Here is a 55,957-nt window from a genome sequence, read left to right on the forward strand (position 1 = left end):
GCTCCCACAGGATTTATGCGGTCCTTGTGGGAGCGAGCTTGCTCGCGATGAGGCCGGCATAGTCACCGCAAAATTTCAGACTGGCAAACTGGTGGTCGACTTGATCTCCGACAACGCCACGATCGAATTGACCTCCTGAATCCCCGGCACCATCGACAGCTTCTCGAAGAAGAAGCGCTCGTACGCTTCGATATCCGCCGTGACAATCCGCAGCAAGAAATCCACCGCCCCCATCAGCACGTAACACTCCAGCACCTCCGGAAAGCCGCGAATCGCCTCGGTGAATTCAGTGAAGTTCGAACGCCCGTGGGCATTGAGTTTCACCTCAGCGAAGATCTGCGTGTTCAGGCCGATTTTCTTGCGGTCGAGCAAGGTCACCTGGCCGCGAATGATGCCCTCCTCTTTCATCCGCTGAATCCGCCGCCAGCACGGCGATTGCGAGAGCCCCACCTGCTCGGCGATCTGTGCACTGGAAAGCGAAGCGTCCTCTTGCAGCAAGGCGAGGATCTTGCGGTCGTAGCTGTCCAGTTCGCTATGCATAAAAAAACCCTTAACCGCGTAATAAGTGAATTGATTTATTCTTCATTTCTGCAATACAGCCAATCATAGAGAAGAAATACCCGGCACAGGATGTAAACATTTCTCCAATGATTCTGGAGCCTGACCATGCCGTATCTCGAAACCGTGAACACCCCACCTGCCCGCGCCGATGTCTGGAACGTCGGCAACGCCCATTGCCGGGTTCGCTATCAAATGACGGCCGAGGCTGAACCGGACCTGCTGTGTCGCGCCCTCAATCTGTTCGCCCTGCAATTGCTCACGCCGGAGCAGGTCAACGCGCAGCGCCTGGACGACTGGTTGACCATCGAAGTTGTCATCGACGGTTTGAGCTGGCACCGCGCGCAGGTGATTGCGGAAAAACTTCGCAACCTGATCAGCGTCTGCTCGGTGGAGCTGCAAGAAGCTGATGCCCCATGGACCGAAGCGGTTCAAGCGGCGGGCTGAAAAACTCCGAAACGGCTTTGTCAGGTAGTGGCCCAGCGGTCAGCCGAGCCACGGCTATCCTTTGCGCACTGTCGTTCAAAAGGAGCCCGCATGTCCGTACAAATCGCCCTTCAGGACCGCTGGCTGGATCTCAATGATCTACTGCGCGAACTTGTCGCCCAGGGCTTTATCAGCCAGGACTCGGCCGAACACGCACTCAATGCTCGCCGCCGCAACGCCTCCCTTGGGCAGATGCATCCGCTGGAGTTCATTGCCAGCCAACAGCTGGACGATCTCAGCCGCCCCGGCAAACCGCTGGACCTCGAAAGCCTGACGCTGTGGTTGTCCCGGCAGGCCGGCCAGCCTTACCTGCGCATCGACCCACTGAAAATCAATGTCGCGGCCGTGACCCCGCTGATGTCCTATGCCTTCGCCCAGCGCCACAAGATCCTCGCGGTAGCAATCGACCGCGAGGCGGTAACCGTGGCCAGCGCCCAGCCATATGTCAGCGGCTGGGAGGCTGACCTGACCCACGTGCTCAAATTGCCGATCAAGCGTGTGGTGGCCAACCCCGTGGACATCCAGCGCTTGAGCGTCGAATTCTTCCGCCTGGCCAAATCGGTCACCGGGGCGAACAGCGCCGAACCGCAAGTCAGTACCCTCGGCAATTTCGAACAACTGCTCAACCTCGGCGCCAGCGACCAGGAGCCGGACGCCAACGACGCTCACATCGTCAATATCGTCGACTGGCTGTTCCAGTACGCGTTCCAGCAACGCGCCAGCGACATCCATATCGAGCCCCGGCGCGAGCAAGGCACGGTGCGCTTTCGCATCGACGGCGTGCTGCACAACGTCTATCAATTCCCGCCCCAGGTCACCATGGCCATCGTCAGTCGCCTGAAAACCCTGGGGCGCATGAACGTCGCGGAGAAACGCAAACCCCAGGACGGCCGGGTGAAAACCAAGACTCCGGACGGCGGTGAAGTCGAATTGCGTTTGTCGACACTGCCCACGGCTTTCGGCGAAAAAATGGTCATGCGGATCTTCGATCCGGAAGTATTGCTCAAGGACTTCGACCAGCTTGGTTTCTCCGCCGACGACCTGCGCCGCTGGCAAGACATGACCCGCCAGCCCCACGGCATCATCCTCGTCACCGGGCCGACGGGCTCGGGCAAGACCACCACCCTCTACACCACCCTGAAAAAACTGGCGACGCCGGAGGTCAACCTCTGCACCATCGAAGACCCGATTGAAATGGTCGAACCGGCGTTCAACCAGATGCAGGTCCAGCACAACATCGACCTGACCTTCGCCGCTGGTGTGCGCGCGCTGATGCGGCAAGACCCGGACATCATCATGATCGGCGAGATACGCGACCTCGAAACCGCGGAAATGGCAATCCAGGCGGCGCTCACCGGGCACCTGGTGCTGTCGACCCTGCACACCAATGACGCGCCCAGCGCCATCAGCCGTCTTCTGGAGCTCGGCGTGCCGCATTACCTGATCAAGGCCACAGTGCTTGGCGTCATGGCCCAGCGACTGGTACGAACCCTGTGCCCGCACTGCAAGGCGCCGCTGACGCTGGGCGAAGACGACTGGCAAACCCTTACCCGCCCCTGGCAAGCACCGTTGCCGGCCAATGCCCAGCGTGCCATCGGTTGCGTGGAATGCCGCGATACCGGTTATCGCGGTCGCGCCGGGGTCTACGAAATCATGCAACTGAGCGATGGCATCAAGGCGTTGATCAGTCCCGACACCGATCTGCTGGCCGTGCGGCGCCAGGCATTCAAGGAGGGCATGCGCAGCCTGCGGTTGTCAGGAGCGCAAAAGGTCGCCGCCGGGCTGACGACTATCGAGGAGATTCTGCGCGTGACTCCCCAGAGCGAGCAGAACTGAGCCTGGCTGTACTGATCCGGCATCGGCACAGCTACACTTCAGCCATTGCAACTCCACAGATCCACACATCAACAAGGAATCGTTATGCAGATCGGTAGTGTGCTTTTGCTTTTTGTCGGCCTGGTGGTCGCCATTCTGTTCATGGGTTTCAAGGTCGTGCCCCAAGGCTTTGAATGGACAGTCGAGCGTTTCGGTCGCTACACCAACACGCTCAAGCCGGGGCTGAACGTCATCATTCCGGTCATGGACCGCATCGGCCGCAAGATGAATGTGATGGAAAGCGTGCTGGATATTCCGCCACAGGAAGTCATCACCGCCGACAACGCCACGGTGCAGATCGACGCCGTGTGCTTCTTCCAGGTGGTCAACACCGCCCAGGCGGCCTACGAGGTCAACAACCTCGAACACGCCATCCGCAACCTGCTGCAAACCAACATCCGCACCGTGCTCGGCTCGATGGAACTCGACGCCATGCTCAGCCAGCGTGACGGGATCAACGAAAAACTGCTGCGCACCGTCGACGAAGCGACCGCGCCTTGGGGCATCAAGATCACCCGGATCGAGATCAAGGACATCAGCCCGCCCGCCGACCTGATGGCGGCGATGTCGGGGCAGATGAAAGCCGAGCGAATCAAGCGTGCGCAGATCCTCGAGGCCGAGGGCCTGCGCGCCGCAGCGATCCTGACCGCCGAAGGCAAGAAGCAGGCGCAGATCCTCGAAGCCGAAGGCAGTCGCCAGGCCGCATTCCTGGAAGCCGAAGCCCGCGAGCGGCAAGCCGCGGCAGAAGCCCAGGCCACTAAAGTCGTGTCCGAAGCCATCGCCAGCGGCAACGTGCAGGCGGTGAACTACTTCGTGGCGCAGAAGTACATCGATGCGCTGGGCAAGTTATCCTCGGCCAACAACAGCAAGGTGATCCTGATGCCACTGGAGGCCAGTTCGATGATCGGCGCGGTGGGCGGCATTGGCGAAATCGTCAAGGCCACTTTCGATAACAAGAAAGCCTGAGGCGCGTCATGTGGGCATTTTTGCAGCATCTTTCGTTCTGGGACTGGTTGGCGCTGGGCACGGTGCTGTTGATTCTCGAAGTGTTCGGCGCCGGCGGTTATCTGCTCTGGATCGGCATGGCCGCGGCAGCCGTGGGCGTCTTGACCTTCCTGATGCCGGACCTGTCCTGGGAATGGCAGTTTCTGTTGTTCGGCCTGCTGTCGATCACCACCGCGTTGTACTGGTGGCGGCGTCAGCGCACGGCAATGCGTCCGAGTGATCAGCCGCACCTGAATCTGCGCGGCCAGGAACTCATCGGCAAAACCTTCGTGGTGCATGAAGCGATTGTCGACGGTCGCGGCAAGATCAAGGTGGCTGACGGTGTATGGATGGCCCGCGGGCCGGACACAGCCACTGGCAACCGCGTGCGGGTGGTCGGCCAGCAAGGCGCCATCCTGCTGGTCGAAGCGGCGGATTAAGCGACCACGGAACTCGATTGGGGGTTGGCAATCCAACCGCGTACTCAACCCAGTGGAGTCACCTTGTCATGCGTTTCAAACTTGCTGTCGCTACCGTCGCGCTGTTGTCCCTGCCTGTCGGTTCGGCGATGGCCGATACTTTTTGGCGTAACGTTCTTACGTCCGGTGCAACCACCGGTTCGAGCTATCTGACATCCAAGGATAACAAGCTGGTCGTCGCGGCCCAGGACGATGCCAGCAGCTTCGTCGCCAGTGACGGCGGTATCCGCGGTCCGTACCTGGAAGCGGCCATGCAGAAGGTCCGCGCCGAAAACCCGGGCCTGCAAGCCACGGACATGGAACTGGCGAACGCGATCCTGGCGAAGAATGCCGTGGCTTCGGAATAAGCGTTGCGAATGAAAAATGCCGCTCAATTGAGCGGCATTTTTTTGCCTGGCGAACGCAAATCTCATGTTCACCGAGCCGCCCCTGTGGGAGCGAGCTTGCTCGCTCCCACAGGGGTTATGTACAACCTGGGAAGTCAGCGGTAGTCGTCCACCGGCACACACGCACAAAACAGGTTCCGGTCCCCATACACGTTGTCCACCCGGTTCACCACCGGCCAGTATTTGTGAGCCTTGGTGTGCGCGTCCGGCGTGACCGCTTGCACGATACTGTACGGTCGTTCCCACACGCCGGTGATATCGGCCAACGTATGCGGCGCACCTTTCAACGGGTTTTCCTCAGCCGGCCAATTACCGTTCTGCACCTCATTGATTTCCGCGCGGATGCTCAACATCGCCCCGATGAACCGGTCCAGCTCCGCCTTCGATTCACTTTCGGTCGGTTCGACCATCAGCGTCCCCGGCACGGGAAACGACATGGTCGGGGCATGGAAGCCGTAATCCATCAGACGCTTGGCCACGTCCTCCTCGGTAATGCCGGTCAACGCCTTGAGCGGTCGCAGGTCGAGGATGCATTCGTGGGCCACCCGTTCGTTGCGCCCGGTATAGAGCACCGGGAAAGCACCGGACAAATTCCGTGCCAGGTAATTCGCGGCCAGGATCGCCACTTCGCTGGCGTCCGCCAGTTGCGGCCCCATCATGGCGATGTACATCCAGCTGATCGGCAAAATGCTTGCGCTGCCCCAAGGCGCTGCGCTGACGGCGCCATTTTGCGGGTGTGGCCCGTCGATTGGCACCACCGGATGGTTGGCCACGAACGGCGCCAGATGTGCCCGAACACCAATCGGCCCCATGCCCGGCCCACCACCACCATGGGGGATGCAGAAGGTCTTGTGCAGGTTCATGTGCGAGACATCGGCACCAATATCGGCCGGCCGCGCCAACCCGACCTGAGCGTTGAGGTTGGCGCCATCCATGTACACCTGCCCCCCGTGCTGGTGGATCACCTCACAGATTTCGCTGATGCCTTCCTCATACACACCATGAGTCGAAGGGTAGGTCGCCATCAGGCAAGCGAGTTTTTCGGCGGCCTGCGAGGCTTTTTCCTTGAGGTCATCCAGGTCGACGTTGCCCGCCTCGTCGCACTCGACGATCACCACGCGCATCCCGGCCATTTGCGCTGACGCGGGATTGGTGCCGTGAGCCGACGAAGGAATCAGGCAGATATCACGGCCGCCCTGTTGCCGGCTCTCATGGTATTTGCGGATCGCCAGCAGCCCAGCGTATTCGCCCTGGGCGCCGGAGTTGGGTTGCATGCAGATCGCGTCGAAACCGGTGATCGCGCACAACCAGCGCTCCAGTTCTTCGATCATCAGCCCATAACCGGCGGCCTGTTCCTTGGGCACGAACGGGTGCAGGTTAGCGAACTGCGGCCAGGTAATCGGGATCATCTCGCTGGTGGCATTGAGCTTCATGGTGCAGGAGCCCAGCGGGATCATCGATTGATTGAGCGCCAGGTCCTTGTTTTCCAGTTGCTTGAGGTAGCGCAGCATCTCGGTTTCGCTGTGATGGGCGCTGAACACGGGGTGACGCAGATAAGGCGAAGTTCGCACCAGCCTTTCGGGAATTCCGCCAGGCAAGTCCTCGGCATCCAGGTCATCGACGCTGAGCCCGTGGTCGGCCCCCAGGAACACATCAAATAGCTTCGCCACTGTGCCTTCGTCGCAGGCCTCGTCCAGGCTCAAGCCCAGCTGGCCGCGCCCGAGAATGCGCAGGTTGATCTGTGCGGCCCGGGCACTTTCGATGATCGCGGTCGGGGCTCCGCCGACTTCCAGCGTCAAGGTGTCGAAGAAGTGCCGGTTGACCCGGGTGATACCGTTGCGTTCAAGCCCGGCGGCAAGGATGCAGGTCAGCCGATGAACCCGCTGGGCAATTCGCTTGAGCCCTTCGGGGCCGTGGTAGACCGCATAGAAACTGGCGATATTGGCCAGCAGCACCTGGGCCGTGCAGATGTTGGAGTTGGCCTTCTCCCGGCGGATGTGTTGCTCGCGGGTTTGCAGGGCCATGCGCAGGGCAGTGTTGCCCCGCGCATCTTTCGAAACACCGATGATCCGCCCGGGAATCGCACGCTTGTATTCATCGCGGCTGGCAAAAAATGCTGCATGAGGCCCGCCGTAGCCCATGGGCACACCAAATCGCTGGGACGAGCCGAACACCACATCGGCACCCAGTTCACCCGGCGGAGTCAACAACAACAGGCTCAGCAAATCCGTGGCGACACAGGCCAGGGCCTGTTGCGCGTGCAGGTGATCAATCAGCGGTCGCAGGTCGTGGATTTCACCGTGGGTGTCAGGGTATTGCAGCAGCGCGCCGAACACCTGGTGCCGCTTCAAGTTATCCACAGTGTCGACGATCAGCTCGAAGCCGAAACCCTCAGCACGGGTCTGCACCACGGAAATGGTTTGCGGGTGGCAGTTTTCGTCTACAAAGAACAGGTTGCTTTTGGACTTGGCGACCCGCTTGGCCAGGGCCATGGCCTCCGCCGCGGCGGTGGCTTCATCGAGCAGCGAGGCATTGGCCAGCTCCAGGCCGGTCAGGTCGATAGTCAGCTGCTGGAAGTTCAGCAGGGCCTCGAGCCGCCCTTGGGCGATCTCTGGCTGATAAGGTGTGTAAGCGGTGTACCAGCCGGGATTTTCCAGCACATTACGCAGAATGACCCCCGGTGTGAGGGTGCCGTGGTAGCCCATGCCGATCAGGCTGGTCCAGACCTGATTCTGCTCGGCATAACCGCGCAGCTTGGCCAGCGCGGCCTCTTCATCGAGTGCCGGGGGCAGGTCCAGCGCCCGGTTGAGGCGGATGCCCGGCGGCACCGTCTGCTCGATCAATTCGACCCGACTGCCCAGGCCAAGGCTGTCGAGCATCGCCTGTTGCTCGGCGGCATCGGGCCCGAGGTGGCGGCGTAGAAAGGCATTGGGGTCGCGTAACTGGCTCAGGGACGGCAATTGGGACATGACGGGCTCTCTCTTGACTGGCGCTCAGCGTCGATGCAACACGGTCAAACCAGCATAGCAGCCACTCTGTAGGAGCGAGCTTGCTCGCGATGCCCCCCGAGCGCGCCGCGGGGTCTCAGGTTGCAGCGTTATCGTTAACGACCATCGTCGGAACGCCGCCCGGAACAAGCTCGCTCCGACAAGGGAAATTCGCCAGACAACAAAAAGCCCCGACGAGTCGGGGCTTTGGATGACGCTGAAGACTTATTCGCCGATGGCGGCCTTGTAGCCAGCGGCATCCAGCAGTTTTTCCAGCTCGGCGGAGTCGCTTGGCTTGAGCTTGAAGATCCACGCACCGTACGGATCGGAGTTGAGCAGCTCAGGCTCAGCGCTCAGCGCTTCATTGACCGCGATCACTTCACCGCTGATCGGTGCATAAATGTCGGAAGCGGCTTTGACCGATTCAACGACACCCGACTGATCACCGGCAGCAAACACGTTGCCGACCTCAGTCAGCTCGACAAACACCACGTCACCCAGCGCTTCCTGCGCGTGATCGCTGATGCCCACGGTGACGGTGCCATCGGCTTCCAGACGTGCCCATTCGTGACTTTCGGCAAAACGCAGGTCGGCAGGGATATCGCTCATGTTCTGTGTCCTCAGGAAATGGTCGGCGGTCATGTCCGCCAGAAAAGATTAGATCAAGGTTTTGCCGTGGCGTACGAAGGTCGGTTTGACCACCCGGACCGGGTACCACTTGCCACGGATTTCCACTTCAGCGCGGTCGGCTGTTGCCATCGGCACGCGCGCCAGTGCAATCGACTTGCTTAGCGTAGGAGAGAAACTACCACTGGTGATCTCCCCTTCGCCAACATCGGCGATGCGGACCACCTGATGAGCGCGCAAAACACCGCGTTCCTCAAGGACCAGACCGACCAGTTTTTGCTGTACACCGGCAGCCTGCTCGGCTTCCAGCGCCTTGCGCCCGATGAACTGCCGGGTGGCAGGTTCCCAGGCAATGGTCCAGGCCATATTGGAGGCCAAGGGTGAAATATCCTGCTGGATATCCTGACCGTAAAGATTCATGCCGGCTTCGACCCGCAAGGTATCCCGCGCGCCAAGGCCGATGGGAGAAATCCCGGCGCCGACCAGATCGTTGAAAAAGCCTGGCGCCTGATCGGCCGGCAGAATGATTTCCAGGCCGTCTTCGCCGGTATAACCGGTGCGTGCGATGAACCAGTCACCATCGGACAGGCCTTCGAAAGGCTTGAGGAGCTGGATCAGGTTGCCGCGGGACTGACTGACCAGTTCGGCAATTTTCTGCCGGGCGTGGGGGCCCTGGATGGCCAGCATCGCCAACTCGGAACGCTCGCGAAGTTGCACATCGAAACCGTCGAGATGCGCTTGCATCCAGGCCATGTCCTGATCGCGGGTGGAAGCGTTGACCACCAGGCGATAACCCTCATCGAGACGGTAGACGATCATGTCGTCGACAATCCCGCCCTGCTCGTTGAGCATGGTGCTGTACAACGCACGGCCGGGGCTGTGCAGGCGTTCGACATCATTGGCCAGCAAATGCCGGAGCCAGGCTTTTGCCTGGGCGCCACCGACATCGATTACGGTCATGTGGGATACATCGAAGACACCGCAATCGCGGCGCACCTGATGGTGCTCCTCGACCTGCGATCCATAATGCAGAGGCATGTCCCAACCGCCAAAATCGACCATCTTCGCGCCAAGTGCGAGATGAAGGTCATACAGAGGCGTACGCTGTCCCATGGGTTTCTCCTTCCGGGCGTGGCGAAGGTGCGGGCTGGTGCTGCACGGACTGAATACCTTGAAATAAAGGGCCTTCAGCCGATTTCAGCTACCTGGTCTGTCAGACGGACCGCACCGAATGCCGCGCATTGTAGCCGCAAGGTGTAGGACTGACACCTAGCTGTTTCGATGTGCTGAGCGTCGGATCAATCCGATGACCGGTAACAGCCCGACCAGCACCAGAGTCAATGCCGGCAAAGACGCCCGCGCCCATTCGCCTTCGCTGGTCATTTCGAATATTCGCACCGCCAGCGTGTCCCAGCCAAACGGGCGCATCAGCAAGGTTGCGGGCATTTCCTTGAGCACATCGACGAACACCAGCAGTGCGGCGCTCAACGTGCCGGGTAGCAATAATGGCAGATACACTTTGAAAAACAGTCGTGGCCCACTGACGCCAAGGCTACGTGCCGCTTCGGGCAAAGATGGCCGTATACGCGCCAGGCTGCTTTCCAGCGGTCCGTAAGCCACCGCAATGAAACGCACCAGATAGGCCAGCAACAATGCCGACAGGCTGCCCAGCAGCAGCGGCTTGCCCGCACCACCGAGCCAACTCGAGAGCGGGATCACCAGTTCGCGGTCCAGGTAACTGAACGCGAGCATGATCGACACCGCCAGCACCGAACCGGGCAAGGCGTAGCCGAGGTTGGCCAGACTGACCCCGGAACGAATGACCGGTGTGGGCGCCAGTCGTCGGGCAAACGCCAGTAACAAGGCGACACTGACGGTGATCAACGCCGCCATCGCCCCCAGGTACAAGGTATGGACGATCAACCCGGTGTAGCGCTCGTCGAGATCGAAGCGCCCACGCAGCCAGAACCACACCACCAATTGCAGCATCGGGATAACGAAAGCACAGGCGAACACCAGGCAGCACCACATCGTGGCCGCCAGTGCCTTGACGCCTCGCAGGTGATACAGCGCCTTGACCCGTGGTCGCTCGTTACTCGCCCGGTTCGCCCCACGGGCACGCCGTTCGCCGTAGAGCACGAGCATCACCACCAGCAGTAACAGGCTGGCCAGTTGCGCGGCGGACGACAGGCTGAAAAAACCGTACCAGGTCTTGTAGATGGCTGTGGTGAAGGTATCGAAGTTGAACACCGACACTGCGCCGAAGTCCGCCAGGGTTTCCATCAGTGCCAATGCCACACCCGCACCGATGGCTGGTCGCGCCATGGGCAATGCCACCCGCCAGAACGCTTGCCAGGGCGATTGGCCAAGGACCCGCGCGGCTTCCATCAGGCCTTTGCCCTGGGCAAGGAAGGCTGTGCGGGCCAGCAGGTAAACATAGGGATAGAAAACCAGCACGAGCACGACGATCACGCCACCCGTGGAGCGCACGCGCGGCAGCCGCAGGCCACTGCCAAACCACTCGCGCAGCAGGGTTTGCACGGGGCCGGCAAAATCCAGCAGGCCGACGAAGACGAAGGCCAGCACATACGCAGGGATCGCGAAGGGCAGCATCAATGCCCAGTCCAGCCAGCGCCGACCGGGGAATTCGCAAAGGCTGGTAAGCCAGGCCAGGCTGACACCCAGGACTGTCACGCCGACACCGACGCCTAGCACCAGGGTCAGGGTATTACCCAGCAAACGCGGCATCTGCGTGTCCCAGAGATGAGACCAGATCTGTTGATCGATGGTTTGCCAGGACAGCAGCAACACGCTCAGGGGCAACAGGACCAGCGCAGCAATGGCGAAGACGACTGGATACCAGCGGCGTTGGGCGGGATGGGCCACAGGCTTGGTTCTCTACTATCTAATGGATGAGATCGACACTGGTAGGAGCGAGCTCGCTCGCGAAAAACGTCAACGATAATGCGGGAAGCCTGACGGTCCGCGGCACCCTGACGTTCATCGCGCGCAAACTCGCTCCTACAGCGTCAGGGGTGCGTAACGCAAAAACAAACGCCCCGCCTAGGCGGGGCGCAGCATAACAGCTGGCTCAGTTCCAGCCAGCCTTGTCCATCATGCGAATCGCCTCAGCCTGGCGCTTGCCGGCGATTTCCACGGGCAAGGTATCAGCAATGAACTTGCCCCATGCGGCGACTTCAGCCGATGGCTGCACGGCCGGATTCGCCGGGAACTCCTGGTTCACGTCGGCAAAGATTTTCTGCGCTTCAGGGGTGGTCATCCACTCCACCAGAGCCTTGGCCGCTTCCGGGTGTGGCGCGTGTTGTGTCAGGCCGATACCCGACAAGTTGATGTGTACGCCACGGTCAGCCTGGTTCGGCCAGAACAGTTTCACCGGCAAGTCTGGCTTCTGCTTGTGCAGGCGGCCGTAGTAGTAGGTGTTGACGATACCGACGTCACACTGGCCGGCGTTGATCGCTTCCAGCACGGCGGTGTCGTCGGAGAACACGTCAGTGGACAGGTTCCTGACCCAGCCCTTGAGGATTTCCTCGGTCTTCCCGGCGCCGTGCACTTCGATCATGGTCGCGGTCAGGGACTGGTTATAGACCTTCTTCGCCGTGCGCAGGCACAGGCGGCCTTCCCATTGCTTGTCGGCCAGCGCTTCGTAGGTGGTCAGTTCACCCGGTTTCACCCGATCTGTGGAGTAGGCAATGGTCCGCGCCCGCAGGCTCAGGCCAGTCCAGGCGTGAGAGGCTGCCCGGTATTGCAGCGGAATATTGGTGTCGATGGTTTTCGAGGTGAACGGCTGGAGGATGCCCATCTGCTCGGCTTGCCAGAGGTTGCCGGCATCGACGGTGAGCAGCAGGTCGGCCGGCGTATTCGCGCCCTCGGCCTTGAGCCGCTGCATCAACGGCGCTTCCTTGTCGGTGATGAACTTCACCTTCACGCCGGTCTTGGCGGTGTAGGCATCGAATACTGGCTTGATCAGCTCGTCGATTCGCGATGAGTAGACCACCACTTCGTCAGCGGCCTGGGCGGCGGTGCTGCCGATCAGGGTCAAGGCCAGTGCAGTCAGTAGACGCTTCGGTGCCAACATGGGAGCGGTCTCTCGATTGAAAAATGAGGACAAATGATAAGGACTCACATTTAGCTTCTCAATCGAACCCGCTTGCGGAGGAGTTACCAGATGTTGCACAAGCTGGAATATTGGGTGGCTGAACTGCCGACATCGCGAGCAAGCTCGCGAAGGGGCCCTTAACCTCAACAAAAATCTCAGGCCTTGGCGAGTGCCGGTAAATCCCCGGTCAACCCCAGCGCTTCACGCACGAACAACGCCTTGGCTTCCGGCATCTTCTCCACCATTTTCAACCCGGTATTACGCAACCAGCGCACCGGCAACGGATCGGCCTGGAACAATCGCTCGAAGCCTTCCATCGCCGCCATCAGCGCCAGGTTGTGGGGCATGCGTCGACGCTCGTAACGGCTGAGGACTTTCACATCCGCCAGGCGTTCGCCTCGTGTTGCCGCTTGCAGCAACACTTCGGCCAGCACGGCGGCATCGAGGAATCCGAGATTCACCCCCTGCCCGGCCAACGGGTGAATGGTATGGGCCGCGTCGCCGATCAATGCAAGGCCTTCAGCCACATACCGCTTGGCATGCCGCTGACGCAGGGGCACACACAGGCGCGGATCGGCGCTCAGTACTTCGCCGAGCCGACCTTCAAAGGCCCGCTCCAATGCCTTGCAGAAACCTTGCTCATCCATCGCCATCAGACGTTCGGCTTCGCCGGGTGTGGTCGACCAGACGATCGAACACCAATCCTGTTGGCCGTCCCGCTCAAGGGGTAGAAACGCCAACGGGCCGGTGTCGGTGAAGCGCTGCCACGCCGTCATCTGATGCGGTTTGGCGCAACGCACGCTGGTGACGATGGCATGGTGCATATAATCCCATTCGCGGGTCGCCACTCCAGCCAGGCGTCGCACCGCCGAGTTGGCGCCATCTGCCGCGATCACCAGCGGCGCGCGCAGGGTGCGGCCATCGGCCAGGGTCAGCAGCCAGTCATCGCCGGAGCGGCGCATCTGCTCCAGGCGAGCATTGGCCAGCAACCCCAGGTCGCAATCGTGCAGGCGCTCAAGCAAGGCATCCTGGACCACGCGGTTCTCGACGATATGCCCCAGCACCTCGGCATGCACGCTGGCCGCCGAGAAGTGGATTTGCCCTGTGCCGCTGCCATCCCAGACCTGCATGTCGGTGTAGGGGCTGCTGCGCCTCCCGGCGATGCCATCCCACACGCCCAGGCGCTCGAGAATCCGCTGGCTGGCAGCCGACAAGGCGCTCACCCGCGGCTCAAACGCTGCCTGAGCATTGAACGGTTTGACGCTCATGGGGCTGCCGTCCAGCAGCAGGATTTCAAGCCCGCTGTCCTGCAACGCCAGCGCCAGGGCGCTACCGACCATTCCGGCCCCGACAATCAGCAGATCTGCGCGCATTTCCATGCTTTAAGCCTGTCTCTCTTGCGGCTTGAGCCGCACGTAAAGGGTTTTCCCGACCCGCGCCACCCAGTGGCCGGCGCTGTCATGAATGTCGAACCTGCAAGGCAGGTATTTTATCAATCGCGCCTTGCCGAATCGGCGAATCAGCCAGTTACGCATCTGGACGCGTACCCAGCCCCATCGCCTGCCGGGCAAACCAGCGTTTGGCCGGTGGCAGCAGATCGAGGCCGAGCAAGCCGATGTTGCGCCCCAGGGAGACCAGCGGCTGGGTGCTGCCGAACAGGCGTGTAACCTGATCGGAGAAGCCCACGGTGAGGTCCTGATCGAGACGCTGGTGTTCGCGATAGGCCTGCAACGTGGCGAAGTCGCCCAATGGTTTTTCACTGGCGAGCAAGGCATTGGCCAGGGCCTGGGCATCGCGAAGGGACAGGTTGAATCCCTGGCCGGCAATCGGATGCAGGCTGTGCGCCGCGTTGCCGAGGACCGCCAGATGCGGGCGCACCTGTTCTTCGGCCTCGACCAGTGTCAGCGGATACAGATGCCGCGCACCCACCTGCTTCAATGTGCCAAGGCGATAACCGAACACACCCTGCAACTCGCTGAGGAAGCTGCGCTCGTCGAGGGCTGCCAGGCGTTGCGCGTCCATGCCCAGGCGGGTCCAGACCAATGCGCAGCGATTATCCGGAAGCGGCAGCAACGCCATCGGGCCTTCGTCGGTGAAGCGCTCGAAAGCCATGCCGTTGTGGGCTTCGCTCGGGGTGATGTTGGCGATCAGCGCGCTCTGGTTGTACGGACGCCTGCGGATGCCGATCCCAAGTTGCTCGCGCAGGCCAGAGCGGCCACCATCGGCGAGCACCGCGAGGTCGCATTCCAGGGTGGTTTCATCATTGAGGGTCAGGCGGTAGCCGTCGGTCAGCGGCTCCATGCGGGTGACTTCAGCCGGGCAGTGCCATCTGATCACGTCCTTGTCCAAGCCTTGCCACAGGCATTGGCCGAGCCAGGCGTTTTCAACGACATAACCCAGCGCTGGAACACCCTCTTCCATCGCCGACAACCGCGCCGTCGAGAATCGACCACGGTCGGAAACATGAATCTGCTTGATCGGCTCGGCTCGGCGCGAGACTTCCTGCCAGACACCCAACCGTTGATAGATTTGCCGCGAGCCGAAGGACAACGCCGAGGAACGGGCATCGTAACTCGGTTGCCAGGTGTCGCCAGGAGCGAACGGTTCGATCAACACGATCTTCCAGCCTCGGGCTTTGGCCCCGGCCTGAAGCGCCAGTGCCAGGCTTGCACCGACCAGCCCGCCACCAATGATTGCCAGATTGACTCGACTCATGCTGCCTGTGTCCGTGCGGCGGCCATCAGGGCCTCTATCTCGGCGACGGTTTTCGGCACGCCGCTCGTCAATATTTCACAGCCGGTTTTGGTGACCACTACGTCGTCCTCGATGCGCACGCCGATGCCGCGCCATTTCTTCGCAACATTCTGGTTGTCCGGGGCGATATAAATCCCCGGTTCAACGGTCAGCGCCATGCCGACTTCCAGCACGCGCCACTCGCCGCCGACCTTGTATTCGCCGACGTCATGCACATCCATGCCCAACCAATGGCCGGCGCGGTGCATGTAAAACGCCTTGTAGGCTTCACTGGCGATCAGTTCGTCAACGTCACCACGCAGCAGACCCAGCTCGACCAGCCCGGCCGTGATGACCCGGACCGTGGCCTCGTGCGCCTGATTCCAGTGCTTGTTCGGGGCGATTTCGGCAAAGGCGGCTTCCTGGGAGGCCAGCACCAATTCGTAGATCGCTTTCTGTTCCGCTGAATATTTGCCGCTGACCGGAAAAGTCCGGGTGATGTCGCTGGCGTAGCAATCGATCTCGCAACCGGCATCGATCAGCACCAGATCACCGTCCTTGAGCAGCGCGTCATTCTGCTGGTAATGCAGGATGCAGCTGTTGCGTCCCGCCGCGACGATCGACCCGTAGGCCGGCATCTTCGCCCCGCCTTTGCGGAATTCGTAATCGAGCTCGGCTTCCAGGCTGAATTCGTGCAATCCGGCGCGGCAGGCCTGCATTGCCCGTACGTGCGCCTGGGCGGAAATCCGCGCCGCCTCGCGCATCACTTTCACTTCTGCCGCCGATTTATACAGGCGCATGTCGTGCAGCAGATGATCCAGGGCAACGAATTCGTTCGGCGGCTGGGCACCGAGGTTGGCCTTGGAGCGGATCACGTTGATCCACTCCATCAGGTGGCGGTCGAATTCGGGGTTGCTGCCCATGGCCGAATACACCCGGTCACGGCCTTCGATCAGGCCCGGCAGGATGTCGTCGATATCAGTGATCGGAAAGGCATCGTCGGCGCCGAAGTCGCTAATCGCGCCTTCCTGCCCGGCACGCAGGCCATCCCACAGCTCGCGCTCGGCGTTGCGCTCACGGCAGAACAGGACGTATTCGCCATGCACACGCCCCGGCATCAATACCAGTACGGCCTGGGGCTCGGGAAAGCCGCTGAGGTACTGGAAGTCGCTGTCCTGGCGATAAACGTGCTCGACGTCGCGGTTACGAATGGCCACCGCGGCGGCGGGCAGGATGGCGATGCTGTTGGGTTCCATCTGCGCCATCAGGGCCTTGCGGCGACGGCTGTATTCCGATTTCGGGATATGGATCATGGGCAGATGGCGTTCCCTGGCTTTGATTAGTGCAACGACGGTTTGGCGGCCGGCGCGTCCGGCTTTCTGGTTTCAGAGAACAGCAGCAGCGGTGCGACGCGCAGGTATTCCATGACTTCCATATAGTCGCTTTCGCCGTCGTCGGACTCTTCCAGGGCGTCTTGCACTTGGGAAATGGCGGCCAGGTCCTGCAATACTTCTGTGGCCTCGGTGCTCAGCATGCTGCTGTCACGGCAGTTCAGGCCGAAACCGCTGAGGAAACCCTGGCACCATTGGCCCAGGGCGGCGGCACGCTCGGTGAGCGGGGCGTCGTCGGTCGGCAACAGCAGAACGACAGTCACGTCATCGCCGGTGAGCTCGCCTTTTACCATTTCTTGCAGGCCGATCAGGGCGTTGCGAACGTTGTCCTGCGGCTCGCTTTCAAGCAGTTCGGCGGCGTCGATCAGCCAGCCTTCGGCATCGAAACCGGCGCCGGCGCAGCTGCGGCCGAGCAGCAGGCCGTGCAGTTCGGCAGGCGAGACGTTATGACCGCTGGAGGTCAGCAGAGTGGCGAAGCCTTGGTACGGGGAATTCTGAGTGGTCATGGGCAGCTAGGCGCCAGACGGCGCTATGTCTAGAATGAAGGCCTTGTATCCTACATCGACTACCCCTGTAGGAGCGAGCTTGCTCGCGATGGTCGCCAACGATAACGTTGGGTACCTGACACCCCGCGGCGCTCTCGGGTTCATCGCGAGCAAGCTCGCTCCTGCAGCGCCGACACCCATCAGACAGTGAAGACAATGGAAGACACCGACCTGCAAGCGCTGATGGCCAGACTCGAACTGCTGATTACCCGAGTCGAGCAACTTAAGAGTCAAAACGGACTCTTACTAGCTCAGGAAAAGATCTGGCGCGAGGAACGCGCGCACCTCATTGAAAAAAACGAAATCGCCCGGCGTAAGGTCGAGTCGATGATTTCGCGCCTCAAGGCCCTGGAGCAAGACTCATGAGTTCAAGCAATAGCGTCACCGTGCAGATCCTCGACAAAGAGTATTCGATCATCTGCCCTCAGGAAGAGCGCAGTAATCTGGTCAGCGCTGCCCGTTATCTGGACGGCAAGATGCGCGAGATCCGCAGCAGCGGCAAAGTCATCGGCGCCGACCGTATCGCCGTGATGGCCGCGCTGAACATCACCCACGACCTGTTGCACAAGGAAGAACGGCCGGATATCCAGGCCAGCGGCTCGACTCGCGAACAAGTGCGTGACCTGCTCGATCGCGTCGATCTGGCGCTCGCCACCGATCCGGATGTCACCAAAGGCTGATTCGCGCCGCCGCTTGCGGTATAATCCCCTCACTCCCTGGGGTGCTTGCCAGTTGGCGATGTCCCTGAGCCGATTTGCTATACCCTGGAGGTTGCACGTTGGGCTGGTGTGCATGTCCGCTAGACGGAAAGCCTTAAAGCCTACTGCATCTTCCACCTTGAACTTTCGGGTTCAAGGGCTAAGTCGACAGCGGCACATTCGGGGAGCCTGATTTCAGTCCAATGCCGGTTTTGATACCGGCATTGGTGTTTTTACGGGTACGCTTCACGTATCCGCATTGTTGAAGCCCAAATACATGACCGAACCTGCGCTGCTCCCCCGCCCGCAACTTCGACGCATGCTGCGCAAGGCTCGCCGCGCACTGACACCCAGTCAGCAACGCCAGGCCGCTCGTGGGCTATACAAGCAATTGGCCCAGCAACCGCTGTTCCGCCGCGCCCGACACATCTCACTCTATCTACCGACCGATGGTGAAATCGATCCGCGTCTGTTGCTGCGCGCCGCGCAACGCCGGGGCAAAGCCACCTATCTACCGGTACTGAGCGCCTGGCCGCGAACCAAAATGGTGTTCCAGCGCATCCGTCCCGGGGAAAAACTCAAACCCAACCGCTTCCGTATTCTCGAACCACGGGCCAACCTCGCCCGGCAGCGCAAGATCTGGGCGCTGGATCTGGTGCTGTTGCCATTGGTGGGTTTTGACGATGTCGGCGGACGCCTGGGAATGGGCGGTGGTTTCTACGACCGGAGCCTGGCCTACCTGGCACGACGAAATGACTGGCGCAAACCGACGCTGTTGGGGCTGGCCCATGAATGTCAGAAAGTGGCGCGATTGGCTCAGGCGAGCTGGGATGTACCGCTGCAAGGAACGGTGACGGACAAGGCTTGGTATTACGCAGGCTAGGCGCTACTTCGATCAGTGGCGCCTAGGCAGCAGAATCAGCGCTTGAAGGCTGTCGACTGTTGCTGCAACTGGGCGAGTTCGACCGGCGCATCGGTCTTGTTGACCCATAGGCTTTGGGCATAGCCAGTGGTCACGACGCCAAGGCCAAACAAAATGACCAAAATCCATAGTAAATCCGGTTTGCGTTTCATCGATTGCCCCCCAAAGGCACATCAACACGATGACAGCAGCGGTTTCCGTTTGTAGGCCGTGCAGCAGCGTCAAGCTTTAAAGGCCGGCATTTTGCGACAACGTGAACCGCTGCGCAAATGCTGACGTCAACCGACTGTCGGTTTGTCATAAAATTGCCCGACAACCTCTCCACCCACTTCGCAAGGAGCCAGAACCATGGCCTATTGGCTGATGAAATCCGAGCCCGACGAACTCTCGATCAAAGGGCTGGAAAAGCTCGGCAAAGCACGCTGGGACGGGGTTCGCAACTATCAGGCACGCAATTTCCTGCGGGCCATGGCGGTGGGAGATGAGTTCTTTTTCTATCATTCCAGTTGCCCCGAGCCGGGGATTGCCGGAATCGGCAAGATTGTCGAAGCCGCGTATCCGGACCCAACGGCGCTGGAGCCAGAGAGCCATTATTTTGATCCGAAGGCCACTCCGGAGAAAAACGCCTGGAGTGCGATTGATGTTGCGCATGTGGAAACGTTTGCCCGGGTGCTGAAACTGGATTATCTGAAACAGCAGACGGCGCTGGCCGAGTTGCCGTTGGTGCAGAAAGGCTCGCGGTTATCGGTGATGCCGGTGACGGCAGAGCAATGGGCAGCGGTGATTGCCTTAAAGCCTTGAGTCATTTGTCGCCTGGGCTGGCCTCATCGCGAGCAAGCTCGCTCCCACAGGGGGCTGTGGTGGACATGTGATTGTGGTTCAACACAAATCCACTGTGGGAGCGAGCTTGCTCGCGATGTGGCCAGCTCAGGCAATAGAAGTCTTACTGAATGATCAGGTTGTTGAACAACAAATCCTCAACCACCGGCTTACCGGTTTCGTCGTTCATCACCTGTTGGGTCTGCTTCAGAGCCTCCTGACGCAGCTTTTCCTTGGCCTCGACGTTGTTCATCGTCTCGGTGGTCTGCTGCGCAAACAACGCCACCAACTGATTGCGGATCAGCGGCTCATTAGCCTTCACCGCTTTGGTCGCCTCGTCACCGGTCACCCGCAACGCCACATCGGCCTTGTAGACCTTGAGTTTCGGCGTGCCGTCCAGCCCGTAGTTACCCACGAACGGCGGGCTCAGGGTGATGTAATTGACCTTCGGAGCTGCATCTTCTTTGGCTTCTTCGGCCACCGCTGCCACAGGCAGAGACAGGGCCAGCATCAACATGATCCACGCTTTCAAAATTCGCTCCTTATCCGGTTTGCGGCCTAGCATAACGACCCGCCGCGCAAGCACAAGCTTATGGCTGACTATCAGGGCCGGGCATGCTCGTTGACCCATCGACCCACACACCTACACTTATCGGCCATCACTCCCAAAGGAATAGCCCTGATGAAAGCCGTGCTGTGCAAAGCCTTCGGCCCTGCCGAATCGCTGGTGCTGGAAGACGTCGCCAATCCTGTCGCGAAGAAGAATGAAATCCTGCTGGACGTGCACGCCGCCGGGGTGAACTTCCCCGATACGTTGATCATCGAGGGCAAATACCAGTTCAAGCCGCCCTTCCCGTTTTCGCCGGGTGGTGAAGCGGCTGGCGTGGTCAGCGCAGTGGGTGAAAAAGTCAGTCACTTGAAAGTCGGTGACCGGGTCATGGCCCTGACCGGCTGGGGCAGCTTTGCCGAGCAGGTCGCCGTGCCGGGCTACAACGCACTGCCGATCCCGCCATCGATGGACTTCAACACCGCCGCCGCCTTCAGCATGACCTACGGCACCTCGATGCATGCCCTCAAACAGCGTGGCAACCTGCAACCGGGCGAAACCCTGCTGGTACTGGGTGCTTCCGGCGGTGTCGGCCTGGCGGCGGTGGAAATCGGCAAAGCCATGGGCGCCCGGGTGATCGCGGCGGCCAGCAGCGCAGAGAAACTCGCCGTGGCCAAGGCCGCCGGCGCCGACGAACTGATCAACTACAGCGAAACCAGCCTGAAGGACGAAATCAAGCGTCTGACCGACGGCCAGGGTGCCGACGTGATCTACGACCCGGTCGGCGGCGACCTGTTCGACCAGGCCATCCGCGCCATCGCCTGGAACGGCCGCTTGCTGGTGGTCGGCTTCGCCAGCGGTCGCATTCCCGAATTGCCGGTCAACCTGGCCTTGCTTAAAGGTGCGGCAGTGCTCGGCGTGTTCTGGGGCTCGTTCGCCCAACGCCAGCCGCAGGACAACGCGGCGAACTTCCAGCAGTTGTTTGGCTGGTTTGCCGAAGGCAAGCTCAAGCCTCTGGTGTCCCGGGTGTATCCGCTGAGCAATGCGGCGCAGGCGATCAATGACCTTGGCCAGCGTATAGCGGTGGGGAAAGTGGTGGTGCAGGTTCGCTGAATCTCTCTGCAAATAAGCGCGGCCATGTAGCCGCGCTTTTATTGCCGTCAAAGCAACACCCGAATCTCCTCCGGCAAAAACCGCACATACCGACTCGCCGGATGTGCGCTACACCGCTGCACAATCGAACGGACGCTGGCATTGAGCTTGGCAATCAGAGCCAGACGTTTCTCTTCCGGCAATTGAGTCGGTGAAAGCGAGTGGGTCAGGTAACTGCGGGTCCAGCTGAAAACCGAAAGCAGGTAACGCTTCCTACAACGCCCTTCACTTACATCTGAGCGACATGTTCATAAAGGAACGCGCGACTTCCAACATTTCCGCTGTTTTGCTGATGAGAACCGGTGCTATTTTCGGTAACGAAACTGTAACATTCGTATCCGCAGTCAAAACAAGAAATCTGGAGCTCTTGAATGTTTGCTTTCTTTCGTCCTGCCGCACATCAGGCTCCATTGCCTGAAGAAAAAATAGACAGCACCTACCGACGCCTTCGCTGGCAGATTTTCGCCGGCATTTTCATTGGCTATGCCGGTTACTACCTGCTGCGCAAGAACTTCTCCCTGGCCATGCCGTATCTGATCGATGAGGGCTACTCCCGTGGCCAGCTGGGTCTGGCGATGTCCGCCATCGCGATTGCCTACGGTCTGTCGAAGTTTCTCATGGGCCTGGTGTCCGACCGCTCCAACCCACGCTTCTTCCTGCCATTCGGTCTTCTGGTGTCGGCTGGGGTGATGTTCATTTTCGGTTTCGCGCCCTGGGCGACGTCCAGCGTGACCATGATGTTCATTTTGCTGTTCATCAACGGCTGGGCGCAGGGTATGGGTTGGCCGCCGAGTGGCCGGACCATGGTGCACTGGTGGTCGCAGAAGGAACGTGGCGGCGTGGTGTCCGTCTGGAACGTGGCGCACAACGTCGGCGGTGGCCTGATCGGCCCGTTGTTCCTGATCGGCATGGGGCTGTTCAATGACTGGCACGCCGCGTTCTACGTACCGGCAGCCGTGGCGCTGGCAGTAGCGGTGTTCGCCTTTGTGACCATGCGCGACACCCCGCAATCGGTTGGCCTGCCGCCGATCGAGCAATACAAGAACGACTACCCGGAAGGCTACGACGCCAGCCACGAAGAGGAATTCAGCGCCAAGGAAATCTTCGTCAAATACGTGCTGCGCAACAAAATGCTCTGGTACATCGCCTTGGCCAACGTCTTTGTCTATCTGCTGCGCTACGGCGTGCTGGACTGGGCACCGACCTACCTCAAGGAAGCCAAGGGTTTCACGGTGGATAAAACCTCGTGGGCGTACTTCTTCTACGAGTGGGCAGGTATCCCGGGCACGCTGCTGTGCGGCTGGATGTCGGACAAGATCTTCCGTGGCAACCGTGGCCTGACCGGCATGGTGTTCATGGCGTTGGTGACGGTCGCGACGCTGGTTTACTGGCTCAACCCGGCCGGCAATCCGATGGTCGACATGATCGCGCTGCTGTCCATTGGCTTCCTGATCTACGGCCCGGTGATGCTGATCGGCCTGCAGGCGCTGGAACTGGCACCGAAGAAAGCTGCCGGTACGGCGGCGGGCTTTACCGGTCTGTTCGGTTACTTGGGCGGTTCGGTCGCGGCCAGTGCAGCGATGGGCTACACCGTGGACCATTTCGGTTGGGACGGCGGTTTCGTGCTGCTGGTCGGTGCCTGCCTGTTGGCGATGGCCTTCCTGGCCCCAACACTACGGCACAAACAAATCGCCAGTCAGGGCCGCGAAGCACTCGCTTGATCGGCCTTTGATTTACAGCGCTTGAGCCGCGCCTCCAGATTCCGGTCTGGCATGGCGTGGCTGCGCAGGGCGTGCGCGGTCTGCTCGACATAATCGCGAGTGGTGCCGTAGCGCCCGCAGGCGTTTTCGAACACATGGCTCAGCACATGGTCCGGCAAGTTACCGGCATAGCTGGGCAGGTGTCGCTCCAGCACAAAGCCCAATGCCTGAACCTGGCTGCCATCGTCGAGGCGGCAGTTGAGCCAGTGCGGGCGGTAGGAAGGGAAAGGCATCTCGCGCTGCCACAGTGCGTAGAGCGAGGCTTCGAGTTGCTCTTCGGGCAAGCGATAGGCGAAACCGCTGCAAGAACCGCCGCGATCCAGGCCAAACACCAGGCCGGGCATTTCCGGTGTGCCGCGATGTTCGTGGGACCACAGGTACAACCCGCGATGGTAGCCATGCACCCGGCCGCGAACCCGCTCAACCGCCGTGCATTCAGGGCGCCAGATCAGCGAACCATACGCAAACAACCAGACCGGCCCACCTTTGTGGCGCGCCATGGTCGATTGCATCGAGCTGAGCAGTTGTTCGTGAGTAAGCTGCGGCCCCAGATCGAGCCGCGGAGGGTAAGCCAGATTCAAAAAAGCAGATTCAATGGCGCTCATGGCGAATAGCGTTCAGCTCCCCGCGGGTGAAGAATTACTTAATAGAACGCACGGCTGTAACAATAAGGCACATAAGTTTTAAGGCAATTTAAACGCAATGGCACCGTTCTTAATGAATTGCCTGGACAGCATATAACCTACCGACATTTATAAAAAATAATAAATGCCGATTGGCTATATGTGGAGTTATATACCTGTAGGAGCGAGCCTGCTCGCGATGGAATCAAGAACGCTGCGGGTAGCCTGACTGCCCGAGTAATCGTTAACAACCATTGCGAGCAGGCTCGCTCCTACAGGGTGGACGGGGCAGATCAAGACCGCGGCGCGTACGCAAACACATCGGCGCGCATTTGATGAGCATCCATTCCCGCTTCCACCAGCGCATCCAGCGTGCCGTAGACCATGGCCGGAGAGCCACTGGCGTACACGTGTAGCGGCTTGAGGTCAGGGAAGTCTTCACAGACCGCTTCATGCAACATGCCGCACCGCCCTTCCCAACCGCATTGATCGCTGACGACCTTGTGCAGGAACAGGTTGGGCAACTTCAGCCATTCGTCCCAATGCTCTATTTGATAAAAATCCTCAGGACGACGCACACCCCAATACAGATGCACCGGGTGCTTGAAACCCGAGGCCCGGCAATGCTCGATCAGACTGTGGATCTGGCCCATACCGGTACCCGCGGCGATCAGCACGAGAGAACCTTCCGGCAACTCCTCCAGGTGGGTATCGCCGAACGGCAATTCGACCCGCACCATACTGTTGCGCTGGAGCTGTTCGATCAGGCTCAACGCACTGGATTCGCGCGCCAGTACGTGGATTTCCAGGTCGCGCCCCGCATGCGGTGCCGAGGCGAGGGAGAATGCGGACTTTTCGCCGTTCTCCCGTTCGATCATCAGGTACTGGCCAGCGTGGTAGCGCGGCGGTTTGCCAGCCGGAGCCCGCAGACGCACGCGCCAGGTGTCGCCGCCCACCTCCTTGCACTCAATGACCTGACACGACACGCTGCGCACCGGCAGTTCTCCCAGCGCGAGCACGCCATCCCACAGCACGATGCAGTCTTCCAGCGGCTCCGCTATGCAAGTGTAGAACTCGCCATGGTCACGCACATTGCCAGCCTGCTCGACCCGGCCTTCCACCAGCAGCGCCGCACAAACGTGGCAATTGCCGTTGCGGCAGCTTTGCGGGCATTCGTAGCCCAGACGTCGTGCGCCATCGAGAATCCGCTCGCCGGGCAATATCTCAAGTACTGCTCCGGAGGGCTGCAAGGTTACACGCATCAATCTATTCCTAACTGATTCCAGATGGCATCGATCCGCTGGGTCACGGCATCATCCTTGACGATGACCCGGCCCCATTCGCGAGTAGTTTCGCCCGGCCATTTATGCGTGGCATCGAGGCCCATTTTCGTCCCCAGGCCGGAAACCGGCGAGGCGAAGTCGAGGTAGTCGATCGGCGTGTTGTCGATCATCACGGTGTCGCGCTTGGGGTCCATGCGCGTGGTGATGGCCCAGATCACGTCGCTCCAGTCCCGGGCGTTGATATCGTCGTCGGTGACGATAACGAACTTGGTGTACATGAACTGTCGCAAAAACGACCAGACACCCAGCATTACCCGCTTGGCGTGGCCCGGATACGACTTTTTCATGGTCACGATGGCCATGCGGTACGAGCAACCTTCGGGCGGCAGGTAGAAATCGGTGATCTCCGGGAACTGCTTCTGCAGGATCGGCACGAACACTTCGTTCAATGCCACGCCGAGGATTGCCGGCTCATCCGGCGGACGGCCGGTGTAGGTACTGTGGTAGATCGGCTTGATCCGATGGGTAATGCGCTCGACGGTGAACACCGGGAAGCTGTCGACTTCGTTGTAGTAACCGGTGTGGTCGCCGTATGGGCCTTCATCGGCCATCTCGCCCGGATGGATCACGCCTTCGAGGATGATTTCGGCGGTGGCCGGCACTTGCAGATCGTTGCCGCGGCACTTCACCAACTCAGTGCGGTTACCGCGCAAGAGGCCTGCGAAGGCGTATTCGGAAAGGCTGTCGGGCACCGGGGTCACGGCACCGAGGATAGTCGCCGGGTCAGCGCCCAGGGCCACGGAAACCGGGAACGGCTGGCCCGGATGCTTTTCGCACCACTCGCGGTAATCCAGCGCGCCGCCACGGTGGCTCAGCCAGCGCATGATGACCTTGTTGCGACCGATCACTTGCTGACGGTAGATGCCGAGGTTCTGGCGATCCTTGTTTGGGCCTTTGGTGACGGTCAGCCCCCAAGTGATCAGCGGACCGACGTCGCCCGGCCAACAGGTCTGCACCGGCAGCATGGCCAGGTCGACGTCGTCGCCTTCGATGACCACTTCCTGGCACACCGCGTCCTTGACGACTTTCGGCGCCATCGAAATGATCTTGCGGAATATCGGCAGCTTGGACCAGGCATCCTTCAAGCCTTTCGGCGGCTCGGGCTCCTTGAGGAACGCCAGCAGCTTGCCGATTTCGCGCAGCTCGCTGACCGATTCGGCACCCATGCCCATGGCGACCCGCTCGGGGGTGCCGAACAGGTTGCCGAGCACCGGGATGTCATAGCCTGTCGGCTTTTCGAACAACAGCGCCGGGCCTTTGGCACGCAGCGTGCGATCACACACCTCGGTCATCTCCAGCACTGGAGAGACGGGGATCTGGATGCGTTTCAACTCTCCGCGCTGCTCAAGCTGCTGCACGAAATCCCGAAGATCCTTGAATTTCATTGATGATGGCACCCGTAAAATAGGCGTACATCCTACCTGCTCTGCCGGCCGCTGGCAGCTTATCGCTGCTTATCTGGATGCATTCACCTGCGGTTTCCCCGGGTTTGCCCCGGCTTGCAGACTGACAAACAGCGGTTCCAGGATCGGCGCCACCCATCGCGCGCCGACTTCCGAGAGGTGATTGTCATCGGTGTACAACGAGTAGCCGCCGCGTTCGGCGCGGCACAGGCCGCTGGCATCACACAGTCTTGGCGCCGGGTCCACGACCTGTACCGCCGAGTCTTGGGCCAGTTGTGCGAACAAATGACTGATGAATGCCTGGCGCCTGTGGTGCTCTGCGAGCGCCAGCCCGACATCGTCGACCGGATGGTCCAGCATTGCCAGACGCGTGAGGCGATACGGAGGGCTGAAGGCCTGCAACGGCACCTCTTTTACCAGCCAGACCCGATGCCCGCCGGCACGCAATTGCGCGACTCGTGCACGCAAGCCATCGGCCAGGCGTTGTTCGGCACTGGCACGCTCGTAATGCCCGTCAGCGCTTTTCAGAGCGTGACCCAGATCGCCTTTGCCGTCGCCATAGAGGTACAGGCTCCAGTGCGCGACCAACACCACATCGCTGACGGCTTGCGGCTTCAGGGCCTGTTCAACGCGTCGATTGAACCGCGCACAACGCGCATCGTGCTCCAGGCCTTCGACAGGCAAACAACCAGCAGAACTGGCAAGCATAACGTTGACGCCGTGGGCCTTGGCACCCTCGTCGAAAACCGGAATCAACGCCGTGGCATGGCTATCGCCCCAGACAAGCGCTGGGGGCAGGCGGTTTTGCGCGCCATATAGGCAAAACAACTTGTCATCCGGCGTCTTGTCATCGGCCAGACAGGCCATCAGTTCCGGCCGCCATTCGCGAGCCTTGGCATATTGCAGGGCCTGTTCAGACAGACGCCACGGCAAGCCGTCGGTCCATCGCAAGGCCTGCCCGGCCAGGCCTAGCACCAGGACACCGCAGGCGCCAGCGAGCAGGATCTGCCGGCGCCCGGCTAGCAGGCGACGCTCACGAAACGGGGTTTCGACGAACGTCCAAGACAGATAACCCAACAACAGCGTCAGCAGAATCAACCCGGCACTGTCGAAAACACTCGGCTCACCGACGCTGGCATAGCTGGAAAATACGAACACCGGCCAGTGCCACAGGTACCAGGAATACGAAACCAGCCCGAGGCCGACCATTATCCTGCTGCTCAAAAACTGACCAATCCAGGTTTCACGATGACCGTTGGCCAGAATCAGCAGCACCACACCCAGCACCGGCAGCAACGCCGCAACACCCGGGAATGGCGTGGCCTTGTCATAACCGAACACCACCAACAGAATCAGCAACATACCGAGCAGGCTCAGCCACTGCGCTGCCATCGGCTTGAGACGCCATGCAGACTTGGGCGCTACCGCCAGCATCGCACCGGCCAATAGCTCCCACGCACGCATAGGCAACAGGAAGAAAGCTTTTTCCGGATGATGGGCGACAGCCCACACGCTCAAGCCAAAGGACAGCAGCAATACACTGAACAGCGCCAGTCTCCAACGCTTGAGACGACTCGACAGCAGTGTCAGCAGCAACGGGAAGACGATGTAAAACTGCTCCTCCACCGCCAGCGACCAGGTGTGCAGCAGGGGCTTGAGATCGGAGGCGACATCGAAATAGCCGTCCTGGCGCATGAACAGGATGTTGGAGACGAACATCACCTGGTAACGCACCGATCGCCCCAGCTCTTCGTAATCCTTCGGTGCCAGCAAAAACCAGCCGACCGCCAGCACCGCAATGATCATCGCGAACAACGCCGGCAAAATCCGCCGCGCACGCCGGGCCCAGAAATCGACGAAGCTGAATTGCCCGGCCTGGCGCTGATTCCAGATGATCGACGTGATCAGGTAACCGGAAATCACGAAAAACACGTCCACGCCGACAAAGCCGCCGGTAAACCCAGGAACGCCAAAGTGAAACAGCACGACGGCGATCACCGCCACTGCGCGCAAGCCGTCGATATCCCTTCGATAAGCCAGTGAGCTCATAAACATTAAACCGGTCAGATCGTTATTTTCAGCGCGCTTGAGCATCGCACCCCCCCCCCGGAGATGACTGCAAACGCGGCTGGTTGAAGTGCTAACCAACTGACCTTGGCCAATCAAAAACCTCCCATGGCCCAGGCAAAAAAAAGGCGCCCCACCGGGGCGCCATTCTCTTGAACTCAACGGGCGATGTTACTTGCGCTTCATCGACAGGAAGAATTCGTCGTTGGTCTTGGTCGTTTTCAGCTTGTCGACCAGGAACTCGATGGCTGCAATTTCATCCATCGGGTGCAGCAGCTTGCGCAGAATCCACATGCGCTGCAGTTCGTCGTCGGCAGTCAGCAACTCTTCGCGGCGGGTGCCGGAACGGTTGATGTTGATGGCCGGGAACACGCGTTTTTCAGCGATGCGGCGATCCAGAGGCAGCTCCATGTTGCCGGTGCCTTTGAATTCCTCGTAGATCACTTCGTCCATCTTCGAGCCGGTTTCAACCAGCGCGGTGGCGATGATGGTCAGCGAGCCGCCTTCTTCAATGTTCCGCGCGGCGCCGAAGAAACGCTTCGGTTTCTCCAGGGCGTGAGCATCGACACCACCGGTCAGTACCTTGCCGGAGCTCGGGATCACGGTGTTGTAGGCGCGGGCCAGACGAGTGATGGAGTCGAGCAGGATCACCACGTCTTTCTTGTGCTCGACCAGGCGTTTGGCCTTCTCGATCACCATTTCGGCAACCTGCACGTGACGGGTTGGCGGCTCGTCGAAGGTCGAGGCAACCACTTCACCGCGCACGGTGCGCTGCATTTCGGTTACTTCTTCCGGACGTTCGTCGATCAGCAGCACGATCAGGTGAACTTCAGGGTTGTTACGCGCGATGTTCGCGGCAATGTTCTGCAGCATGATCGTCTTGCCGGCTTTCGGCGGTGCAACGATCAGACCGCGCTGGCCTTTACCGATCGGGGCGCACAGGTCGATGACACGACCGGTCAAGTCTTCGGTGGAACCGTTACCGGCTTCCATCTTCATGCGCACGGTCGGGAACAGCGGGGTCAGGTTCTCGAAGAGAATCTTGTTCTTCGCGTTTTCCGGACGGTCGAAGTTGATCGTGTCGACCTTGAGCAGCGCGAAATAACGCTCGCCTTCCTTTGGAGGGCGGATCTTGCCAACGATGGTGTCACCGGTGCGCAAGTTGAAACGACGGATCTGGCTCGGCGAGACGTAGATATCGTCTGGACCTGCGAGATAGGAAGCGTCAGCGGAGCGCAGGAAGCCGAAGCCGTCCTGGAGAATCTCCAGCACGCCATCACCGGAGATTTCCTCACCGCTTTTCGCGTGCTTCTTGAGCAGGGAGAAAATCACGTCCTGCTTGCGCGAACGGGCCATATTTTCTATGCCCATCTGTTCGGCCAATTCGAGCAGTTCGGTAATCGGCTTTTGCTTGAGTTCAGTCAGATTCATATAGGAATGACGTAATCATTTATGGAGGGGGGAAATTAAGCTTTTGGCTTAATGAGGCCGCGCCGCGGAGAAGGCGACAGGATCGCGTACTTATTCGAAAAGGAGTGCGTCGGCGACGGCTAGCAGGGGGCAATGGAGAAACCAGTGCGGGGCCGAATGTACCATCTGAGTTTAGGAGCGTCTAGCCCTGAATACGCAAAAAGCCCCGCTATTTGCGGGGCTTTTTGCGGACACTTTGCAACGACGCTTAGATGTTGGCGTCGAGGAAGGCAGCCAGTTGCGACTTCGACAGTGCGCCGACCTTGGTCGCTTCAACGTTGCCGTTCTTGAACAGCATCAGGGTCGGGATACCGCGCACGCCGTGCTTGGCCGGGGTTTCCTGGTTTTCGTCGATGTTCAGCTTGGCAACGGTCAGCTTGCCTTTGTAAGTCTCGGCAATCTCGTCCAGAACAGGAGCGATCATTTTGCAAGGGCCGCACCATTCAGCCCAGTAATCGACCAGTACAGCGCCTTCGGCCTTGAGTACGTCGGCCTCGAAGCTAGCATCGCTAACGTGTTTGATAAGATCGCTGCTCATGGAATTCTCCAGGTTGTAAGCAAAAAAACGTGGCCCATCATAGCGGCCCTTCCCCCGTTCAGGAAGGTGCAGATGATTGAGTCTCGCTATGGTGATCCATGAGTTTGGGTATAGCTCAAGTCATGAAGTGGCGGGAGCGATGAACGCTATCCCGGTGCGCAACGCGGCGTTACGTACGTGCTCTTGCATGGCCTTTTGCGCGGCGCCAGACGCTCGGCGAGCCAGCGCACGAAGGATTTTTCGGTGTTCCTGCCAGGTTTCCATGGCCCGCTCGACCCGGATGAACGGTAGCTTCTGGCTTTCCAGGAAGATGTCGGCGCTGGCGGTCAGGATGCTCAGCATCGCCTGATTGCCGCTGGCCAGCAGGATGCGGCGGTGGAATTCGAAATCCAGGCGGGCCGCGGCTTCGAAGTCGCCGGACTTCAGCTCATCGCGCATGGCGGCGACATTGTCTTCCAGCGCATCGAGTTCGTCGGTGCTCAAGGTTACGGCCGCCAACCCCGCAGCAAAACCTTCCAGCGCATAGCGCAACTGAAAGATGTCCAACGGCGAAGCCTGCGCCGCGAACGGCCAGCCCGGCGCCGCATCGCCCCGCGGTAGCTCCACGGGCGATTGCACGAATACGCCTTTGCCCGGCTGGATACTGATGATCCCCAGCGCACTCAACGATGACAATGCCTCGCGCAACGACGCCCGACTGACCCCCAATTGCACCGCCAGGTCCCGTTGCGAGGGCAAAGCATCCCCCGGCCCGAAGCCCTGTTCGGTAATCAGTTTGCGGATGGCTTGCAGCGCCACTTCAGGTACGGCGCGGGAGATCGAGTTCATGGTTTTCCAGACGAACCAGGCCAATGTGCGCTCAGTTGTAAAGCTATTCGCGACGTCCGGCAAGTCGTGCCCCATGGGGGTTCGAAGATTTTCACGGCTGCGCCATCGGGGTGCGAAAAGCAACCTGACTGTTCAGACCAGTAAGACCGTGCGACGCCAGCAAAACCGTGCCCTTGCGTCCTCAAAACCCCATGTTGGCATGGCCCATGCTCTGTCGATCCGCAGAAATCACTTCTTGCCGATCCGGAGATTTGCCATGACTCAGCGTTACAGCGCCCTCCTCGCAGCCTTGTTCGCCAGCCTGATGCTGAGCCAGGCACCCGCCCACGCCGATGGTCTGGAGGATGTGGTCAAGCGCGGCGTCCTCAAGGTGGCCGTGCCCCAGGACTTCCCACCATTCGGCTCGGTCGGCCCGGACATGAAACCCCGCGGCCTCGATATCGACACCGCGAAACTGCTGGCCGACCAGCTAAAGGTCAAACTCGAACTGACGCCGGTCAACAGCACCAACCGCATCCCGTTCCTCACCACCGGCAAGGTCGACCTGGTGATTTCCAGCCTCGGAAAGAACCCGGAGCGCGAAAAAGTCATCGACTTCTCCCGCGCCTACGCGCCGTTCTACCTTGCCGTGTTCGGTCCGCCAGACGCCGACATCAAGGGCTTGGACGATCTCAAGGGCAAGACCATCAGCGTCACCCGTGGTGCCATCGAAGATATCGAGCTGACCAAGGTCGCCCCCGAAGGCGTGACCATCAAGCGTTTCGAAGACAACAACTCGACCATTGCCGCGTACCTGGCCGGGCAAGTCGACCTGATCGCCAGCGGCAACGTGGTGATGGTCGCCATCAGCGAGAAGAGCCCGAAACGCGTGCCAGCGCTGAAAGTGAAGCTCAAGGACTCACCGGTCTACGTGGGCGTGAACAAGAACGAGTCGGCGCTGCTGGACAAGGTTAACCAGATTCTTGTGACCGCCAAGAGCGACGGCGCGCTGGAAAAGAACGCCCTGACCTGGCTGAAAGAACCGCTGCCGGCCGATCTCTGATTCGGCGCGCTGGAGACGTTTTATGGCTTATCAGTTCGATTTCCTGCCGGTGGTGAACAACACCGATCTGTTGCTGCGCGGTGCGTTGTTCACCCTTGAGCTGACCGCCATCGGCGCTGTGCTCGGCGTGGGGCTGGGCATCGTCGGGGCGCTGGTGCGGGCGTGGAACATCCGGCCTTTCGCGGGGATTTTCGCGGTCTACGTCGAGTTGATCCGCAACACGCCATTTCTGGTGCAGTTGTTTTTCATCTTCTTCGGCTTGCCGTCCCTGGGGGTACAGATTTCCGAATGGCAGGCGGCGGTACTGGCGATGGTCATCAACCTCGGCGCCTATTCCACCGAGATCATCCGCGCCGGCATCCAGGCGATCCCTCGGGGTCAGCTGGAAGCCGCAGCGGCACTGGCGATGACACGATTCGAAGCGTTCCGTCATGTGGTGCTGCTGCCGGCACTGGGCAAAGTCTGGCCGGCCCTGAGCAGCCAGATCATCATCGTGATGCTCGGCTCGGCGGTGTGTTCGCAAATCGCGACGGAGGAGCTGAGCTTCGCCGCCAACTTCATTCAGTCGCGCAACTTCCGCGCCTTTGAAACCTACGCCCTGACCACACTGCTGTACCTGTGCATGGCGCTGCTGATCCGCCAGTTGCTGAACTGGCTTGGCCACCGCTTCATCGCAAGGAGCAACCGATGAGCGACTTCACTTTCTGGGACGTCGTGCGCAACCTGCTCATGGGCCTGCAATGGACGCTGGCGCTGTCGCTGGTGGCGTTCATTGGCGGCGGACTGATTGGCTTACTGATCATGGTCATGCGCATCTCGAAAAAGTCCCTGCCGCGCAGTTTCGCCCGCACTTACATCGAACTGTTTCAGGGCACACCGCTATTGATGCAGCTGTTCCTGGTGTTTTTCGGCGTGGCGTTGGCCGGGATCGAAATTTCGCCGTGGATGGCCGCGGCGATTGCGCTGACGCTGTTCACCAGTGCTTATCTGGCGGAGATCTGGCGCGGTTGCGTCGATTCAATTCCCAACGGTCAGTGGGAAGCCTCATCGAGCCTGGCGCTGAACCCACTGGAACAATTGCGCTATGTGATCCTGCCCCAGGCCCTGCGCATTGCAGTGGCGCCGACAGTGGGGTTTTCGGTGCAAGTGGTCAAAGGCACCGCCGTCACCTCGATCATCGGCTTCACCGAGCTGACCAAGACCGGCGGCATGCTCGCCAACGCCACCTTCGAACCGTTCATGGTCTACGGCCTCGTCGCCCTCGGCTACTTCCTGCTCTGCTACCCCTTGTCGCTCAGTGCGCGATACCTGGAAAGGAGACTGCATGCCTCTGCTTAGAATTTCCGCCCTGCATAAATACTATGGCGATCACCATGTGCTCAAAGGCATCGACCTGAGCATCGAGGAAGGCCAGGTGGTGGCGATCATCGGCCGTAGTGGCTCGGGCAAGTCCACCTTGCTACGCACCCTCAACGGCCTGGAGTCAATCAACGACGGAGTGATCGAAGTCGACGGCGAGTACCTCGACGCCGCCCGCGCCGACCTGCGCAGCCTGCGGCAGAAAGTCGGCATGGTGTTCCAACAGTTCAATCTGTTCCCGCACCTGACCGTGGGCGAAAACGTCATGCTCGCGCCGCAAGTGGTGCAAAAAGTGCCGAAAGCCAGGGCCGCCGAACTGGCGCGGCAGATGCTGGAAAGGGTCGGGTTGGGGGAAAAGTTCGGTGCCTTCCCTGATCGGCTGTCGGGCGGGCAGCAACAGCGGGTAGCGATTGCCCGGGCACTGGCGATGTCGCCGAAGGTTTTGCTATGTGACGAAATCACCTCGGCACTGGACCCGGAACTGGTCAACGAAGTGCTGAGCGTGGTCCGACAACTGGCCAGGGAAGGCATGACGCTGATCATGGTCACCCACGAAATGCGCTTCGCCCGGGAGGTTGGGGATAAGTTGGTGTTCATGCACCAAGGCAAGGTGCATGAGGTTGGGGATCCGAAAGTACTGTTCGCCAACCCGCAGACGGCGGAGCTGGCGAATTTCATCGGGACGGTTGAAGCTGTGGGCTGACAGAGCTTCAGCGCAAGCGAGGCCGTCATCGCGAGCAAGCTCGCGATTGACCGCGAAGCGGTCACCGGTTTTCATGCACTGGATCAAGGCTTTGAACACTGCGCGTTGGCGCCAGCCTTTGATCGTGGCACGATGTCGAGGTTATCGACCGAGACCCCTGACCATGCCGCAATCCAAAGCCAAGAATCTGTCCCTGATCGCCGCAATCGACCTGGGCTCCAACAGTTTTCACATGGTCGTGGCCAAGGCCCAGAACGGCGAGATCCGTATTCTCGAGCGTCTCGGGGAGAAGGTTCAGCTGGCCGCCGGCATCGACGAAGAGCGCCACCTCAACGAAGAATCGATGCAACGCGGGCTCGATTGCCTCAAGCGTTTCGCCCAACTGATCAGCGGTATGCCCACCGGCGCCGTGCGAATCGTGGGCACCAACGCCTTGCGTGAAGCCCGCAACCGCGCCGAATTCATCCGTCGCGCCGAAGAAATTCTCGGCCATCCGGTGGAAGTCATTTCCGGTCGTGAAGAAGCGCGCCTGATCTATCTCGGCGTATCCCACACCCTCGCCGACACCCCGGGCAAGCGCCTGGTGGCCGACATCGGTGGCGGCAGTACCGAATTCATCATTGGCCAGCGCTTCGAACCGCTACTGCGCGAAAGCCTGCAGATGGGTTGCGTCAGCTACACCCAGCGATATTTCAAGGACGGCAAGATTACCCCGGCCCGTTACGCCCAGGCATACACGGCAGCACGGTTGGAGATCATGAGCATCGAGCATGCCCTGCATCGTCTGACCTGGGATGAAGCCATCGGCTCCTCGGGTACCATCCGCGCCATCGGCCTGGCGCTGAAGGCTGGCGGCTACGGCACCGGTGAGGTCAACGCCGAGGGCCTGGCCTGGCTCAAGCGCAAACTGATCAAGCTGGGCGACGTCGAAAAAATCGATTTCGAAGGTATCAAGCCGGATCGCCGGGCGATCTTTCCGGCGGGCCTGGCGATCCTCGAAGCGATCTTCGACTCCCTGGAACTGCAACGTATGGACCACTGCGAAGGTGCCCTGCGCGAAGGCGTGCTCTATGACCTGCTGGGCCGCCATCATCACGAAGACGTGCGCGAACGCACCCTTACTTCGCTGATGGAGCGCTACCACGTCGATCAGGAACAGGCAGTACGGGTCGAGCGCAAGGCGCTGCATGCGTTCGATCAGGTGGCCGAGGACTGGGATCTGGAAGACGGCGTCTGGCGCGAACTGCTCGGCTGGGCGGCCAAGGTCCACGAGGTGGGCCTGGACATCGCGCACTACCAGTACCACAAGCACGGCGCCTACCTGATCGAGCACTCGGACCTCGCCGGGTTCTCCCGTGAAGACCAGTTGATGCTCGCACTGTTGGTACGCGGCCACCGACGCAACATTCCCAAGGACAAGTTCGCCGATTTCGGCGATGACGGCATCAAGCTGATTCGCCTGTGCGTACTGCTGCGCTTTGCGATCCTGTTCCACCACATCCGTGGCACCCAGCAAATGCCCCAGGTGGAACTGAATGCCCATGGCAACAGCCTGGAAGTGGTGTTCCCGGAGAACTGGCTGGACGAAAACCAGCTGACCCAGGCCGACTTCGAAATCGAAGCGCAATGGCTGACCCGGGTCGACATCGTGTTGAGCGCTCGCTGACCCCTGCCACTGTAGGAGCGAGCTCGCTCGCGAAAAACTGGCAGGCGACGCTTTTTTCCAGGCAGCACGCGTCATCGTTCACGCCCATCGCGAGCGAGCTCGCTCCTACAGGGATCGGCGGTGTAAACAAAAATGGCGATCCGCAGGGATCGCCATTTTTTATACCTCGCCCGCGTTACCGAACAGCCAGGATCGGACTGCCCAAACGCTCCAGCAATGTCGCCTGGGCGCTGCGCGGGTTCTGGTTGCCGGTCGGAGTGTTACGGATGTAACGGCCATCCGACTGCAGGCTCCAACTGTGGGTGTTATCGGTCAGATACAACTCCAGCTCTTTCTTGACCCGCATGATCAGCTTCTTGCCCTCCACCGGGAAGCAAGTCTCGACGCGCTTGTCGAGGTTGCGTTCCATCCAGTCGGCACTGGACAGGAACATCTGCTCGTCGCCACCGTTGAGGAAATAGAAGACCCGGGTGTGTTCCAGGAAGCGGCCGATGATCGAACGCACGTGGATGTTGTGGGAAACCCCGGCGATGCCCGGTCGCAGGCAGCACATGCCACGCACCACCAGATCGATGCGCACGCCCGACTGGCTAGCCTTGTACAGTGCACGGATGATCTTCGGATCGGTCAGCGAGTTGAACTTGGCAATGATGTGCGCCGGTTTGCCATCGAGGGCGAACTGGGTTTCGCGGGCAATCATGTCAAGCATGCCCTTTTTCAGGGTGAACGGCGCGTGCAGCAGCTTCTTCATACGCAGCGTCTTACCCATGCCGATCAACTGGCTGAACAGTTTGCCGACGTCTTCGCACAAGGCGTCGTCGGAGGTCAGCAGGCTGTAGTCGGTATACAGACGGGCGTTGCCGGCGTGGTAGTTGCCCGTGCCCAAGTGCGCGTAACGCACGATCTCGCCCGCTTCGCGGCGCAGGATCAGCATCATCTTGGCGTGGGTCTTGAAGCCAACCACACCGTAGATCACCACCGCACCGGCCGCTTGCAGGCGGCTGGCCAGTTGCAGGTTGGACTCTTCGTCGAACCGTGCGCGCAGTTCGATCACCGCGGTGACCTCTTTGCCGTTACGCGCCGCATCCACCAGCGCATCGACGATTTCCGAGTTCGCGCCGGAGCGGTACAGGGTCTGGCGCACCGCCAGCACGTGCGGATCCTTGGCGGCCTGGCGCAGCAGATCGACCACCGGAGTGAATGACTCGAACGGGTGCAGCAACAGGATGTCCTGCTTGCTGATCACGTTGAAAATGTTCTCGCTGTTCTGCAACAGTTTTGGAATCTGCGGGGTGAACGGCAGGTATTGCAGCTCGCGCTGGCTGTCCAGGCCGGTAATGCTGAACAGCCGCGTCAGGTTCACCGGACCGTTGACCTGATACAACTCCGTCTCGCTCAGGTTGAATTGCTTGAGCAGGTAGTCGGACAGGTGTTTCGGGCAGGTGTCGGCCACTTCCAGACGCACCGCATCGCCATAGCGACGGGAGAACAGTTCGCCGCGCAAGGCACGGGCCAGGTCTTCGACGTCTTCGGAGTCCAGCGCCAGGTCGGCGTTACGGGTCAGGCGGAACTGGTAGCACCCCTTAACCTTCATCCCCTGGAACAGGTCATCGGCGTGAGCGTGGATCATCGACGACAGGAACACATAGTTGTCGCCAGCGCCGCCGACTTCTTCCGGCACCTTGATGATGCGCGGCAACAGGCGTGGTGCCGGGATGATCGCCAGACCGGAATCGCGGCCAAAAGCGTCGATGCCTTCGAGCTCGACGATGAAGTTCAAGCTCTTGTTCACCAGCAACGGGAACGGGTGCGTCGGGTCCAGGCCGATCGGGGTGATGATCGGCGCGATCTCGTCACGGAAATAGCGACGAACCCAGGTCTTGAGCTTGGTCGTCCAGTTACGGCGACGGATGAAGCGGACCTGATGCTTTTCCAGTTCCGGCAACAGGATGTCGTTGAGGATCGCGTACTGGCGATCGACGTGACCATGGACCAGCTCGCTGATGCGGGCCAGGGCCTGATGCGGTTGCAGACCATCGGCGCCGGCCTGTTCACGGGCGAAGGTGATCTGCTTCTTGAGGCCGGCGACACGAATTTCGAAGAACTCGTCCAGGTTGCTGGAGAAGATCAGCAGAAACTTCAGCCGCTCCAGCAATGGATAGGACTCGTCCAGCGCCTGCTCCAGCACGCGGATGTTGAACTGCAGTTGCGAGAGTTCGCGGTGGATGTACAGGCTGCTGTCATCCAGGCCGGGAATGGCCAGCGCTGGCGCTGTCACGGCGGTTTCGACGACCGCCACGGGCAGGGCTGGCTCCAGCTCCGGCGGGGTCTCGTCGACTTGCTCCACCACAGGTTGAGCGTCTTTTACGGCAACTTCAGTGAGCACTTCGGTATTCATCGAATGTTCCTGGGAGGGCTATTTTTGCTCTCGTAACAATTGAGCGGCACGAACGGCGAAGTACGTCAGGATGCCATCAGCCCCTGCACGTTTGAAAGCGGTCAGGGACTCGAGGATAACCCCTTCGCCCAACCAGCCATTCTGGATCGCCGCCATGTGCATGGCGTATTCGCCGCTGACTTGATAAACAAAAGTCGGCACTTTGAATTCTTCTTTTACCCGGCACAGGATGTCCAGGTACGGCATGCCTGGCTTAACCATGACCATGTCTGCACCTTCAGACAAGTCCGCCGCCACTTCGTGCAGGGCTTCGTTGCTGTTGGCCGGGTCCATCTGATAGGAGGCCTTGTTGGCCTTGCCCAGATTCAGCGCCGAACCGACCGCATCACGGAACGGGCCATAATAGGCACTGGCGTACTTGGCCGAGTAGGCCATGATCCGCACGTTGACGTGACCGGCCACTTCTAGAGCTTCGCGGATCGCCTGGATGCGACCGTCCATCATGTCCGATGGGGCCACGACCTGAGCGCCGGCCTCAGCGTGGGACAGGGCTTGCCTGACCAGTGCGTCGACGGTGATGTCGTTCTGCACATAGCCTTCTTCATCAAGAATGCCGTCCTGGCCATGGGTGGTGAACGGGTCCAGGGCAACGTCGGTGATCACGCCCAGCTCCGGGAATTGCGCACGCAGCGCACGGGTCGCGCGCTGGGCGATGCCTTGCGGATTCCACGCTTCGGCGGCGTCCAGGGACTTGAGTTCCGCTGGCGTCACCGGGAACAGTGCCAGCGCCGGTATCCCCAGTTCGACCCACTTGGCCGCCTCTTCCAGCAACAAATCGATGGTCAGGCGTTCGACACCCGGCATCGAAGCCACCGCTTCGCGACGGTTTTCACCGTCCAGTACGAACACCGGCAGGATCAGGTCATCGACGGTCAGGACGTTTTCACGGACCAGACGACGCGAGAAGTCGTCACGACGGTTGCGGCGCAGGCGGGTTGCAGGGAACAAACGGTTGGCGGGGGTAAAGCTCACGGCAGACTCCTGAGCCCGCGCTTACGGGCGAGCGTGACAGTTATAAGCGGCCATTATGACGAACGTATTACAGTTGTGTGCACCCCTGTGACAGGTAGCCGCATTCCATTGTCGTTGTAGGAAATGTTCACGTCGAGACACATTTGGACACTTTCCTGAATGTGTCCGAAGGGTTAGGCTGCGCGTTCATTTCGCCAGCACCCAGACAATGCTCCAACAATTTCTGCATGACTTCGGCTACTTTGCCCTTTTTCTAGGCACGTTCTTCGAAGGCGAAACCATCCTGGTACTCGCGGGCTTCCTCGCGTTCCGTGGATACATGGACATCAACCTGGTGGTGGTCGTGGCCTTCTTCGGCAGCTATGCCGGCGACCAACTGTGGTATTTCCTGGGCCGCAAACACGGCCGCAAGCTCCTGGCGCGCAAACCCCGCTGGCAGATGATGGGTGACCGGGCGCTGGAACATATTCGCAAGCATCCGGACATCTGGGTATTGAGCTTCCGCTTCGTCTACGGTTTGCGCACGGTCATGCCGGTGGCCATCGGGCTGTCGGGCTATCCGCCGGGCCGTTACCTGTTGCTCAACGGCATTGGCGCAGCGATCTGGGCCACAGCCCTGGCGGCGGCCGCGTACCATTTCGGTGCGGTGCTCGAAGGCATGCTCGGCAGTGTGAAGAAGTATGAACTCTGGGTGCTCGGTGCGCTGCTGGTCCTGGGCTTCGTGCTGTGGCTGCGTCGGCGCTTCAAAAATGCCCGCCTGGCCAAGCAGGTCTACGCCGACGAACAAGCCCTGAAGGCCGAACGAACCAAGGCCGAAGGCCCTACGACGCCAGCCGAGTGATGCGGTTTCTGCAACAGTAGAGACCGATGCCGCTCAACAGACTGTAACTGAACAGGCCGACCCAGCCCACGGCGCTGGCCGGCCACAGCCCCACCATCGGCGCCAGCCATACCAATGGCAGATTCGACGCCAGCCGCACCAGCTCCAGCTTCAACGCCCATGGGCGATTCTCCAGAGCCACGCCCAGCACAAACAGACCGAACGCCACCGCTCCCCAGCCCAACGCCAGGGCGCCGACGGGCAGCTTCGGTTCAAGATTCATCAAGTAACTGCCCAGCGCGATATAGACGCAGAACTGCAAGAGGATGTAGAGCTGCTGACGCCCGTCCAGCGCCACCTCGAATTTGCGAAACTGGCTCAGGTCCGGCTTGTTCATCGGGTATCTGGCAGCCACCTCCGCCGGGCGCCAGCCGGTGCGCATGAACCAGATCCGCAGCTTGTCCCAGGTGCTTTCGGCACGACGCGCATCTGCCCACAACTGCGCGTAGAACTGCACGTTCGCCCACACGGGGTTCCAGCTCGCCAGTGGCGTGGTCACGCCGAAGATCACCGGCTCGTTGTCGTCTTCTTCCTGGAACGAGCCGAACAGACGGTCCCAAATAATGAACACGCCGCCGTAGTTGCGATCCATGTAGAGAGCGTTCTGTGCATGGTGAGCCCGATGATTGGACGGTGTGACAAAGAACCATTCGAACCAGCCAAGCTTGGGAATGTGCCGCGTGTGCACCCAGAACTGGTACAGCAGGTTCAGCGCCGCGACGCTGACGAACACCAGCAGCGGCACGCCGGAGATCGCCATCGGCAGATAGAAGATCCAGCCCAGCAGGAAGCCGGTACTGGTCTGGCGCAAGGCCGTGGACAGGTTGTAGTCCTCGCTCTGGTGATGGACCGAATGGGCGGCCCAGAGGATGTTGCGCTCGTGACCCATGCGATGCAGCCAGTAGTAGCAAAAATCGTAGAAAACAAAGGCAAACACCCAGGTCCAGATGCTGTCGGCCGACAACTCGAACAACGCCAAGTGCCTGAGGGCAAAGGCGTAGGTCACCAGCCCCACACCCTTGGTCAACAGACCCGTGGTGGTCGACAGCACGCCGGTGCTGATGCTGTTGATCGCGTCCGCCACCCGATAATTGCTCACCCCGCGCCAACGGTCGGCCAGCAACTCGGCGGCGATCAGCACAAAGAAAAACGGCACCGCATACAGAATGAAGTCCATGACGCACCCTGATCGGAATCTTGAGGACAGATGCTATGTGCAGCCGTGAATTAACCCTATGGCAACGCGGGACAAATTAGTGGACATTTAACGCCATGAATCTGGAGAAAAGCCCATGAGCAAAAAAGTTGCAGTGATCCTTTCCGGTTGTGGCGTGTACGACGGCGCCGAGCTCCACGAGAGCGTCATCACCCTGCTGCGCCTGGACCAGCGCGGAGCCCAGGTGCAGTGCTTCGCACCTGACATCGCGCAGTTGCATGTGATCAACCACCTGACCGGCGAAGAAATGCCTGAATCGCGCAACGTGCTGGTGGAGTCGGCGCGGATTGCCAGAGGCAACATCAAGGATATCCGAGACGCGAACGTCGATGAGTTCGATGCGCTGATCGTGCCCGGCGGCTTCGGCTCGGCCAAGAACCTGTCCAGCTTCGCCATCGAAGGTGCCGCCTGCACCGTTCAACCGGATGTCCTGGCACTGACCGAAGCCTTTGCCGAGGCCGGCAAACCGGTGGGGTTGATGTGCATCTCCCCTGCCCTGGCGGCAAAGATCTACGGCCCCGGCGTCACCTGCACCATAGGCAACGACACCGACACGGCAGCTGCGATGAACAAGATGGGCGCGACCCATACCGATTGCGCGGTCAGTGACATCGTCGAGGACAAGGCGCGCAAACTGGTGAGCACACCGGCTTACATGCTGGCGCAATCGATCAGTGAAGCGGCTTCAGGCATCAACAAACTGGTAGACCGGGTACTGGAACTGACCCACGAAAACGACGCCTGACACCCTCCAAAACTGTGGGAGCGAGCTTGCTCGCGATGGGGCCAGCACATTCAACATCGATGTTGTCTGTAAGTCCGCTATCGCGAGCAAGCTCGCTCCCACAGGGTTCGCCACTGGTCTTAAGAACTGCGTGCCAAACGTGTGAGAATCCGGTCCAGCGCATTGGCAAACGCCTGCTTCTCACGGTCGCCAAAGGGTGCCGGGCCACCGCCCATTTGCCCTTGTTCGCGCAAATCGGTGAACAGGTTGCGAACCGCAAGCCGCTCGCCCATGTTCTGCGCATCAAACTCCTTGCCCCGTGGGTCGAGCGCTGCCACGCCCTTCTTCACCAGACGATCGGCCAGCGGCACATCGCTGCAGATCACCAGCTCACCAGGCACCGCGTGTTCCACCAGGTAGTCATCGGCCGCATCCGGGCCGCTCGGCACCACGATCAGCTTGACCAGTGCCAGCCCCGGTTTGGTCTGCGGCTGCCCGGCCACCAGCACCACTTCGAACTGGCGCTTGAGAGCGAACTTCACCACCAGATCCTTGGCTGCCCGAGGACAGGCGTCGGCATCGATCCACACACGCATTGAATATTCCTCTATTGAAAAGCATCGCGGGCAAGCCACGCTCCCACAGGTTAACGCGAAACCTGTGGGAGCGTGGCTTGCCCGCGAAAGTGAGCGAAGCGATTGCCGTTTAAGAAACCTGCACCCGCTGCCTCTCAACCACCCGGCTACGACCGTACAACACGACAATCGAAATGATCGCCACAGCCTGGGCGCTCAACGAATAGGCATCGGCATGGATCCCCAGCCATTCAAAGTCAAAGAACGGCACCGGCCGCGTACCGAAGATCCCGGCTTCCTGCAGCGCTTTCACGCCGTGCCCGGCAAACACCACCGACAAGGCGCACAAAAGACCGGCGTTGATGCTGAAGAACAACGCCAGCGGCAACTTCGCCGAACCGCGCAAAATCACCCAGGCCAGGCCGACCAGCAGCACCAGTGCCGTGGCCCCACCGGCCAGCACCGCGTTGTGCCCCGCGGGACCTGCCTGCAACCACAGGGTTTCGTAGAACAGGATCACTTCGAACAGTTCGCGATACACCGAGAAGAACGCCAGGGTCGCAAAACCGAAACGCCCGCCACCGCCCACCAGGCTGGTCTTGATGTAATCCTGCCAGGCCGCGGCGTGACGACGGTCATGCATCCACACGCCCAGCCACAGCACCATGACGCTGGCAAACAACGCCGTCGCACCTTCCAGCAATTCGCGTTGGGAACCGCTGACATCAATCACATAGGCTGCCAGCGCCCAGGTGCCCAGCCCCGCCACAAACGCCAGGCCCCAGCCGACGTTAACGCTGCGCACCGCCGCCTGTTGATCCGTGTTACGCAGGAAAGCAAGGATCGCCGCCAGCACCAGAATCGCTTCCAGACCTTCGCGCAGCAGAATCAGCAGGCCGGAAATGTAACTCAGCGACCAGCTCAAACCCTCGTTGCCCAACAGGCCGGCCGATGCCTTCAACTTGTCCTTGGCCACGTCCAGGCGCTGCTCGACCTCGCTCACCGGCAAGCCGTCCTGCAACGACTGACGGTAGGCCATCAGGGATTTTTCAGTGTCTTTACGCACGTTGGCGTCAATGTTATCCAGCGAGCTCTCAACCAGCTCGAAGCCTTCCAGATACGCCGCTACCGATAAGTCATAAGCCTGATCATGCTCACCGGCACGATACGCCGCGATGCTCTTGTCCAAAGTGGCCGCAGTGTAGTCGAGCAGTTGCGCCGGGCCACGCTTGACCTGTGGCGGCTGTGCCCGCTGGTCACGGAAGGTTGCGGCGGCTTGCGGGCCTTCGACGGCCTGTACTTCGGCCGGGGTCTGACGAGCGAGGTCGGCGATGTTGTAGGTCTTTTCAGCCTTGGCCGTCGCCGGGCCGACACTGAAGCTGGCGATATAGGTGGCCAGGTCCCAACGCTGACGATCATCCAGTTGATCGGCAAAGGCCGGCATGTCAGTCCCTTCGACACCCAGGCCCAAGGTGCTGTAGATCGCGTAGAGGCTCAGTCGGTCCAGTCGTGTGGTATCACGCAGATTGGATGGCGGCGGCGCCATGCCGACACCTGCCGGGCCGTCGCCGGCCCCTGTATCGCCATGGCAGACTGAGCAATGCTGAGCGTACAGCGGCGCACCACGCACCGGGTCCGGCGTAATGACCGGGGCCTGACTGACTTCATAGGCCACGGCCAGCTTCGCACCCAGTTGCCGGGCCTGGCGCGCGACGTCGGCGCCGTCCTGATGGGCGTCAATGGAATTTCCCAGCGTGGCCAGGCTCTGCTCCAGAGCGGCTTTTTCCGGCTTGGCCGGCATGGCTGCAATCAGACTTCCCAGCGTCTTGACCGAGTCTTGCTGCACGCGAAATCCGGTCTGGTTCTTGATGCTGCCCGCCTGCACCGTGTCCGGGTAATCCGCGCCGATGTAATCGAGCAAGTGCAGCGCCTGCGGCGCACCTTCGGCGGGAGCGGCCAGTAGCTGAAAACTGCACGCAGCCAACAGCGGCAGCAACAGCCAGGCCAGGAAACGGGAGGGGGCAATCATGAATGAATCTCAATTGGAAATACGAAGTTACATATTGTTAACGCCAGACGGGTTTCGCTCAAGCTTTGTTGATATCTCTTCGTAATTGCATCAGTTTCGAGAGCGGCTCCTCCAAACAAAAAAGGCGACCTCCAGGGTCGCCTTTTTTGTATATCGCCGTTTTACACAGCAGCTTTGCGCAACGTCGCCATGAACGCCGCCGCCCCGATGAACAGCCCGGCAAAGGTCCGGTTCATGCGCTTTTGCTGTTTCGGTGTGCGCAACAGACGCAGCACTTTGGACGCCAGACCGGTGTAGCCGGCCATGACGATCAGGTCGACGCAAACCATGGTTACACCGATTATCAGATACTGAATCAGCAGTGGCGCATGGGGGTCGATGAACTGTGGCAACACCGCCAGCATGAACACCAATGCCTTGGGGTTGCTGATGTTGACCAGAAAACCACGGAACACCAGGGCCATCGGCTTGCCGATCTGGCGCAGCGCCGCGTCATCGCTCATATCGCTGGGCAGCGCACGCCATTGCTTGATCGCGAGGTAAACCAGATACGCCACGCCAAACCATTTGATGGCGTAGAAGGCCGTGGCCGACGCCGTGAGAATGGCGCCGACACCGGCGCCGACGATGGCGATCTGCAAAGCCAGGCCCAGTTGCAGGCCCAAAGCATTCCAGTAGCCGCGCCAGAAACCGTATTGCAAGCCGCTGGACATCGACGCAATGGCGCCGGCACCGGGGGACAGGCTAATCACCCAGCAGGCGGCAAAAAACGCCAGCCATGTTTGAAGCTCCATTGCACACCTCGACTCAGACTCGTGACAGATGTCTAAGCTAATGCGGCTTTGATTGGATGACTACCGATTTTTTGTAGGACATGACGACTGCTGACTTGAGGTCCCCATCGCGAGCAAGCTCGCTCCCACAAAGAAGCCTCTGGTGCTCACAAGATTTGTGCCCACTGAAGATCGACTGTGGGAGCGGGCTTGCTCGCGATGGCGATATGTCAGGCGACAAAAAACTTACTTTTCAAACCCGCTGGAAGGAAGCACATCCGTCCCGCGCCAGCGCCGTACCGAACGCTGGAAGAACAAACTGTTGGGCACCTGCACCATGGCGCTGCCAGTGCCGAGTTCTTCAGCCTCGATCAGCGTGGTGTAAAGAAGATTGATCGCCACTACCCGGCCTTTGACGCCGGGCTTGTCGGTGGTGTCCACCAACTCGACTACGTCACCTATGCGAAACGGGCCGACGGTAAAGATCAGAATCGCGCACAGCAGGTTCGAGAGCACGCTCCACATGGCGAAAAACGCCACCGCCGCGACTGCGACGAATCCGGATAACGCGGTCCAGAGCACCGTGGCCGATACACCGAGGCGCTCCAGCACGAAAATCAATGCACTGCCCATGATGAGCCAGCGCAGACCACCGCGCAGCGGCATCAGCAACTGCGGCGGAAACGGATAGCGCTCGCCGAGACGGGTCAGGCATTTGGCGACGAAACGCTGGGCGATGTATCCGGCCAGCAGGATCAGCAGGATTTGCACGCCGAGCCAGATCGGCTCGACCCACACTGCCGGCAGCGGCAGCTTGAAGGCATCCATCAGGACAGCTCCTCCAACTCCGCCTGCATTTTTTCCAGCAACTCCAAGGCTTCCATCCAGGCTTCTTCCAGCTCCGCCTCACGCACCTTCAGCTTGGCCTGTTCGGCCAGCAGATCCCGCAATTCGTTCTTGCGCGCCGGCTCGTAGATGTCGCTATCGCCAAGGCTGGCATCGATCTTCGCCAGCTTTTCGTGGAGCTTGCCGAGTTCGGCTTCGAGCTTGTCAGCTTCGCGCTTGTGCGGCGCCAGTTGCTGACGCAACGCTGCTGCAGCCTGACGCTGGGCTTTCTTGTCGGTCTTGTCCGGGTTGACCGGTGTGTTACTGACTGGGGCGTTGCGCTGGCGATACTCCACCAGCCAGCGGGTGTAGTCCTCCAGGTCGCCATCGAACTCCTCGACCTTGCCGTCCGCCACCAGATAGAAATTGTCGGTGGTGCTTTTGAGCAAGTGGCGATCGTGAGAGACCACCAATACCGCACCACTGAATTCCTGCAGGGCCATGGTCAGCGCCAGACGCATTTCCAGGTCCAGGTGGTTGGTCGGTTCGTCGAGCAGCAACAGGTTCGGTCGGTCCCAGGCGATCAAGGCCAACGCCAGGCGAGCTTTCTCGCCACCGGAGAAGTTCAGTACTGGCTCATCGATTCGCGCACCACGGAAGTCGAAACCGCCGAGGAAGTCACGCAGGGCCTGCTCACGCTCGGTCGGTGCCAGGCGTTGCAGGTGCAACAACGGGCTGGCCTTGGAATCCAGCGAATCCAGCTGATGCTGGGCGAAGTAACCGACAACGGTGTTCTCGCCACGGGTCAAGCGGCCGGCCAATGGCGAGAGCTCACCGGCAAGGTTCTTGATCAGGGTCGATTTACCGGCGCCATTCGGGCCGAGCAGACCGATTCGCGCACCCGGGGTCAGTTGCAGCTTGACCTTCTCCAGCACGGCCTTGTCGCCGTAACCCAGGCGGGCATCGGACAGGTCGATCAGCGGGCTGGAAATCTTCTGCGATTCACGGAAGACAAAGTCGAACGGCGAATCGACGTGGGCAGCGGTCAGCTCTTCCATCCGCTCCAGTGCCTTGATCCGGCTCTGGGCCTGACGGGCCTTGGTAGCCTGGGCCTTGAAGCGGGCGATGTAGCTTTCCATGTGCGCACGTTGCACCTGCTGCTTCTCGTACGCCTGCTGTTGCTGGGCCAGGCGTTCGGCACGGGCACGCTCGAAGGCGCTGTAACCACCGCGGTACAGGGTGATCTTGCGCTGATCGACGTGGGCCACGTGGTCGACCACGGCATCGAGGAAGTCCCGGTCGTGGGAAATCAGCATCAAGGTGCCGGGATAACTCTTGAGCCACTCTTCGAGCCAGATGATGGCGTCGAGGTCCAGGTGGTTGGTCGGTTCGTCGAGCAGCAGCAGGTCCGATGGGCACATCAAGGCCTGCGCCAGATTCAGGCGCATCCGCCAGCCACCGGAGAAATCCCCGACCTGGCGATCCATCTGTTCGTTGGTGAATCCAAGCCCGGCCAGCAGCTTGCGCGCCCGGGCATCGGCGGTGTAACCGTCGGCGCTGTCGAGCTCCGAGTGCAAGCGGGCCTGAGCGGCACCGTCATGGGCCGCTTCGGCTGCCGCAAGGTCGCGTTGCACCTGGCGCAGGCGCAGGTCGCCATCGAGCACGTAGTCGACCGCCAGACGTTCGAGGGTGTCGACCTCCTGGCGCATGTGGGCGATACGCCAGTCGGCCGGCAGGAAGCAATCACCCGAGTCCGGGTGCAGCTCACCTCGAAGCAAGGCGAACAGGCTCGATTTGCCGGCGCCGTTGGCACCGATGAGGCCGGCTTTCTGGCCGGCGTGCAGGGTCAGCTCGGCGTCTTCTAGCAGACGTTGCGGGCCACGCTGTAAAGTCAGGTTCTGAAGTCGAATCATAATGGCGGCGGAGTCTACCAGCTTCGCTCGCAACTGGCGCGAGTAGCACTATGTCCTCTGACCTGTGGAGCTTTTCCCTAAGTACTTATGCCCAGCCCGGCGTTGAACCCGCATGCCTGCAATTGCAGTCGGCGGGCATCAATGTGTGCTTGCTACTCTGCGGACTGTGGCTGGGAGAACGTGGCGTCGCCTTTAACGAATACCGATTGCAGCAACTTCGTAGCGTGGCCGAGCCATGGGACGCAGACGTGGTGCGACCGCTGCGAGCCTTGCGGGTGAATTGGAAAGTCGTTGCCGCCGACGATGGCGAACTGAATGCTTTGCGCGAGCAAGTGAAGGCACTCGAGCTGGAAGCCGAGCGACATCTGTTAGTGCGACTGGAACGATCGGCGTTGAGTTGGCCGCAAGGTGAGGCGACCGATCTATCGGCCTGGCTCAATGGTGTGGCGGCAGACGCCGCCCACCTGGACCGCGACGCGCTGCATCAGCTGCGCGTCGCGGTAACCGGCACTTAGGAAGCGCTGGTTGGGGTGGTTGCTGCGATCGATGCGGCGGCCGGCGTTGGCGCTGGCGTGCCTGTCGAGGTAGCTGCTGCTAAAGCAGACGTTGCACCCGGAGCCGGGTTGGCTGGCTTGGCAACTGGCGCGGCGGCCGGCTTGGCGGCAACAGGTTTCACTGCTGGTTTTGCAGCTGGCTTCGCCACCGCTGGCTTGGCAGCGGGCTTGGCGGTGGCCGGTTTGGCAGCAGCGGCTGGTTTAGCCGCAGCAGGTTTGGCTGCCGGTTTAGCGGCTGGTTTAGCGGCCGGCTTGGCCGCTGCTTTTACAGCGGGTTTGGCCGCAGTTTTCGCAGCAGGTTTTGCAGCGGGTTTAGCCGCGACAGATTTGGCGACCGGCTTCGCAGCAGGTTTCGCTGCTGCAGTTTTGGCTGCTGGTTTTGCTGCGGGTTTAGCGGCTGGTTTGGCAGCCGGTTTCGCGGCGGCGGTTTTAGCCACGGCTGATTTGGCAGCAGCGGCTCTTGCAGCGGTAGGTCGTGCGGCGGCTGGTTTGGCAGCCGTGGTTTTAGCCGCAGGTTTTGCAGCGCTGGCAGCAGCCGGTTTTCTCGCAGTCGGTTTGGCTGCAGGTTTGGCTGCGGCAGTTTTAGCTGCTGGCTTGGCAGCTGCAGGTTTTGCGGCAGGTTTGGCCGGTGCTTTTGCAGCAGCCGGTTTGGCAGCGGCTTTCTTCGCAGGTGCCGCAGCAGGCTTGGCCGCACGCAAGGACAACACCTTGCCGACAGCCTCTTGTACACGACCGACGCCCTGGGCCAGTTTCAGGCTTTCCTGAGCATCGCGCTTGAGTTGCAGAATGTAGCCGCGGGTTTCCGACTGACGATCCTTGAGGGCATCGAGCAGCTCCTCAAGATCGGCCACTGCGCCCTTGGCCTTGGCTTGTGCCTTGGCTTTTCCGGCCGCCGCAGCGTCCTGCAATTTGGTGCGGGATTTGTGCAGTTTTTCTTGCGCTTTTCCGCGCTGCTTTTCCAGCTTGGCGAGCAGTTTTTCAGCATCAGCCAAGGCTTCGGAACAAGCGGTTTCCAGATGCTCGAGCAGGCTGCTCGAGAGTTGTTGGAGCAAGTGCAACGGAGTGTTTACTGGCTTCTTGGTGGCCGACATGGTTTACCTCCTGGCTGAAGTGAGTGCGGCTCATACTAGACCTCTGCTGCAACCGCCGCTAGGGCATGTTGACACTATCGAAAGCGCTGTGTTGCAAAGGATTGAAAAACTTCTGCCTCGGCGCAAAAGCAGTTCACCGTTGCGCGCATTCTCGCTGGCATAATCGCCCGCAATTCAGATCGGAGAGTGCCCATGTCGCGCTACCTTTTTTTATCGCTGTGCGTGTTTTTTTCGGTGGCCCAAGCCGGCGAAACAACGCAGGAAAATGAAGCCCACGATCTCGCTTACAGCCTGGGTGCAAGCCTTGGCGAACGCTTGCGCCAGGAGGTTCCCGACCTGCAACTCCAGGCATTGGTCGAAGGATTGCAGCAAGCCTATCAGGGCAAACCGCTGGCGCTGAAGGACGAGCAGATCCAACAGATACTGACCGAGCATGAAGCCCGCATCGCCATGCAGTCCGACGAGCCGCAAAGCGAAATGGCACTGGAAAAAGAACAGCGTTTTCTCGCCACAGAAAAAGCCAGGCCCGGCGTGCGCGAACTGGCTGATGGCGTGTTGCTGACCGAGTTGACGCCAGGTACCGGCGCCAAGGCCGGACCGAACGGCAAGGTGCAGGTGCTGTACATCGGTCGATTGCCCGACGGCACTGTGTTCGATCAGAACAGTCAGCCGCAGTGGTTCAGTCTCGACAGCGTGATCGCCGGATGGCGCAGTGCGCTGCAAAACATGCCGGTCGGGGCGAAATGGCGACTGGTGATTCCATCGGCTCAGGCCTATGGCGCCGACGGTGCCGGTGACGTGATCGCACCATTCACACCACTGGTGTTCGAAGTCGAACTGCGCGGCGCCACCAGCTGACGATGCAAACGAAAAACGGCGTGCCTTGGCACGCCGTTTCCGGATCTTGCAGAGAAGTGCTTCAGGCCTGAACCGAGTCGGCTTCCTTGTGGGCGGTGTGCAGCACTTCGATCAGGCAGTCTTCCAGTTCAAAGCGCTCGTGCAATAGTCCGCCGAGTGTCTTGAACTCTTCGGCGACACACTTACCTGCGTCACACAGGTCATTGAAGGCGAGCAGCTTTTCGGTGATGACGTCGATACGCGGGTAGATGGTCTCGGCGAGCTCCAGGCCACGCTTGTCGTTGAAGGCCTTGGCCTCCCCCGTCAGCTGCTCGTAGATCTCGAAGTGCCCGGCCGATACATAATCGACCAGCACGCCGCAGAATTCCTGCAAGGGCTTGCGGTGCTCACCCAGCGCCTCAGGCTTTGCGCCGAGAGCGTCATAGGCCCCGATCAGTTCGTGTCGTTCCTGCAACCAGCGATCGATCAGCAGGTGCACTCCGCCCCAGCGTTCCTGAGCATTCTGACAACTTTCGAGCATGGTGATCTCTCTTCCCTTGTGGGTCAGCTGCTCTATGCCCGCTCGCCTCTTGTAATGTCGGTGGGCGGTCAGGCAGAGCGTCATCGAGCAACATAATTCCAATGACACATGCGGGCCAGATTATGCCCGCACGACACTGGCTTCAAGGTACGCAGGCGATAAAGTTCATACAAGTGTTTAATCACCCGCAAAGGCCCGGTGCGACGACTCGCCGCTGAGTGGTCGCTGATAGCCGGTCCAGACCAGTCGCAGCGACTGGTAAACGGCCAGAATCATCATCGCAACGAAGAGCAGCAGGCTCCACTCGGTGAGACTCAGATCGAACAGCGTCCAGGAAATTTCCACACAATCGGCAGCGCCTTTGAACATTTGCTGTACGACCGAAAGCCACGGAGAACTGGCCAACAGGTCCGCCAGATGAGTCGAGCACGCCGCTACCTGTTCCGCTGGAAGGCTTTGCAGCAGGACCTGTCGCCATGCAGTGACAGTGCCGGCCAGACTGCAACAAAGACTGAACAGCCAATAGAGAACGTTTCCGATACGACCGGGGCCATGGACTGAAGCCATCAGGCAGACGCCAGTAAGGAGCGCCAGGCAAAACCGCTGCACAAGACACAAGCCACAAGGCCGCAGGCCGACTGCATATTCCAGGTAGTAGGAAACACCCATCGCCAGGGCACCCGCAATGAAAGCCATGAAAAACAAGGAGCGTGAGCAGGCCAAAGACATGGCTTTTCCGTAAAAGTAGTGACAGACCATTACGGTAGAGGAAAGCGCGACAGCCTTTCAAGGCAAGTGCCCACAGAGACTTCAGCGCAGGTGTAGGGAAATCCCGACGCAGGCGAGAGGATAAAATGTAGTCCTCTGTAGGACTTTGTCTGCGATGAAATTTCGCGACTGAATTTCAACTAATCATCGCATTGCGGCGAGGGTGATTGCTCCCTCGTCGCAGGTCATCGCTCAGGCGCCGGAGCCCGGTACCTGCAAGTGGATCAAGCGCGGACTGGCGTTGGCAGAGGGGCCGCAAGCAAGCGCTCATCCAACAACCCCAGACCTTCCTGAAACAGCTGGTTGCTGCGCTCGGCATCGCCCATTTGCGCCAGCAAGCGTGCCAGTTCGGCACAGGCTTCCGGATTGCGCTGTACACGCAGGCTGCTTTCCAGATAGTCCCGGGCCTTGCCCCACAAACTGTTTTGCAGGCATAAACGACCCAGTGTCAGCAGCAGGCCCGGATCGGCCGGATGCTCCTTGAGCCAGCCTTCGGCTGCCTGCAACTGGCGGGCCGGATCATTGCCCCGAACCAGTCCGTAGAGTCGGGCCAGATGACTGTCGTAGCTGCGCTTGAGCGCGGCGCGCAGCACTTCTTCGGCCTCGACCTGAGCCCCCAGTTGCCGCAACTGCTCGGCATACGCCAGCACCAGTTGCGGCTCCTGACGCTGTGCCGAAGTCAGTTGCTGCCAGGCACGCTCCAGCGATTGCTTCCCCACTGTTCCGTCTTCTTCCCGTTGCGCCGCCAGGGACAGGTTCGCCCCCCAGGCCCGACGTTCCAGCTCGGCGAGCTCCGCCGCCGGCAGAATTTTGTCCTTGCGCAGCTCCGGCAGCAGGCGAATCACTGCCGACCAGTCACCACGCTGCTGAAGCAGGCGCTGCAGCTGACGCAGGGTCTGTGCGTTATGAGGATGGCGTTCACGCATGGCTTGAAGGGTGGCCAGGGCGCCTGCGGTATCACCGCGATCGGTCTGTAACTGGGCGTGGCTCAAGGCGATCGCCAACTCGGCCTGGGGCTGACGCTCGAGGGCGCGCTCCAGCAAGTTATCGCTTTCTTCGTGATTGCCGAGTTCGTTCGCTGCACGGGCAGCGCCGAGGTAGTAAAGCAGCGGCTGACGCTCGGCTTCGGCAGCCCGATGCAAGTGACGCTGCGCGCTGGCCCAGCGACCCTCGGCCAGGTCCAGTTGACCGTGCTCGATCGCCACCTGCACTCGACGGCTGCGGTTACGCCGTGACCACGGATTGACCACGCCACTGGAAGCCATCACCAGCTCGACCAGCGACCTGATGCCCCAGATCACCAGCCAGAGCACAGCCACCAGCGCCAAAGTAGCCCACAGGCTCGACTCATAACGGAAGGTCTTGTAGGCAATCAGCACGTAGCCGGAATGCTCGGCAATCGCCAGCCCCAGCGCAGCGGCAGCGGCGATAACGAGGAACACGATCACATAGAGGCGTCTCATGGCGTGGCCTCCGGCGCGGCGCTCGCGGCAGGCCTGACCAGTGGCTTGACCGAATCCTCGGCGTTGACGTTGCGCCGTTCCAGATACCCCTGCACCGCGCTCAGGGTGCCGGTCATATCCGGCGTGACGACGGTGACAGGTTGCACGCTCAACTCGGCCACCTGTTCAAGCATGACTTTGCTTTGTGCGTTGTCCGGATTGAAGTTGCCCTTGAGGATGTCCCGCGCCTCGTCCAGCACTTGGGAGTAAACCGCCGGCTGGCCATTGAGTGCGGCCCACTGTGCCTGCTCCAGCGCCAGACTCAGGGCCAGACGTACCTGGCTCAGGCTCTGGCCGGCCAGCAATGGGCGAACGTTCTTGTCGGCATTGAAGTCGATGCGGATGTAGCGCGAAATCTGGTCCCACCATTGCGCCCAGCGACTGGCACCGTCGCCATCGGCAGTCAGGCCCAGCAGCGAATCGCCACGGTCCTTGTACTCCGGTGCCAGTTCGGTGAGGCTGGCCACTTGATCGCGCAGCGCGCCCAGACGCAGAAACAGCCCGGTGCGATCCGGTTGTTCGGTGCTGCGCAAGGCGATCAGGGTCTTGGCCACCTGCTCGCGAGCGGCAAAGGAGCCCGGATCGTTTTGCTCACGCAGTATCTCGTCGGCACCCTGTACCAGTGCCTGGGCACTGCTGATGTCCTGCAAGGCGGACAGTCGCAGGCTGGCCAGACGCAGCAGGTGCTCGGCCTCGGCCAGACGCCAGTCTTTGCGGCTGGCACCGAGAACGGTTTCCAGCCGCTGGTTCAACCGCTGCTGATCACCTTGCAGCTGAATCACCAGACGACTGCGTGCTTCCAGTTCATCAGCGGGAGGCAATTGCGCCAGGCGTGCGCTCAGGCGCTCCTCGTTGAGCTTGAGGTTTTGCGCCTGGTCATTCAGTGCCTGCACCTGGCTCAGTTGCTGCTGATTATTGGCCTGCAGGTGACGCACCTGCCAGACACCCCAACCGCCCACCGCTACACCGGCCGCGCCCAACAGCAGCGCGATGATTGCCAGACCATTGCCTCGACGCTGCTCGGCAGCAGGTGTCGGCGGCGACATTTCATCACCAGGTGCATCAACAGGTGCATCAAGCACCGGTCGCGAGTCATCTTTAGGCAAGGCTGTTTCGCTCACGTATCCATCCTTTGCATTAGAAAACGGGTACGGGATGCTCCCGTAACGCCGTCAGCAAGGCCGCGGCACTGGCGCCACGACAATCCACAACTGTTTTGGCCCCGGCGGCACGCGCCAGCTCGGCAACCCTGGGGCTCGGTACAAACAACGGCAACCGCGCCAACTGCGGCCAGGCATCGCCGGCCAGTTGATGCAGGTGCTCAAAACCTTGTCCACTGCTGACCACCAACCCGTTCAGGCGTTCCGCCTGGATCCGTTGCGACAGCAGTGTCGGCGGGTAAATCGGCAATCCCCGGCGGTACAGCTCCAGATACTCGACACTAGCACCAAGCTCACGCAAACGCTCAGCCAGCAACTCGCGCCCGCCCTCCCCGCGCAGGATCAACACTCGTGCATCGGGTTGTGCGATAGCCTCGCGCAGTCGGGAAAGTTCGAGCAAGGCTTCACTGTCATCGCCTTCTGCCGGGAAGCTCACGTCCAGCCCGTGATCCCCGAGGATCTGCGCGGTCGCAGCGCCGACGCTGAACCACTTCACACCGGGCGGCGTTGGCCAATACCGCTCGAGCAGTTCCACGCCGATCCGGGCGGCCGGCTTGCTGACGACGATGACGGCGCAGAACTGATCCAGTGCCAGAATCACCTGGCGCATTGTGTCAGTGGCCTCAATGGGCATGATGTCCAAAAGCGGCAGACTGTTACTGAATATCCCCTGCTCGGCCAAAAAAACGCTCAGCGCCGCCGCTTCTTCGGCGGGACGCGTCAGCAGCAAGCGCCAACCGATCACTCGTGACCAGCCTCGCCATAGACCGCTTTGAGGATGGCGTCGGCACCCTGGCTGAGCAGGTCTTCGGCGACTCGTACACCCAGTGCCTCGGCATCGCCGCGAGGGGCGCGGGCTTGTGCGCTGAGCAGCAGGCCACCGCCTGGGTCGCCCACCAGCCCGCGCAACCAGACCTGCTCACCCTCCAGCACGGCGTAGCAGGCAATCGGCACCTGACAGCCGCCATTGAGGTGCTTGTTGAGGGCTCGTTCGGCGGTCACGCGGGTGGCGGTGTCCTGGTGATGCAGGG

Annotated in this window: 54 protein-coding genes, 1 other RNA gene and 1 pseudogene (1 of these 56 cut by a window edge); 21 read left to right on the plus strand and 35 right to left on the minus strand. The window is 60.6% G+C overall.

The features are described 5' to 3' along the window. Positions 1–75: 75 nt before the first annotated feature. Positions 76–540 (minus strand): Lrp/AsnC family transcriptional regulator, encoded by a 465-nt coding sequence (locus AC3WTM_RS01955; protein ID WP_007978926.1) that lies wholly within the window; start codon positions 538–540, stop codon positions 76–78. Between the two features lie 126 nt (positions 541–666). Between AC3WTM_RS01955 and AC3WTM_RS01960 the strand changes: the two genes are divergently transcribed. The 5 genes from AC3WTM_RS01960 to AC3WTM_RS01980 all read left to right on the plus strand — a co-directional run bounded on the left by AC3WTM_RS01960 (position 667) and on the right by AC3WTM_RS01980 (position 4,729). Beyond that, the gene (locus AC3WTM_RS01960) at positions 667–1,005 is read left to right on the plus strand and encodes an ACT-like domain-containing protein (protein WP_102669322.1); all 339 of its coding nucleotides are present in this window, start codon (positions 667–669) and stop codon (positions 1,003–1,005) included. 90 nt (positions 1,006–1,095) lie between these two features. Continuing rightward, positions 1,096–2,880, plus strand: coding sequence for a type IV pilus assembly ATPase TfpB (gene tfpB / locus AC3WTM_RS01965; RefSeq protein WP_102669323.1), 1,785 nt, complete (start codon positions 1,096–1,098; stop codon positions 2,878–2,880). Positions 2,881–2,964: 84 nt separating this feature from the next. Next, positions 2,965–3,885 carry an SPFH domain-containing protein gene (locus AC3WTM_RS01970; protein ID WP_057712833.1) on the plus strand — a complete coding sequence of 307 codons (921 nt, stop codon included), beginning with the start codon at positions 2,965–2,967 and terminating at the stop codon, positions 3,883–3,885. Between the two features lie 8 nt (positions 3,886–3,893). Next, positions 3,894–4,343: an NfeD family protein gene (locus tag AC3WTM_RS01975; RefSeq protein WP_102669324.1), complete on the plus strand. Its 450-nt coding sequence runs from the start codon at positions 3,894–3,896 to the stop codon at positions 4,341–4,343. Between the two features lie 68 nt (positions 4,344–4,411). Continuing rightward, positions 4,412–4,729 carry a DUF2388 domain-containing protein gene (locus AC3WTM_RS01980; RefSeq protein ID WP_057712831.1) on the plus strand — a complete coding sequence of 106 codons (318 nt, stop codon included), beginning with the start codon at positions 4,412–4,414 and terminating at the stop codon, positions 4,727–4,729. A 134-nt stretch (positions 4,730–4,863) separates the two neighbouring features. Here AC3WTM_RS01980 and gcvP read toward each other — a convergent pair whose 3' ends face one another. The 10 genes and pseudogenes from gcvP to AC3WTM_RS02030 all read right to left on the minus strand — a co-directional run bounded on the left by gcvP (position 4,864) and on the right by AC3WTM_RS02030 (position 17,129). After that, positions 4,864–7,737 (minus strand): aminomethyl-transferring glycine dehydrogenase, encoded by a 2,874-nt coding sequence (gene gcvP / locus AC3WTM_RS01985; RefSeq protein WP_102669325.1) that lies wholly within the window; start codon positions 7,735–7,737, stop codon positions 4,864–4,866. 243 nt (positions 7,738–7,980) lie between these two features. Then, the gene (gene gcvH, locus AC3WTM_RS01990; protein ID WP_102669326.1) at positions 7,981–8,364 is read right to left on the minus strand and encodes a glycine cleavage system protein GcvH; all 384 of its coding nucleotides are present in this window, start codon (positions 8,362–8,364) and stop codon (positions 7,981–7,983) included. Between the two features lie 48 nt (positions 8,365–8,412). Next, a complete protein-coding gene (gene gcvT, locus AC3WTM_RS01995) occupies positions 8,413–9,495 on the minus strand; it encodes a glycine cleavage system aminomethyltransferase GcvT (protein ID WP_102669327.1) in 1,083 nt (360 codons plus the stop codon). A gap of 156 nt (positions 9,496–9,651) precedes the next feature. Continuing rightward, complete coding sequence (locus AC3WTM_RS02000) at positions 9,652–11,268, minus strand: ABC transporter permease (protein ID WP_102669328.1); 1,617 nt, start codon at positions 11,266–11,268, stop codon at positions 9,652–9,654. Positions 11,269–11,473: 205 nt separating this feature from the next. Further along, the gene (locus AC3WTM_RS02005) at positions 11,474–12,478 is read right to left on the minus strand and encodes an extracellular solute-binding protein (protein WP_057712826.1); all 1,005 of its coding nucleotides are present in this window, start codon (positions 12,476–12,478) and stop codon (positions 11,474–11,476) included. Positions 12,479–12,654: 176 nt separating this feature from the next. Further along, the gene (locus AC3WTM_RS02010) at positions 12,655–13,872 is read right to left on the minus strand and encodes a 2-octaprenyl-3-methyl-6-methoxy-1,4-benzoquinol hydroxylase (protein WP_173677970.1); all 1,218 of its coding nucleotides are present in this window, start codon (positions 13,870–13,872) and stop codon (positions 12,655–12,657) included. Between the two features lie 9 nt (positions 13,873–13,881). Further along, a pseudogene (locus tag AC3WTM_RS02015) lies at positions 13,882–13,989 on the minus strand (tetrameric acyl-CoA thioesterase); the annotation flags it as partial. A gap of 37 nt (positions 13,990–14,026) precedes the next feature. Continuing rightward, the gene (ubiH, locus tag AC3WTM_RS02020; protein WP_102669330.1) at positions 14,027–15,214 is read right to left on the minus strand and encodes a 2-octaprenyl-6-methoxyphenyl hydroxylase; all 1,188 of its coding nucleotides are present in this window, start codon (positions 15,212–15,214) and stop codon (positions 14,027–14,029) included. Then, positions 15,211–16,545, minus strand: a complete 1,335-nt coding sequence (gene pepP / locus AC3WTM_RS02025) for a Xaa-Pro aminopeptidase (RefSeq protein WP_102669331.1) — start codon at positions 16,543–16,545, stop codon at positions 15,211–15,213. The genes ubiH and pepP overlap by 4 nt, the downstream gene beginning before the upstream one ends. Positions 16,546–16,571: 26 nt before the next feature. After that, complete coding sequence (locus AC3WTM_RS02030) at positions 16,572–17,129, minus strand: YecA/YgfB family protein (protein WP_102669332.1); 558 nt, start codon at positions 17,127–17,129, stop codon at positions 16,572–16,574. A gap of 195 nt (positions 17,130–17,324) precedes the next feature. Here AC3WTM_RS02030 and AC3WTM_RS02035 point away from each other — a divergent pair, with 195 nt between their 5' ends. The 4 genes from AC3WTM_RS02035 (at position 17,325) to AC3WTM_RS02050 (ending at position 18,749) form a co-directional block, all read left to right on the plus strand. After that, positions 17,325–17,534 carry a TIGR02449 family protein gene (locus AC3WTM_RS02035; RefSeq protein WP_102669333.1) on the plus strand — a complete coding sequence of 70 codons (210 nt, stop codon included), beginning with the start codon at positions 17,325–17,327 and terminating at the stop codon, positions 17,532–17,534. Further along, entirely contained in the window at positions 17,531–17,848 is a 318-nt protein-coding gene (locus AC3WTM_RS02040) for a cell division protein ZapA (protein WP_007982900.1), read from the plus strand. Before AC3WTM_RS02035 ends, AC3WTM_RS02040 begins: the two co-directional genes overlap by 4 nt. 30 nt (positions 17,849–17,878) lie before the next feature. Continuing rightward, a non-coding RNA gene (gene ssrS / locus AC3WTM_RS02045) (6S RNA) lies at positions 17,879–18,057 on the plus strand. Positions 18,058–18,143: 86 nt separating this feature from the next. Beyond that, complete coding sequence (locus AC3WTM_RS02050) at positions 18,144–18,749, plus strand: 5-formyltetrahydrofolate cyclo-ligase (protein WP_008048703.1); 606 nt, start codon at positions 18,144–18,146, stop codon at positions 18,747–18,749. 35 nt (positions 18,750–18,784) lie between these two features. Here AC3WTM_RS02050 and AC3WTM_RS02055 read toward each other — a convergent pair whose 3' ends face one another. Beyond that, positions 18,785–18,940 carry a hypothetical protein gene (locus AC3WTM_RS02055; RefSeq protein WP_173677969.1) on the minus strand — a complete coding sequence of 52 codons (156 nt, stop codon included), beginning with the start codon at positions 18,938–18,940 and terminating at the stop codon, positions 18,785–18,787. A gap of 196 nt (positions 18,941–19,136) precedes the next feature. On the opposite strand from AC3WTM_RS02055, the gene AC3WTM_RS02060 reads away from it, so the two are divergent. Then, complete coding sequence (locus AC3WTM_RS02060; RefSeq protein ID WP_102669334.1) at positions 19,137–19,589, plus strand: EVE domain-containing protein; 453 nt, start codon at positions 19,137–19,139, stop codon at positions 19,587–19,589. A 142-nt stretch (positions 19,590–19,731) separates the two neighbouring features. Here the strand turns inward: AC3WTM_RS02060 and AC3WTM_RS02065 are convergent, their stop codons facing one another. After that, positions 19,732–20,139 carry a flagellar basal body-associated protein FliL gene (locus tag AC3WTM_RS02065; protein ID WP_034147648.1) on the minus strand — a complete coding sequence of 136 codons (408 nt, stop codon included), beginning with the start codon at positions 20,137–20,139 and terminating at the stop codon, positions 19,732–19,734. Positions 20,140–20,289: 150 nt separating this feature from the next. Between AC3WTM_RS02065 and AC3WTM_RS02070 the strand changes: the two genes are divergently transcribed. Next, positions 20,290–21,267, plus strand: coding sequence for an NADPH:quinone oxidoreductase family protein (locus tag AC3WTM_RS02070; protein WP_102669335.1), 978 nt, complete (start codon positions 20,290–20,292; stop codon positions 21,265–21,267). Positions 21,268–21,677: 410 nt separating this feature from the next. Further along, positions 21,678–23,027, plus strand: a complete 1,350-nt coding sequence (glpT, locus tag AC3WTM_RS02075) for a glycerol-3-phosphate transporter (RefSeq protein ID WP_008048696.1) — start codon at positions 21,678–21,680, stop codon at positions 23,025–23,027. Here glpT and AC3WTM_RS02080 read toward each other — a convergent pair. The 7 genes from AC3WTM_RS02080 to AC3WTM_RS02110 form a co-directional block, all read right to left on the minus strand. After that, positions 23,003–23,671 carry a gamma-glutamylcyclotransferase gene (locus AC3WTM_RS02080; RefSeq protein ID WP_090452075.1) on the minus strand — a complete coding sequence of 223 codons (669 nt, stop codon included), beginning with the start codon at positions 23,669–23,671 and terminating at the stop codon, positions 23,003–23,005. The two genes, glpT and AC3WTM_RS02080, sit on opposite strands and share 25 nt — an antisense overlap. 311 nt (positions 23,672–23,982) lie before the next feature. Then, positions 23,983–24,951, minus strand: a complete 969-nt coding sequence (locus AC3WTM_RS02085) for a CDP-6-deoxy-delta-3,4-glucoseen reductase (RefSeq protein WP_090452076.1) — start codon at positions 24,949–24,951, stop codon at positions 23,983–23,985. Continuing rightward, entirely contained in the window at positions 24,951–26,417 is a 1,467-nt protein-coding gene (gene ubiD, locus AC3WTM_RS02090) for a 4-hydroxy-3-polyprenylbenzoate decarboxylase (RefSeq protein WP_102669336.1), read from the minus strand. The genes AC3WTM_RS02085 and ubiD overlap by 1 nt, the downstream gene beginning before the upstream one ends. Positions 26,418–26,486: 69 nt before the next feature. Next, a complete protein-coding gene (locus AC3WTM_RS02095; RefSeq protein WP_102669434.1) occupies positions 26,487–28,484 on the minus strand; it encodes an acyltransferase family protein in 1,998 nt (665 codons plus the stop codon). 189 nt (positions 28,485–28,673) lie between these two features. Continuing rightward, a complete protein-coding gene (gene rho / locus AC3WTM_RS02100) occupies positions 28,674–29,933 on the minus strand; it encodes a transcription termination factor Rho (protein WP_057712815.1) in 1,260 nt (419 codons plus the stop codon). Between the two features lie 247 nt (positions 29,934–30,180). Next, complete coding sequence (gene trxA / locus AC3WTM_RS02105; protein ID WP_003206727.1) at positions 30,181–30,510, minus strand: thioredoxin TrxA; 330 nt, start codon at positions 30,508–30,510, stop codon at positions 30,181–30,183. 120 nt (positions 30,511–30,630) lie between these two features. After that, entirely contained in the window at positions 30,631–31,338 is a 708-nt protein-coding gene (locus tag AC3WTM_RS02110) for a FadR/GntR family transcriptional regulator (RefSeq protein ID WP_102669435.1), read from the minus strand. Between the two features lie 256 nt (positions 31,339–31,594). Here AC3WTM_RS02110 and AC3WTM_RS02115 point away from each other — a divergent pair, with 256 nt between their 5' ends. The 5 genes from AC3WTM_RS02115 (at position 31,595) to ppx (ending at position 36,108) form a co-directional block, all read left to right on the plus strand. Then, positions 31,595–32,380: a transporter substrate-binding domain-containing protein gene (locus AC3WTM_RS02115; protein ID WP_057712813.1), complete on the plus strand. Its 786-nt coding sequence runs from the start codon at positions 31,595–31,597 to the stop codon at positions 32,378–32,380. Positions 32,381–32,402: 22 nt separating this feature from the next. Continuing rightward, on the plus strand, positions 32,403–33,071 hold the full coding sequence (locus AC3WTM_RS02120) for an amino acid ABC transporter permease (protein ID WP_102669337.1): 669 nt from the start codon (positions 32,403–32,405) through the stop codon (positions 33,069–33,071). Then, positions 33,068–33,718, plus strand: a complete 651-nt coding sequence (locus tag AC3WTM_RS02125; protein WP_102669338.1) for an amino acid ABC transporter permease — start codon at positions 33,068–33,070, stop codon at positions 33,716–33,718. The genes AC3WTM_RS02120 and AC3WTM_RS02125 overlap by 4 nt, the downstream gene beginning before the upstream one ends. Then, positions 33,705–34,442 (plus strand): amino acid ABC transporter ATP-binding protein, encoded by a 738-nt coding sequence (locus tag AC3WTM_RS02130; protein WP_102669339.1) that lies wholly within the window; start codon positions 33,705–33,707, stop codon positions 34,440–34,442. Before AC3WTM_RS02125 ends, AC3WTM_RS02130 begins: the two co-directional genes overlap by 14 nt. A gap of 163 nt (positions 34,443–34,605) precedes the next feature. Next, positions 34,606–36,108 (plus strand): exopolyphosphatase, encoded by a 1,503-nt coding sequence (gene ppx / locus AC3WTM_RS02135; RefSeq protein ID WP_102669340.1) that lies wholly within the window; start codon positions 34,606–34,608, stop codon positions 36,106–36,108. Positions 36,109–36,283: 175 nt separating this feature from the next. Here ppx and ppk1 read toward each other — a convergent pair whose 3' ends face one another. Further along, positions 36,284–38,506, minus strand: coding sequence for a polyphosphate kinase 1 (gene ppk1, locus AC3WTM_RS02140; protein WP_102669341.1), 2,223 nt, complete (start codon positions 38,504–38,506; stop codon positions 36,284–36,286). A gap of 18 nt (positions 38,507–38,524) precedes the next feature. Continuing rightward, positions 38,525–39,538, minus strand: a complete 1,014-nt coding sequence (gene hemB / locus AC3WTM_RS02145; protein WP_102669342.1) for a porphobilinogen synthase — start codon at positions 39,536–39,538, stop codon at positions 38,525–38,527. 208 nt (positions 39,539–39,746) lie between these two features. On the opposite strand from hemB, the gene AC3WTM_RS02150 reads away from it, so the two are divergent. Next, a complete protein-coding gene (locus tag AC3WTM_RS02150; RefSeq protein ID WP_057712806.1) occupies positions 39,747–40,379 on the plus strand; it encodes a DedA family protein in 633 nt (210 codons plus the stop codon). On the opposite strand, the gene AC3WTM_RS02155 is transcribed toward AC3WTM_RS02150, so the two are convergent. Continuing rightward, positions 40,360–41,595 (minus strand): sterol desaturase family protein, encoded by a 1,236-nt coding sequence (locus AC3WTM_RS02155; RefSeq protein ID WP_102669343.1) that lies wholly within the window; start codon positions 41,593–41,595, stop codon positions 40,360–40,362. The genes AC3WTM_RS02150 and AC3WTM_RS02155 overlap by 20 nt on opposite strands. 115 nt (positions 41,596–41,710) lie before the next feature. Between AC3WTM_RS02155 and elbB the strand changes: the two genes are divergently transcribed. After that, on the plus strand, positions 41,711–42,379 hold the full coding sequence (elbB, locus tag AC3WTM_RS02160) for an isoprenoid biosynthesis glyoxalase ElbB (RefSeq protein WP_057712804.1): 669 nt from the start codon (positions 41,711–41,713) through the stop codon (positions 42,377–42,379). A gap of 119 nt (positions 42,380–42,498) precedes the next feature. Here the strand turns inward: elbB and AC3WTM_RS02165 are convergent, their stop codons facing one another. The 5 genes from AC3WTM_RS02165 to AC3WTM_RS02185 form a co-directional block, all read right to left on the minus strand. Then, positions 42,499–42,954 (minus strand): YaiI/YqxD family protein, encoded by a 456-nt coding sequence (locus AC3WTM_RS02165; protein ID WP_090452091.1) that lies wholly within the window; start codon positions 42,952–42,954, stop codon positions 42,499–42,501. Positions 42,955–43,063: 109 nt separating this feature from the next. After that, positions 43,064–44,962 carry a cytochrome c/FTR1 family iron permease gene (locus AC3WTM_RS02170; protein WP_102669344.1) on the minus strand — a complete coding sequence of 633 codons (1,899 nt, stop codon included), beginning with the start codon at positions 44,960–44,962 and terminating at the stop codon, positions 43,064–43,066. A 161-nt stretch (positions 44,963–45,123) separates the two neighbouring features. Beyond that, positions 45,124–45,756, minus strand: coding sequence for a homoserine/homoserine lactone efflux protein (gene rhtB / locus AC3WTM_RS02175; protein ID WP_057712801.1), 633 nt, complete (start codon positions 45,754–45,756; stop codon positions 45,124–45,126). A 225-nt stretch (positions 45,757–45,981) separates the two neighbouring features. Continuing rightward, positions 45,982–46,563, minus strand: coding sequence for a mechanosensitive ion channel family protein (locus AC3WTM_RS02180; RefSeq protein ID WP_102669345.1), 582 nt, complete (start codon positions 46,561–46,563; stop codon positions 45,982–45,984). Further along, a complete protein-coding gene (locus AC3WTM_RS02185) occupies positions 46,563–48,473 on the minus strand; it encodes an ATP-binding cassette domain-containing protein (protein ID WP_102669346.1) in 1,911 nt (636 codons plus the stop codon). The genes AC3WTM_RS02180 and AC3WTM_RS02185 overlap by 1 nt, the downstream gene beginning before the upstream one ends. Positions 48,474–48,523: 50 nt before the next feature. Here AC3WTM_RS02185 and AC3WTM_RS02190 point away from each other — a divergent pair, with 50 nt between their 5' ends. Further along, positions 48,524–48,988, plus strand: a complete 465-nt coding sequence (locus AC3WTM_RS02190; protein ID WP_102669347.1) for a TIGR02444 family protein — start codon at positions 48,524–48,526, stop codon at positions 48,986–48,988. Here AC3WTM_RS02190 and AC3WTM_RS02195 read toward each other — a convergent pair. Further along, positions 48,985–50,118, minus strand: coding sequence for an AlgP family protein (locus AC3WTM_RS02195; protein WP_102669348.1), 1,134 nt, complete (start codon positions 50,116–50,118; stop codon positions 48,985–48,987). The genes AC3WTM_RS02190 and AC3WTM_RS02195 overlap by 4 nt on opposite strands. A 192-nt stretch (positions 50,119–50,310) precedes the next feature. Here AC3WTM_RS02195 and AC3WTM_RS02200 point away from each other — a divergent pair, with 192 nt between their 5' ends. Further along, positions 50,311–50,976 carry an FKBP-type peptidyl-prolyl cis-trans isomerase gene (locus AC3WTM_RS02200; RefSeq protein WP_102669349.1) on the plus strand — a complete coding sequence of 222 codons (666 nt, stop codon included), beginning with the start codon at positions 50,311–50,313 and terminating at the stop codon, positions 50,974–50,976. 61 nt (positions 50,977–51,037) lie between these two features. Here the strand turns inward: AC3WTM_RS02200 and rsd are convergent, their stop codons facing one another. The 6 genes from rsd to hemC all read right to left on the minus strand — a co-directional run. Beyond that, positions 51,038–51,496: a sigma D regulator gene (gene rsd / locus AC3WTM_RS02205; protein ID WP_090452103.1), complete on the minus strand. Its 459-nt coding sequence runs from the start codon at positions 51,494–51,496 to the stop codon at positions 51,038–51,040. A gap of 177 nt (positions 51,497–51,673) precedes the next feature. After that, positions 51,674–52,225, minus strand: coding sequence for a disulfide bond formation protein B (locus tag AC3WTM_RS02210; protein ID WP_102669350.1), 552 nt, complete (start codon positions 52,223–52,225; stop codon positions 51,674–51,676). A 263-nt stretch (positions 52,226–52,488) separates the two neighbouring features. Beyond that, positions 52,489–53,727, minus strand: coding sequence for a heme biosynthesis HemY N-terminal domain-containing protein (locus AC3WTM_RS02215; protein ID WP_102669351.1), 1,239 nt, complete (start codon positions 53,725–53,727; stop codon positions 52,489–52,491). Beyond that, positions 53,724–54,887, minus strand: a complete 1,164-nt coding sequence (locus AC3WTM_RS02220) for a uroporphyrinogen-III C-methyltransferase (protein ID WP_102669352.1) — start codon at positions 54,885–54,887, stop codon at positions 53,724–53,726. The genes AC3WTM_RS02215 and AC3WTM_RS02220 overlap by 4 nt, the downstream gene beginning before the upstream one ends. A gap of 16 nt (positions 54,888–54,903) precedes the next feature. Next, a complete protein-coding gene (locus AC3WTM_RS02225; protein WP_102669353.1) occupies positions 54,904–55,671 on the minus strand; it encodes a uroporphyrinogen-III synthase in 768 nt (255 codons plus the stop codon). Further along, positions 55,668–55,957, minus strand: partial view of a hydroxymethylbilane synthase gene (gene hemC, locus AC3WTM_RS02230; RefSeq protein WP_102669354.1) — the 3' end only. Its footprint extends 652 nt past the window's final position; the window shows 290 of its 942 coding nt (coding positions 653–942); the start codon falls outside the window, past its right edge; the stop codon is at positions 55,668–55,670. Before hemC ends, AC3WTM_RS02225 begins: the two co-directional genes overlap by 4 nt.

Source organism: Pseudomonas sp. EU05-FHT14B02 (assembly GCF_058791055.1).

Bases quoted from the DNA above. Each gene is read 5' to 3' on its own strand.
- ubiD (WP_102669336.1), bottom strand. From the start codon at position 26,417: ATGAAATTCAAGGATCTTCGGGATTTCGTGCAGCAGCTTGAGCAGCGC.
- AC3WTM_RS02215 (WP_102669351.1), bottom strand. From the start codon at position 53,727: ATGAGACGCCTCTATGTGATCGTGTTCCTCGTTATCGCCGCTGCCGCT.
- trxA (WP_003206727.1), bottom strand. From the start codon at position 30,510: ATGAGCAGCGATCTTATCAAACACGTTAGCGATGCTAGCTTCGAGGCC.
- AC3WTM_RS02005 (WP_057712826.1), bottom strand. From the start codon at position 12,478: ATGTTGGCACCGAAGCGTCTACTGACTGCACTGGCCTTGACCCTGATC.
- rho (WP_057712815.1), bottom strand. From the start codon at position 29,933: ATGAATCTGACTGAACTCAAGCAAAAGCCGATTACCGAACTGCTCGAA.
- elbB (WP_057712804.1), top strand. From the start codon at position 41,711: ATGAGCAAAAAAGTTGCAGTGATCCTTTCCGGTTGTGGCGTGTACGAC.
- gcvP (WP_102669325.1), bottom strand. From the start codon at position 7,737: ATGTCCCAATTGCCGTCCCTGAGCCAGTTACGCGACCCCAATGCCTTT.
- AC3WTM_RS02155 (WP_102669343.1), bottom strand. From the start codon at position 41,595: ATGGACTTCATTCTGTATGCGGTGCCGTTTTTCTTTGTGCTGATCGCC.
- tfpB (WP_102669323.1), top strand. From the start codon at position 1,096: ATGTCCGTACAAATCGCCCTTCAGGACCGCTGGCTGGATCTCAATGAT.
- ppx (WP_102669340.1), top strand. From the start codon at position 34,606: ATGCCGCAATCCAAAGCCAAGAATCTGTCCCTGATCGCCGCAATCGAC.
- AC3WTM_RS01980 (WP_057712831.1), top strand. From the start codon at position 4,412: ATGCGTTTCAAACTTGCTGTCGCTACCGTCGCGCTGTTGTCCCTGCCT.
- AC3WTM_RS02120 (WP_102669337.1), top strand. From the start codon at position 32,403: ATGGCTTATCAGTTCGATTTCCTGCCGGTGGTGAACAACACCGATCTG.
- AC3WTM_RS02130 (WP_102669339.1), top strand. From the start codon at position 33,705: ATGCCTCTGCTTAGAATTTCCGCCCTGCATAAATACTATGGCGATCAC.
- AC3WTM_RS02085 (WP_090452076.1), bottom strand. From the start codon at position 24,951: ATGCGTGTAACCTTGCAGCCCTCCGGAGCAGTACTTGAGATATTGCCC.
- rhtB (WP_057712801.1), bottom strand. From the start codon at position 45,756: ATGGAGCTTCAAACATGGCTGGCGTTTTTTGCCGCCTGCTGGGTGATT.
- AC3WTM_RS02185 (WP_102669346.1), bottom strand. From the start codon at position 48,473: ATGATTCGACTTCAGAACCTGACTTTACAGCGTGGCCCGCAACGTCTG.
- gcvH (WP_102669326.1), bottom strand. From the start codon at position 8,364: ATGAGCGATATCCCTGCCGACCTGCGTTTTGCCGAAAGTCACGAATGG.
- AC3WTM_RS02150 (WP_057712806.1), top strand. From the start codon at position 39,747: ATGCTCCAACAATTTCTGCATGACTTCGGCTACTTTGCCCTTTTTCTA.
- AC3WTM_RS02110 (WP_102669435.1), bottom strand. From the start codon at position 31,338: ATGAACTCGATCTCCCGCGCCGTACCTGAAGTGGCGCTGCAAGCCATC.
- ppk1 (WP_102669341.1), bottom strand. From the start codon at position 38,506: ATGAATACCGAAGTGCTCACTGAAGTTGCCGTAAAAGACGCTCAACCT.
- AC3WTM_RS02080 (WP_090452075.1), bottom strand. From the start codon at position 23,671: ATGAGCGCCATTGAATCTGCTTTTTTGAATCTGGCTTACCCTCCGCGG.
- AC3WTM_RS02115 (WP_057712813.1), top strand. From the start codon at position 31,595: ATGACTCAGCGTTACAGCGCCCTCCTCGCAGCCTTGTTCGCCAGCCTG.
- rsd (WP_090452103.1), bottom strand. From the start codon at position 51,496: ATGCTCGAAAGTTGTCAGAATGCTCAGGAACGCTGGGGCGGAGTGCAC.
- ubiH (WP_102669330.1), bottom strand. From the start codon at position 15,214: ATGAGTCGAGTCAATCTGGCAATCATTGGTGGCGGGCTGGTCGGTGCA.
- AC3WTM_RS01970 (WP_057712833.1), top strand. From the start codon at position 2,965: ATGCAGATCGGTAGTGTGCTTTTGCTTTTTGTCGGCCTGGTGGTCGCC.
- AC3WTM_RS02035 (WP_102669333.1), top strand. From the start codon at position 17,325: ATGGAAGACACCGACCTGCAAGCGCTGATGGCCAGACTCGAACTGCTG.
- gcvT (WP_102669327.1), bottom strand. From the start codon at position 9,495: ATGGGACAGCGTACGCCTCTGTATGACCTTCATCTCGCACTTGGCGCG.
- AC3WTM_RS02180 (WP_102669345.1), bottom strand. From the start codon at position 46,563: ATGGATGCCTTCAAGCTGCCGCTGCCGGCAGTGTGGGTCGAGCCGATC.
- AC3WTM_RS02055 (WP_173677969.1), bottom strand. From the start codon at position 18,940: ATGAAACGCAAACCGGATTTACTATGGATTTTGGTCATTTTGTTTGGC.
- AC3WTM_RS01975 (WP_102669324.1), top strand. From the start codon at position 3,894: ATGTGGGCATTTTTGCAGCATCTTTCGTTCTGGGACTGGTTGGCGCTG.
- glpT (WP_008048696.1), top strand. From the start codon at position 21,678: ATGTTTGCTTTCTTTCGTCCTGCCGCACATCAGGCTCCATTGCCTGAA.
- AC3WTM_RS02070 (WP_102669335.1), top strand. From the start codon at position 20,290: ATGAAAGCCGTGCTGTGCAAAGCCTTCGGCCCTGCCGAATCGCTGGTG.
- AC3WTM_RS02195 (WP_102669348.1), bottom strand. From the start codon at position 50,118: ATGTCGGCCACCAAGAAGCCAGTAAACACTCCGTTGCACTTGCTCCAA.
- AC3WTM_RS02200 (WP_102669349.1), top strand. From the start codon at position 50,311: ATGTCGCGCTACCTTTTTTTATCGCTGTGCGTGTTTTTTTCGGTGGCC.
- AC3WTM_RS02210 (WP_102669350.1), bottom strand. From the start codon at position 52,225: ATGTCTTTGGCCTGCTCACGCTCCTTGTTTTTCATGGCTTTCATTGCG.
- AC3WTM_RS02170 (WP_102669344.1), bottom strand. From the start codon at position 44,962: ATGATTGCCCCCTCCCGTTTCCTGGCCTGGCTGTTGCTGCCGCTGTTG.
- AC3WTM_RS01960 (WP_102669322.1), top strand. From the start codon at position 667: ATGCCGTATCTCGAAACCGTGAACACCCCACCTGCCCGCGCCGATGTC.
- AC3WTM_RS02095 (WP_102669434.1), bottom strand. From the start codon at position 28,484: ATGAGCTCACTGGCTTATCGAAGGGATATCGACGGCTTGCGCGCAGTG.
- AC3WTM_RS02010 (WP_173677970.1), bottom strand. From the start codon at position 13,872: ATGCGCGCAGATCTGCTGATTGTCGGGGCCGGAATGGTCGGTAGCGCC.
- AC3WTM_RS02030 (WP_102669332.1), bottom strand. From the start codon at position 17,129: ATGACCACTCAGAATTCCCCGTACCAAGGCTTCGCCACTCTGCTGACC.
- AC3WTM_RS02165 (WP_090452091.1), bottom strand. From the start codon at position 42,954: ATGCGTGTGTGGATCGATGCCGACGCCTGTCCTCGGGCAGCCAAGGAT.
- AC3WTM_RS02040 (WP_007982900.1), top strand. From the start codon at position 17,531: ATGAGTTCAAGCAATAGCGTCACCGTGCAGATCCTCGACAAAGAGTAT.
- AC3WTM_RS02190 (WP_102669347.1), top strand. From the start codon at position 48,524: ATGTCCTCTGACCTGTGGAGCTTTTCCCTAAGTACTTATGCCCAGCCC.
- AC3WTM_RS02050 (WP_008048703.1), top strand. From the start codon at position 18,144: ATGACCGAACCTGCGCTGCTCCCCCGCCCGCAACTTCGACGCATGCTG.
- AC3WTM_RS02060 (WP_102669334.1), top strand. From the start codon at position 19,137: ATGGCCTATTGGCTGATGAAATCCGAGCCCGACGAACTCTCGATCAAA.
- pepP (WP_102669331.1), bottom strand. From the start codon at position 16,545: ATGATCCATATCCCGAAATCGGAATACAGCCGTCGCCGCAAGGCCCTG.
- AC3WTM_RS02125 (WP_102669338.1), top strand. From the start codon at position 33,068: ATGAGCGACTTCACTTTCTGGGACGTCGTGCGCAACCTGCTCATGGGC.
- AC3WTM_RS01955 (WP_007978926.1), bottom strand. From the start codon at position 540: ATGCATAGCGAACTGGACAGCTACGACCGCAAGATCCTCGCCTTGCTG.